General features: G+C 72.4%; 58 protein-coding genes, 3 pseudogenes and 1 riboswitch (1 of these 62 cut by a window edge). Of the genes and pseudogenes, 28 read left to right on the forward strand and 33 right to left on the reverse strand.

All coding sequences use genetic code 11. The annotated features are described in order from the left end of the window. The 3 genes and pseudogenes from DMB66_RS61320 to DMB66_RS23190 all read left to right on the forward strand — a co-directional run. Positions 1-798, forward strand: a pseudogene (locus DMB66_RS61320) (hypothetical protein); the annotation flags it as partial. A 20-nt stretch (positions 799-818) separates the two neighbouring features. Next, a complete protein-coding gene (locus DMB66_RS23185) occupies positions 819-1,337 on the forward strand; it encodes a flavoprotein (RefSeq protein ID WP_158647336.1) in 519 nt (172 codons plus the stop codon). A gap of 241 nt (positions 1,338-1,578) precedes the next feature. Beyond that, entirely contained in the window at positions 1,579-1,800 is a 222-nt protein-coding gene (locus DMB66_RS23190; protein WP_125806227.1) for a hypothetical protein, read from the forward strand. Between the two features lie 131 nt (positions 1,801-1,931). Here DMB66_RS23190 and argH read toward each other — a convergent pair whose 3' ends face one another. Further along, a complete protein-coding gene (gene argH / locus DMB66_RS23195) occupies positions 1,932-3,377 on the reverse strand; it encodes an argininosuccinate lyase (protein WP_125806228.1) in 1,446 nt (481 codons plus the stop codon). Positions 3,378-3,413: 36 nt separating this feature from the next. Here argH and dapE point away from each other — a divergent pair, with 36 nt between their 5' ends. Then, positions 3,414-4,481 (forward strand): succinyl-diaminopimelate desuccinylase, encoded by a 1,068-nt coding sequence (gene dapE / locus DMB66_RS23200; RefSeq protein WP_125806229.1) that lies wholly within the window; start codon positions 3,414-3,416, stop codon positions 4,479-4,481. 98 nt (positions 4,482-4,579) lie between these two features. On the opposite strand, the gene DMB66_RS23205 is transcribed toward dapE, so the two are convergent. The 9 genes from DMB66_RS23205 to DMB66_RS23245 form a co-directional block, all read right to left on the reverse strand. Further along, positions 4,580-5,842 carry an argininosuccinate synthase gene (locus DMB66_RS23205; RefSeq protein WP_125806230.1) on the reverse strand — a complete coding sequence of 421 codons (1,263 nt, stop codon included), beginning with the start codon at positions 5,840-5,842 and terminating at the stop codon, positions 4,580-4,582. A gap of 13 nt (positions 5,843-5,855) precedes the next feature. Continuing rightward, complete coding sequence (locus tag DMB66_RS23210; RefSeq protein ID WP_233624788.1) at positions 5,856-6,734, reverse strand: hypothetical protein; 879 nt, start codon at positions 6,732-6,734, stop codon at positions 5,856-5,858. Further along, on the reverse strand, positions 6,731-7,228 hold the full coding sequence (gene argR / locus DMB66_RS23215) for an arginine repressor (RefSeq protein WP_125806231.1): 498 nt from the start codon (positions 7,226-7,228) through the stop codon (positions 6,731-6,733). The genes DMB66_RS23210 and argR overlap by 4 nt, the downstream gene beginning before the upstream one ends. Continuing rightward, a complete protein-coding gene (gene argF / locus DMB66_RS23220) occupies positions 7,225-8,148 on the reverse strand; it encodes an ornithine carbamoyltransferase (protein WP_125806232.1) in 924 nt (307 codons plus the stop codon). Before argF ends, argR begins: the two co-directional genes overlap by 4 nt. Further along, a complete protein-coding gene (locus tag DMB66_RS23225) occupies positions 8,145-9,302 on the reverse strand; it encodes an acetylornithine transaminase (protein WP_125806233.1) in 1,158 nt (385 codons plus the stop codon). The genes argF and DMB66_RS23225 overlap by 4 nt, the downstream gene beginning before the upstream one ends. Then, positions 9,299-10,165, reverse strand: a complete 867-nt coding sequence (gene argB, locus DMB66_RS23230; RefSeq protein ID WP_125806234.1) for an acetylglutamate kinase — start codon at positions 10,163-10,165, stop codon at positions 9,299-9,301. The genes DMB66_RS23225 and argB overlap by 4 nt, the downstream gene beginning before the upstream one ends. After that, positions 10,162-11,334: a bifunctional glutamate N-acetyltransferase/amino-acid acetyltransferase ArgJ gene (gene argJ, locus DMB66_RS23235; protein ID WP_125806235.1), complete on the reverse strand. Its 1,173-nt coding sequence runs from the start codon at positions 11,332-11,334 to the stop codon at positions 10,162-10,164. The genes argB and argJ overlap by 4 nt, the downstream gene beginning before the upstream one ends. Then, positions 11,331-12,332, reverse strand: coding sequence for an N-acetyl-gamma-glutamyl-phosphate reductase (gene argC / locus DMB66_RS23240; protein ID WP_125806236.1), 1,002 nt, complete (start codon positions 12,330-12,332; stop codon positions 11,331-11,333). The genes argJ and argC overlap by 4 nt, the downstream gene beginning before the upstream one ends. A 162-nt stretch (positions 12,333-12,494) precedes the next feature. Next, positions 12,495-13,340 (reverse strand): helix-turn-helix transcriptional regulator, encoded by an 846-nt coding sequence (locus DMB66_RS23245; protein WP_125806237.1) that lies wholly within the window; start codon positions 13,338-13,340, stop codon positions 12,495-12,497. 101 nt (positions 13,341-13,441) lie between these two features. On the opposite strand from DMB66_RS23245, the gene DMB66_RS23250 reads away from it, so the two are divergent. From DMB66_RS23250 to DMB66_RS23315, 14 genes are all read left to right on the forward strand, one after another. Beyond that, complete coding sequence (locus DMB66_RS23250) at positions 13,442-14,134, forward strand: SDR family NAD(P)-dependent oxidoreductase (protein ID WP_125806238.1); 693 nt, start codon at positions 13,442-13,444, stop codon at positions 14,132-14,134. Positions 14,135-14,263: 129 nt separating this feature from the next. After that, on the forward strand, positions 14,264-16,546 hold the full coding sequence (locus tag DMB66_RS23255; RefSeq protein WP_125806239.1) for a glycoside hydrolase family 3 N-terminal domain-containing protein: 2,283 nt from the start codon (positions 14,264-14,266) through the stop codon (positions 16,544-16,546). A gap of 224 nt (positions 16,547-16,770) precedes the next feature. Then, positions 16,771-18,051 (forward strand): reverse transcriptase family protein, encoded by a 1,281-nt coding sequence (locus tag DMB66_RS23260; RefSeq protein WP_125806240.1) that lies wholly within the window; start codon positions 16,771-16,773, stop codon positions 18,049-18,051. A 91-nt stretch (positions 18,052-18,142) separates the two neighbouring features. Beyond that, positions 18,143-19,156, forward strand: a complete 1,014-nt coding sequence (locus DMB66_RS23265) for a LacI family DNA-binding transcriptional regulator (protein ID WP_125806241.1) — start codon at positions 18,143-18,145, stop codon at positions 19,154-19,156. 46 nt (positions 19,157-19,202) lie between these two features. Further along, complete coding sequence (locus DMB66_RS23270) at positions 19,203-20,048, forward strand: NAD(P)-dependent oxidoreductase (RefSeq protein ID WP_125806242.1); 846 nt, start codon at positions 19,203-19,205, stop codon at positions 20,046-20,048. Positions 20,049-20,089: 41 nt separating this feature from the next. Then, on the forward strand, positions 20,090-20,755 hold the full coding sequence (locus DMB66_RS23275; RefSeq protein WP_125806243.1) for a vancomycin high temperature exclusion protein: 666 nt from the start codon (positions 20,090-20,092) through the stop codon (positions 20,753-20,755). 63 nt (positions 20,756-20,818) lie between these two features. Continuing rightward, positions 20,819-21,394 (forward strand): hypothetical protein, encoded by a 576-nt coding sequence (locus tag DMB66_RS23280; protein ID WP_125806244.1) that lies wholly within the window; start codon positions 20,819-20,821, stop codon positions 21,392-21,394. Positions 21,395-21,477: 83 nt separating this feature from the next. Next, positions 21,478-22,329 (forward strand): ABC transporter ATP-binding protein, encoded by an 852-nt coding sequence (locus DMB66_RS23285; protein WP_125806245.1) that lies wholly within the window; start codon positions 21,478-21,480, stop codon positions 22,327-22,329. After that, on the forward strand, positions 22,326-23,645 hold the full coding sequence (locus tag DMB66_RS23290; protein ID WP_125806246.1) for an ABC transporter permease: 1,320 nt from the start codon (positions 22,326-22,328) through the stop codon (positions 23,643-23,645). The genes DMB66_RS23285 and DMB66_RS23290 overlap by 4 nt, the downstream gene beginning before the upstream one ends. Continuing rightward, positions 23,642-24,946, forward strand: a complete 1,305-nt coding sequence (locus tag DMB66_RS23295; protein ID WP_125806247.1) for a sensor histidine kinase — start codon at positions 23,642-23,644, stop codon at positions 24,944-24,946. The genes DMB66_RS23290 and DMB66_RS23295 overlap by 4 nt, the downstream gene beginning before the upstream one ends. A gap of 55 nt (positions 24,947-25,001) precedes the next feature. Beyond that, complete coding sequence (locus DMB66_RS23300; RefSeq protein ID WP_125806248.1) at positions 25,002-25,646, forward strand: response regulator transcription factor; 645 nt, start codon at positions 25,002-25,004, stop codon at positions 25,644-25,646. Between the two features lie 55 nt (positions 25,647-25,701). Further along, positions 25,702-26,706 (forward strand): serine hydrolase, encoded by a 1,005-nt coding sequence (locus DMB66_RS23305; protein WP_125806249.1) that lies wholly within the window; start codon positions 25,702-25,704, stop codon positions 26,704-26,706. Between the two features lie 90 nt (positions 26,707-26,796). Beyond that, positions 26,797-27,582: a GNAT family N-acetyltransferase gene (locus DMB66_RS23310; RefSeq protein ID WP_125806250.1), complete on the forward strand. Its 786-nt coding sequence runs from the start codon at positions 26,797-26,799 to the stop codon at positions 27,580-27,582. A 64-nt stretch (positions 27,583-27,646) separates the two neighbouring features. Next, entirely contained in the window at positions 27,647-29,053 is a 1,407-nt protein-coding gene (locus DMB66_RS23315; RefSeq protein WP_125806251.1) for a M20/M25/M40 family metallo-hydrolase, read from the forward strand. Between the two features lies 1 nt (position 29,054). Here DMB66_RS23315 and DMB66_RS23320 read toward each other — a convergent pair whose 3' ends face one another. Continuing rightward, complete coding sequence (locus DMB66_RS23320) at positions 29,055-29,741, reverse strand: trans-aconitate 2-methyltransferase (protein ID WP_125806252.1); 687 nt, start codon at positions 29,739-29,741, stop codon at positions 29,055-29,057. A 22-nt stretch (positions 29,742-29,763) separates the two neighbouring features. Between DMB66_RS23320 and DMB66_RS23325 the strand changes: the two genes are divergently transcribed. The 5 genes from DMB66_RS23325 to DMB66_RS23345 all read left to right on the forward strand — a co-directional run bounded on the left by DMB66_RS23325 (position 29,764) and on the right by DMB66_RS23345 (position 32,660). Further along, positions 29,764-30,060, forward strand: coding sequence for a putative quinol monooxygenase (locus tag DMB66_RS23325; RefSeq protein ID WP_125806253.1), 297 nt, complete (start codon positions 29,764-29,766; stop codon positions 30,058-30,060). Beyond that, a complete protein-coding gene (locus DMB66_RS23330) occupies positions 30,057-30,524 on the forward strand; it encodes a DUF664 domain-containing protein (RefSeq protein ID WP_125806254.1) in 468 nt (155 codons plus the stop codon). Before DMB66_RS23325 ends, DMB66_RS23330 begins: the two co-directional genes overlap by 4 nt. Position 30,525: 1 nt before the next feature. Then, positions 30,526-31,272, forward strand: coding sequence for an SDR family oxidoreductase (locus DMB66_RS23335; RefSeq protein ID WP_125806255.1), 747 nt, complete (start codon positions 30,526-30,528; stop codon positions 31,270-31,272). Positions 31,273-31,377: 105 nt separating this feature from the next. Then, positions 31,378-31,782, forward strand: coding sequence for a hypothetical protein (locus tag DMB66_RS62680; RefSeq protein WP_125806256.1), 405 nt, complete (start codon positions 31,378-31,380; stop codon positions 31,780-31,782). A 146-nt stretch (positions 31,783-31,928) separates the two neighbouring features. Beyond that, on the forward strand, positions 31,929-32,660 hold the full coding sequence (locus tag DMB66_RS23345; RefSeq protein ID WP_125806257.1) for a dienelactone hydrolase family protein: 732 nt from the start codon (positions 31,929-31,931) through the stop codon (positions 32,658-32,660). A 196-nt stretch (positions 32,661-32,856) separates the two neighbouring features. Here DMB66_RS23345 and pheT read toward each other — a convergent pair whose 3' ends face one another. The 9 genes from pheT to DMB66_RS23390 all read right to left on the reverse strand — a co-directional run bounded on the left by pheT (position 32,857) and on the right by DMB66_RS23390 (position 40,923). Further along, positions 32,857-35,334 (reverse strand): phenylalanine--tRNA ligase subunit beta, encoded by a 2,478-nt coding sequence (pheT, locus tag DMB66_RS23350; RefSeq protein ID WP_125806258.1) that lies wholly within the window; start codon positions 35,332-35,334, stop codon positions 32,857-32,859. Positions 35,335-35,336: 2 nt separating this feature from the next. After that, the gene (locus DMB66_RS23355) at positions 35,337-36,398 is read right to left on the reverse strand and encodes a phenylalanine--tRNA ligase subunit alpha (protein WP_125806259.1); all 1,062 of its coding nucleotides are present in this window, start codon (positions 36,396-36,398) and stop codon (positions 35,337-35,339) included. Positions 36,399-36,790: 392 nt separating this feature from the next. Further along, positions 36,791-37,567 carry an RNA methyltransferase gene (locus tag DMB66_RS23360; RefSeq protein ID WP_125806260.1) on the reverse strand — a complete coding sequence of 259 codons (777 nt, stop codon included), beginning with the start codon at positions 37,565-37,567 and terminating at the stop codon, positions 36,791-36,793. Between the two features lie 73 nt (positions 37,568-37,640). After that, entirely contained in the window at positions 37,641-38,033 is a 393-nt protein-coding gene (gene rplT, locus DMB66_RS23365; RefSeq protein WP_125806261.1) for a 50S ribosomal protein L20, read from the reverse strand. A gap of 39 nt (positions 38,034-38,072) precedes the next feature. Then, complete coding sequence (rpmI, locus tag DMB66_RS23370; RefSeq protein WP_125806262.1) at positions 38,073-38,267, reverse strand: 50S ribosomal protein L35; 195 nt, start codon at positions 38,265-38,267, stop codon at positions 38,073-38,075. A gap of 22 nt (positions 38,268-38,289) precedes the next feature. Beyond that, positions 38,290-38,910: a translation initiation factor IF-3 gene (gene infC, locus DMB66_RS23375; RefSeq protein ID WP_125806263.1), complete on the reverse strand. Its 621-nt coding sequence runs from the start codon at positions 38,908-38,910 to the stop codon at positions 38,290-38,292. 336 nt (positions 38,911-39,246) lie between these two features. Then, positions 39,247-39,705, reverse strand: a complete 459-nt coding sequence (locus DMB66_RS23380) for a PH domain-containing protein (RefSeq protein WP_370319024.1) — start codon at positions 39,703-39,705, stop codon at positions 39,247-39,249. A gap of 65 nt (positions 39,706-39,770) precedes the next feature. Further along, a complete protein-coding gene (hisG, locus tag DMB66_RS23385; RefSeq protein ID WP_125806265.1) occupies positions 39,771-40,616 on the reverse strand; it encodes an ATP phosphoribosyltransferase in 846 nt (281 codons plus the stop codon). Between the two features lie 43 nt (positions 40,617-40,659). Next, positions 40,660-40,923 carry a phosphoribosyl-ATP diphosphatase gene (locus DMB66_RS23390; protein ID WP_125806266.1) on the reverse strand — a complete coding sequence of 88 codons (264 nt, stop codon included), beginning with the start codon at positions 40,921-40,923 and terminating at the stop codon, positions 40,660-40,662. 78 nt (positions 40,924-41,001) lie between these two features. Here DMB66_RS23390 and DMB66_RS23395 point away from each other — a divergent pair, with 78 nt between their 5' ends. Genes DMB66_RS23395 through DMB66_RS23405 form a run of 3 tightly spaced genes read left to right on the forward strand, consistent with a single transcriptional unit; the run spans position 41,002 to position 43,465 of the window. Then, complete coding sequence (locus DMB66_RS23395; RefSeq protein WP_125806267.1) at positions 41,002-41,877, forward strand: ABC transporter substrate-binding protein; 876 nt, start codon at positions 41,002-41,004, stop codon at positions 41,875-41,877. Continuing rightward, positions 41,874-42,722 (forward strand): amino acid ABC transporter permease, encoded by an 849-nt coding sequence (locus DMB66_RS23400; RefSeq protein WP_125806268.1) that lies wholly within the window; start codon positions 41,874-41,876, stop codon positions 42,720-42,722. Before DMB66_RS23395 ends, DMB66_RS23400 begins: the two co-directional genes overlap by 4 nt. A gap of 2 nt (positions 42,723-42,724) precedes the next feature. Then, entirely contained in the window at positions 42,725-43,465 is a 741-nt protein-coding gene (locus tag DMB66_RS23405) for an amino acid ABC transporter ATP-binding protein (protein WP_125806269.1), read from the forward strand. Between the two features lie 37 nt (positions 43,466-43,502). Here DMB66_RS23405 and DMB66_RS23410 read toward each other — a convergent pair whose 3' ends face one another. After that, complete coding sequence (locus DMB66_RS23410) at positions 43,503-45,137, reverse strand: hypothetical protein (RefSeq protein ID WP_125806270.1); 1,635 nt, start codon at positions 45,135-45,137, stop codon at positions 43,503-43,505. Positions 45,138-45,234: 97 nt separating this feature from the next. Here DMB66_RS23410 and DMB66_RS23415 point away from each other — a divergent pair, with 97 nt between their 5' ends. Then, positions 45,235-45,564, forward strand: a complete 330-nt coding sequence (locus DMB66_RS23415; RefSeq protein ID WP_125806271.1) for a DHCW motif cupin fold protein — start codon at positions 45,235-45,237, stop codon at positions 45,562-45,564. Here the strand turns inward: DMB66_RS23415 and DMB66_RS62685 are convergent. The 8 genes and pseudogenes from DMB66_RS62685 to rpe form a co-directional block, all read right to left on the reverse strand. Further along, positions 45,561-46,145, reverse strand: a complete 585-nt coding sequence (locus DMB66_RS62685) for an MFS transporter (protein ID WP_199752585.1) — start codon at positions 46,143-46,145, stop codon at positions 45,561-45,563. The two genes, DMB66_RS23415 and DMB66_RS62685, sit on opposite strands and share 4 nt — an antisense overlap. Positions 46,146-46,257: 112 nt before the next feature. Further along, positions 46,258-46,638 (reverse strand): annotated as a pseudogene (locus DMB66_RS65995) (MFS transporter); the annotation flags it as partial. 170 nt (positions 46,639-46,808) lie between these two features. Then, positions 46,809-47,285: a 6,7-dimethyl-8-ribityllumazine synthase gene (gene ribH / locus DMB66_RS23425; protein WP_125806272.1), complete on the reverse strand. Its 477-nt coding sequence runs from the start codon at positions 47,283-47,285 to the stop codon at positions 46,809-46,811. Positions 47,286-47,338: 53 nt separating this feature from the next. Then, on the reverse strand, positions 47,339-48,544 hold the full coding sequence (locus DMB66_RS23430; RefSeq protein ID WP_125806273.1) for a bifunctional 3,4-dihydroxy-2-butanone-4-phosphate synthase/GTP cyclohydrolase II: 1,206 nt from the start codon (positions 48,542-48,544) through the stop codon (positions 47,339-47,341). Then, a complete protein-coding gene (locus DMB66_RS23435; protein ID WP_125806274.1) occupies positions 48,541-49,137 on the reverse strand; it encodes a riboflavin synthase in 597 nt (198 codons plus the stop codon). Before DMB66_RS23435 ends, DMB66_RS23430 begins: the two co-directional genes overlap by 4 nt. After that, positions 49,137-50,192: a bifunctional diaminohydroxyphosphoribosylaminopyrimidine deaminase/5-amino-6-(5-phosphoribosylamino)uracil reductase RibD gene (ribD, locus tag DMB66_RS23440; RefSeq protein WP_125806275.1), complete on the reverse strand. Its 1,056-nt coding sequence runs from the start codon at positions 50,190-50,192 to the stop codon at positions 49,137-49,139. Before ribD ends, DMB66_RS23435 begins: the two co-directional genes overlap by 1 nt. 133 nt (positions 50,193-50,325) lie before the next feature. Next, positions 50,326-50,508, reverse strand: a riboswitch (FMN riboswitch). A 61-nt stretch (positions 50,509-50,569) separates the two neighbouring features. Beyond that, positions 50,570-51,607, reverse strand: a complete 1,038-nt coding sequence (locus DMB66_RS23445) for a response regulator (RefSeq protein ID WP_125806276.1) — start codon at positions 51,605-51,607, stop codon at positions 50,570-50,572. Then, positions 51,604-52,281: a ribulose-phosphate 3-epimerase gene (gene rpe, locus DMB66_RS23450; protein WP_125806277.1), complete on the reverse strand. Its 678-nt coding sequence runs from the start codon at positions 52,279-52,281 to the stop codon at positions 51,604-51,606. Before rpe ends, DMB66_RS23445 begins: the two co-directional genes overlap by 4 nt. 148 nt (positions 52,282-52,429) lie before the next feature. Between rpe and DMB66_RS23455 the strand changes: the two genes are divergently transcribed. After that, positions 52,430-53,296 (forward strand): septum formation family protein, encoded by an 867-nt coding sequence (locus DMB66_RS23455; RefSeq protein ID WP_158647337.1) that lies wholly within the window; start codon positions 52,430-52,432, stop codon positions 53,294-53,296. Between the two features lie 3 nt (positions 53,297-53,299). Here DMB66_RS23455 and DMB66_RS23460 read toward each other — a convergent pair whose 3' ends face one another. The 4 genes and pseudogenes from DMB66_RS23460 to fmt all read right to left on the reverse strand — a co-directional run. After that, positions 53,300-53,938, reverse strand: a complete 639-nt coding sequence (locus tag DMB66_RS23460) for a sulfotransferase family protein (protein WP_125806279.1) — start codon at positions 53,936-53,938, stop codon at positions 53,300-53,302. 96 nt (positions 53,939-54,034) lie between these two features. Then, positions 54,035-55,555 carry an RsmB/NOP family class I SAM-dependent RNA methyltransferase gene (locus tag DMB66_RS23465; RefSeq protein WP_125806280.1) on the reverse strand — a complete coding sequence of 507 codons (1,521 nt, stop codon included), beginning with the start codon at positions 55,553-55,555 and terminating at the stop codon, positions 54,035-54,037. Then, positions 55,552-55,782: a hypothetical protein gene (locus DMB66_RS23470; RefSeq protein ID WP_125806281.1), complete on the reverse strand. Its 231-nt coding sequence runs from the start codon at positions 55,780-55,782 to the stop codon at positions 55,552-55,554. The genes DMB66_RS23465 and DMB66_RS23470 overlap by 4 nt, the downstream gene beginning before the upstream one ends. Next, positions 55,779-55,963 (reverse strand): annotated as a pseudogene (gene fmt / locus DMB66_RS23475) (methionyl-tRNA formyltransferase); it runs 743 nt beyond the window's last position. The gene DMB66_RS23470 and the pseudogene fmt overlap by 4 nt, the downstream one beginning before the upstream one ends.

Raw genomic sequence — 55,963 nt, forward strand, 5'->3', positions numbered from 1 at the left:
GCCGATGTGCTGCACCGGACGGCTGTGGGTGACGAACGGCGCGATGCTCTGCTCGGCTACTCGTCGGCGTATGCCGTGGCAGCGAAGCTGTTGACGAAGGTCGGTGCTGGCGACCTGAGCCTCTTGGCAGCGGACCGGTGCGCGTCGGCCGCCGTTGAGGCCGACTCGATGACGGCGCGAGGAATGGCGGCCTACCAGGTGGTCTGCGCTCTGCTGCGCAGCGAGCGACCCGAGGACGCGGAGCCGCTAGCGGTCCGAATGGCGGAAGAGACACAGCGGCAAGCCAGACCTGACCGTCCGACCTTGGCCTCGGTGGCCGGCTCCCTCTGGTTGATCGCGGCGATCATCGCATCGCGGCAGACGGACCGCGACGAGGCCTGGCGCCGGCTGGACCAGGCGCAGGCACTCGCGGACATGATCGGCGAGGACGGCAACTTCGCGTGGACAGGATTCGGGTTTACGAACGTCGGCATCCACCGGGTGTCCGTCGCCGCTGAGCTTGGTGATCCAGCTGCGGCATTGCGGGCGGCCGAATCGGTAGACCTGAAACGTCTGCCGGCGGGCTTGACGAGCCGGCGGGCGCAGCTGCACCTGCATCTCGCCTGGGCGGAGGCGCAGCGGAGGCGGGACGCGGATGCCGTGCTCCACCTGCTGGAGGCGGAGCGGATTGCTCCGGAGACGGTGCGATACAACGTCATTGTGCGGGAGCTGGTGCGTGGGTTGCTGGCTCGGCGGAAGCGCGGCGGCCGGACGAGCGCCCTGCACAGCCTCGCTGTGCGCTCAGGGGTACTGGATTAGTCGCCATGTCGAGGAATCTCATGCTGGTCGTCGGCGGTGCACCGTTGACCGCCCGGACGCCGGACCTGCTGCGCGCGCTGATTGACGACAACTGGATGGTCTCCGTCGTCGCTACGCCGTCCGCCCGGGCGTGGCTGGACGATGACGCGGTGCGCGAGCTGACAGGTGCGCCGCCACGAGTGGAATTCCGCGATCCGGATCAGCCGAAACAGAGCGGTTCGACGCAGGCCGTAGTGGTCTGCCCGGCGACGTTCAACACGGTCAACAAGGTCGCCGCAGGGGCTGCCGACACCTACGCCCTGGCGCAATTGTGCTCGGCGCTGGGAGAAGGCTTGCCACTTCTCGTGGTGCCGATGGTGAACAACAAGCTGTGGGGGCATCCGGCCTGGTCCCGTAGCCTTGCCATCCTGGAAGGCGCCGGGGCCACGATGCTCGACATTCACACGGGCAAGGCCGGCGCGGTCGCCGTCCCATCAGGCACCAGCGCTGAGGTGGTAGCCGCGTTCGATCCGGGCTGGGTGACCAACCAGCTTCGGTAACGCGAACCCGCACTTTTCTGCGGGTAGCCGCCCGCATCTTTGTACGGCCCGCACCACGTTGTGCGATCCTGCCGACAACTTGATGCACGATCTATGCCGAACACGCCACGCATGGCAGCCGATAACCCTTCCGGGCCTTCGGCGAATGCGGGGGTTTCCGCCGATCGTGAGGAGCCGGGATTGCGCCAGGTCTACGACGCACTACGGCGTTGGGTGCCCGGAGAGCGCCGGGGACCTCGCCATGCTGCGTGACGAGCTGATGGCCGCATTGCGGGTGATGCCCGACAATGTCGATGTCGCGCTCGCGGTCGGTCACTACCGTGTCGACATTACCGGTATCAGGTATGACAAGGATCGGAAAGAGATCGTGGTCGACTTCATGGCAGAAGATTTGCAGGAAGCGCTAGTTGATGTCGGCCCGGAATTCCGAGCGCACATAAAGGACCGACAATCCATCAACTGACCAGAGGGGACACGTGCCCAACCGCCCCAGCCCGGCGGACGATCGCCGGGCTGGGGCCGGTCGGGGCTGCGCGGTGAGGGCTTGTGGGGGTGTTGCGGTTGGGCTCACCGCCGCGCGTACCGGATCGGGGTTTAGCGGGGCACCACCTTTTCGATGGACCATTCGCGCCAGCCGTCCAGCTTGTCGGAGGCTGTCTGGAGCTGGTCGGCCACCGGGCCCGGGCCGGTCGAGCCCGGCGTCGTGCGGGCCGCCAGCGCCGAGCGCACGCTCAGCACCTCGCGCACCGACGGGTCGAGGTGCTCGCTGACCGTCTTCAGGTCGTCGTCCGAGACGTCTTCCAGCTCGCACTCGCGGGCCGCGCACAGCGCCACCAGGCGGCCGGTGATCTCGTGCGCGTCGCGGAACGGGACGTGCTTGCGGACCAGCCAGTCCGCCACCTCGGTGGCCAGCGAGAAGCCTACCGGCGCGGCCGCGGCGAGGCGGTCCACCCGGACCGTCATGGTCGAGATCATCCCGGCCAGTGCGGGCAGCAGCAGTTGCAGCGTGTCGATCGCGTCGAACGCCGGCTCCTTGTCCTCCTGCATGTCCCGGTCGTAGGTCAGCGGCAGGCCCTTGAGCATGGTCAGCACCGCGACCAGGCCGCCGATCAGCCGGCCCGCCTTGCCGCGGGCCAGCTCGGCGATGTCCGCGTTCTTCTTCTGCGGCATGATCGACGAGCCGGTGGCGAACGCGTCGTCGAGGATCACCCAGCCGAACTCCTGCGAGGTCCAGAGCACGACCTCCTCGCCGAGGCGGGACAGGTGCACGCCGATCAGGCTGGTGATGAAGAGGAACTCCGCGACGAAGTCCCGGTCGGACACCGCGTCCATCGAGTTTTGCGCCGGCGCCTTGAAGCCCAGCTCCTTGGCCACCGCGGCCGGGTCCAGCGGCAGCGACGAGCCGGCCAGCGCGCCCGAGCCCAGCGGCGAGATCGCCGCGCGGGCGTCCCAGTCGCGCAGCCTGTCCAGGTCGCGCAGCAGCGGCTGGACGTGGGCGAGCAGCCAGTGCGCGAAGCTCACCGGCTGGGCGTGCTGGAGGTGGGTCATGCCCGGCGCGGGCGTGTCCAGGTGCCGGCCCGCCTGCTCCAGCAGGGCGTCCGCCAGCTCGACCACCGCGGCGGCCACCCCGCGGGCGTGGTCACGCAGATACATCCGCAGGTCGGTGGCGACCTGGTCATTGCGGGACCGGCCGGCGCGCAGCTTGCCGCCGAGCGTGCCCAGCCGCTCCAGCAGGCCGCGCTCCAGCGCGGTGTGCACGTCCTCGTCCTCGACGGTCGGGCGGAACTCCCCCGCCGCGCACGCCGATTCGAGGTCGTCGAGCGCGGCGAGCATCTGGCCGAGCTCGTCGGCGTTGAGCAACCCCGCGCCGGCCAGCACGCGGGCGTGCGCGCGGGAGGCCGCGATGTCGTACGGCGCCAGGCGCCAGTCGAAATGCACGCTCACGCTCAGGCGGGCCAGGGCGTCCGCCGGTCCGCCGGCGAAACGGCCACCCCACAGCCTGGTCGGGCCTTCGTTCTCCGGCACGCGCTCACTCCTCATTCTCGGTCGGAACTTGCTCAACGATAGGGTCACGGTATGACGCTTGACCTGCAGGACGATGTTGTCTCATTGACCCGCGCGCTCTGCGACATCCCCTCGGTCAGCGGGGACGAGGGCACGCTCGCGGATGCCGTGGAGGCCTCCCTGCGCAAGCTGGGGCACCTCGAGGTGCTGCGCGACGGCGACGCCGTGGTGGCCCGCACCAACCTGGGCCGGGCCAAGCGGATCGTGCTCGCCGGGCACCTGGACACGGTGCCGATCAAGGACAACCTGCCGACCTGGTTCACCGGCGAGGGCGACGCCCAGCTGCTGCACGGGCGCGGCACCTGCGACATGAAGGCCGGCCTCGCCACCCAGCTGCGCATCGCCGCGACGGTCACCGAGCCGCGCCACGACCTCACCTTCGTCTGCTACGACAACGAGGAGGTCGCCTCGGTCAAGAACGGGCTGGGGCGGCTCGTGCGCAACCACCCCGACTGGCTGGCCGGGGACTTCGCCATCCTGGGCGAGCCGTCGAACAGCGGCGTCGAGGGCGGCTGCCAGGGCACCATGCGGGTGCGGATCACGTTGCGCGGCAAGGCGGCGCACACCGCCCGGGCCTGGCGCGGGGTCAACGCGATCCACGTCGCCGCTCCCGTGCTGGCCATCCTCAACGCCTACGAGCCGCGGCGCCCGATGGTCGACGGCCTGCGATACCACGAGGGCCTCAACGCCGTGAACATCCAGGGCGGCATCGCCGGCAACGTGCTGCCCGACGAGTGCGTCATCGACATCAACCACCGGTTCGCGCCGGACCGCGGCATCGCCGAGGCCTACGCCTACCTCCAGGAGGTCTTCGCCGGCTACGACCTGGAGATCCGGGACCAGGCGCCGGGCGCGCGCCCCGGCCTCGACCAGCCCGCCGCCGCGGAGTTCCTGGCCGTGGTCGGCAAGGAGCCGGCGCCGAAGTTCGGCTGGACGGACGTGGCCCGCTTCGCCGAGCTCGGCATCCCGGCCGTCAACTACGCGCCGGGTGACCCGCTGCTCGCCCACACCGACGAGGAATACGTGCCGGTCGCGGAGATCCGCGAGTGCGAGCGCGTGCTGGCCGCCTGGTTGAAGTAGGCGCAACCCGAGTCGCACTCCGCCCGTCGTTGTCGAGGGCGCCGATTTCCGGACGGGCGCCCTTTCCTGTCCGGAAATCGGTGACCTCGACAACGACTTCATGGGGCGGAGTGCCCGCCGAGCGGAGCGAGGCCAGCAGACTCAGCGATGGCGCCGGGGATCGCGTACATGTGCGCGAAGGCCCGGGCCTGCTCGCCGGTCCACAGCGACGAGCCGTAGCCGTAGACGACACCCTGGCGGGTCGCGGCGTCGAGCAGGCTGTACGGGCTGCGGCTGCCGAGCGGGATCACGTTGCCCTTCTGCAGCCGCACCCGCACCTCGCCGGTGACCCGGGCCTGGCTGGAGTCGAGGAACGCGCGGAAGTCGTCGAGGATCGGGTCGTAGTAGACCGCCTCGTGCAGCAGGTCACCGTACGTCGTGCCCAAGGTGGCTTTGGTGGCCTGCTGCCGGTTGCTCAGCGTCAGGCGCTCCAGCTCGCGGTGCGCGGCGATCAGGGTCAGCATGCCGGGGGCCTCGAAGCCGACCCGGGCCAGGTTGCCGACCATGGTCGAGCCCATGTGGATGCCCCGGCCGACGCCGTGCTCGGCGGCGAGGGCGTTCAGCGAGCGCAGGATCGCGTAGTTCGGCGCGCCCGGGCCGGTGCCCTCGATCGGCGCGCCGTCGAGTGTGGTCGCGGAGGTCACCTCGCCCTTGTCGAACGCGAGGATCAGCTCGATGCCGTCCTCCGGGGCGTCCTTGATCGACTTGGTGCTCTCCCACGCCTCCTCGGGCAGGTAGTCCCAGGAGCCGTAGGTCTCCTTGCCGCCGATGGAGGTGCCGATCAGGCCCTCGTTGATCGAGTACGTGGTGACCTTGTCGCTGGTGGCGAAGCCGTGCTGGGCCAGGAAGTCCCGCTCGAACTCGCGGGTCAGCCGCTCGTCCCGGATCGGCGTGATGATCTCCAGCTGCGGGGCCAGCGCGCGGATCACCGAGTCGTACCGCACGTGGTCGGCGCCGGCGCCGGTGGAGCCGTGCGCGATCGCGTCCGCGCCGTTGTCGAGCGCGCACTGCACGACCTTCTCGGCCTGTACCAGCCGCTCCGCGCCGACGCAGGACGGGTAGCCGCCGTTGCGCAGGTAGTTCGCCTTGATCGCGTAGGTGACCACGCGCTCGTACAGCTCCTCGCGGGCGTCGATGACGAAGTGCCGCGCCGAGCCCAGCTCCTCCGCGCGGGCCCGGACCACGTCGCCCTCGCCGCTGTGCAGGCCGCCGGTGTCGATGTTGGCGGTGAGCACCTCCCAACCCTGCTCGCGCAGCGAGACCAGGGCGTACGAGGTGTCGAGACCACCGGAGAAGGCGAGGACGATCTTGCGCTTGGACATCAGGATTTCCTTATCAGGACGCGGGGATCTCGAGGATGGGCACGTACGTCGTCCCGTCCTTGACGAGGTGGCCGGGGGCGAGCACGAAGAACGTGGACTCCCGGGCCTCGATGGCCTTCTGCATGGCCCGCTGCCGCTCGTAGTCGAACGGGTCGAGCAGGAACGACGGCTCCGGCTCGGGCCCGGTGACCGGCACGGTGAAGTCGTTCTCGTAGACGAACGAGCCGGGCGAGGTGTGGAACGGCACCGTGGCGACCAGCACGCGCAGCCGGCCGAAGCGGGTGTGCACGCGCAGCGCACTGTTGTCGTACTGGGTGACGCCGTCGAGCTTCTCCGCCTGGTAGGCCGAGAGCGCCAGCGCCTTGAGCGCCTTGCCCAGCCCGACGCTCGTCCACAGCGACCACAGCGACCAGCCGACCCAGGTGCCCGGCGCCGCACTCGGCGCCGCGCAGTAGCCGGCGATCGGGATCGGCCCGTTGTAGGCGCTCTGCTTGGCCTTGTCGAAGACGGCCCGCATGTGCCGCTTGGCGTCCTCGTCGAAGGCGCTGGTCTCGAGGATCTCGGTGAACGACGACTGCGGCAGCGCGGCGATCACCGCGGCCGACGGCATCAGGATCAGGTCGACCATCACCCACTGCGGCATCGGGATGCCCCGGTCGCCGAACGCGATGCCGTTCATCACGTTGAACAGGTTGAGGAACTCGCCGGTCTCCCAGCCCTTGTCCTCGGTCGTGTCGGTGAAGTCCAGCCAGGTGAGCTTGTGGCCGTACGGGACCTCGTTGAGGAACGGGCGCAGCGTCTCGTTGGACGCCAGGTAGAACTCGAGGCCGTGGCCGAGGAGCCGCTGCATGTTGTCGGCGAAGCCGGGGAAGTGAGCCTCAACGGCGGTCACGGCTGGCCCCCTTCAGGGTCGGCACGGCTCCACGCCGTGAGCTTCTCGGCGAGCGCGGCGCCCGGCCCGTCGCCGGAGTCGCGGGCCACCACGAGGATGGTGTCGTCGCCGGCGATGGTACCGACGACGTCGGGCAGGCCCGAGCGGTCCAGCGCGCTCGCCAGGAACTGGGCGGCTCCCGGCGGCACCCGCAGCACCACCAGGTTGCCGCTGACGTCGACGGAGTTGAGCAGCTCGCGCAGCAGCCTGATCAGCCGGGCCGGCGCCTGCTCGACCGGGCGCAGGGCGGGCAGCCCGTCCTCGGGGATGACGTAGACCCCGCCGGCCTTGACGGCCCGCAGCTCCTCCAGGTCGCGCGACAGCGTCGCCTGGGTGACCTGGACGCCGTCGAGGCCGAGCAGGTCGGCGAGCTCGGTCTGCGAGCGCACGTCCTTGCCCCGGACCAGGTCGACGATGCGCGCGTGCCGCGCGGCGCGGGTGCCCGGCCCGGTCACTGGTTTTCCAGCAGCCAGGCCAGCAGCGCCTTCTGCGCGTGCAGGCGGTTCTCGGCCTGGTCGAGGACCGCGCTCTGCGCACCGTCCAGGACCTCGTCGGTGATCTCCTCGCCGCGGTGCGCCGGCAGGCAGTGCAGCACGACCGCGTCGGGCGCGGCCAATGCCAGCAGGTCCTTGTTGATCTGGTACGGCCGGAACGGCGTGTGCCGATCGATCCCGTCGCTTTCCTGGCCCATGGACGTCCACGCGTCGGTGGCCAGTACGTGCGTTCCGGTGGCCGCCTCCCGCGGGTCCCGCAGCACGGTGACCGAACCGCCGGTGCCCGCCGCGATCTCGGCCGCCCGCGCCACCACGGCCGGGTCCGGGTCGAAACCCTCCGGACCGGCCACCCGTACGTGCAGGCCCGCGGTCGCCCCGGCCAGCAGGTAGGAGTGGGCCATGTTGTTGGCGGCGTCGCCGACGTAGGTCAGCGTGCGCCCGGCCGTGCCGCCCAGCCGCTCGCGGATCGTCTGCAGGTCGGCCAGCAGCTGGCAGGGGTGGAAGCCGTCGGTCAGCGCGTTGACCACCGGCACGTGCACGTCCGAGGCCAGCTCGGCCAGCCGCTCGTCACCGGAGGTGCGGAACACGATCGCGGCCACGTACCGGGAGACGACCCGGCCCGCGTCGAGCAGCGACTCGCCGCGGCCGAAGTGGGTGGCCTGGGTGTCCACCACGATGGCGTTGCCGCCCAGCTCGGGGATGCCGGTCTCGAACGACAGCCGGGTCCGCAGGCTGACCTTGTCGAAGAAGACGGCGACCGACCTCGGGCCCGCCAGCGGCCGGTAGCCGAACCGGTCGGCCTTCATCGCCGCGGCCAGGTCCAGCACCGCGCTCTGCTCGGCCGGCGACAGGTCGTCGTCGCGCAGCAGGTGCCGGGTCACGGGAGCGCCTCGCCGAGCGCGGTCACGAACGCCTCGGCCTGCTCGGTGGTGAGGATCAGCGGCGGGGCGAGCCGGATCACGTCCGGCTGGATCGGGTTGACCAGGAAGCCCGCGTCGCGCAGCCGCGCGGCCAGGTCCGCCGAGATCGGGTCGGTCAGCACGATGCCGAGCAGCAGGCCCGCGCCGCGGACCCCGGCGATCGCCGGATGGCCGAGGCCCTCGACGCCGCGGCGGATCAGCTCGCCGACCCGCTTGACGTGGTCCAGCAGGCCCTCGCCGGCGATGGTGCGGATGACGGCCAGGCCGGCCGCGCAGCTGACCGGGTTACCGCCGAAGGTGGTGCCGTGCGAGCCGGGCTGGAACAGGTCGGCGGCCGCGCCGAAGGCCATGCACGCGCCCAGCGGCAGCCCGCCGCCGAGCCCCTTGGCCAGCGTCACCACGTCGGGCTCGACGCCCTCGCTCTGGTGGTGGAACCAGTGCCCGGTGCGCCCGATGCCGGTCTGCACCTCGTCCAGCACCAGCAGCGCGCCGGTGGCCGTGCAGATCTCCCGGGCCGCGGCCAGATAGCCGGGCGGCGGCACGACCACACCCATCTCGCCCTGGATGGGCTCGATGATGAGCATGGCGGTCTCGCTCGTGACGGCCGCCCGCAGCGCGTCGACGTCGCCGAACGGGACGTGGGTGACCTCGCCCGGCAGCGGCAGGAACGGCTCCCGCTTGCCCGGCTGGCCGGTCAGCGCGAGCGCGCCCATCGTGCGGCCGTGGAAGCCGCCCTCGGTGGCGACCACGTGCGTGCGGCCGGTGAGCCGGGACAGCTTGAACGCCGCCTCGTTGGCCTCGGCGCCGGAGTTGCTGAAGATGACCTTGCCGGGGCGGCCGGCCAGGGCGAGCAGCAGCTCGGCCAGGGCCAGCGGCGGCTCGGCGATGAACAGGTTGGAGACGTGCCCCAGCGTGGCGACCTGCTGGGAGACGGCCGCGACGATGGCCGGGTGGGCGTGGCCCAGGGCGTTGACCGCGATGCCGCCGAGCAGGTCGACGTACTCCGTGCCGTCCTCGGCGACCACGACGGCGCCGGAGCCGCTGATCAGCCCGAGCGACGGCGTGCCGTAGTTGTTCATCATGCTCTGCGACCAGCGGTCAGTGAAAGACGTCATGAGGGGACCACCATCGTGCCGAATCCTTCCGAGGTGAAAACTTCGAGCAGCGTCGAGTGCGGCACGCGGCCGTCCACCACGTGCGCGGCGGGGACGCCACCCCGCACCGCCCGCAGGCACGCCTCCATCTTCGGCGCCATGCCGGACTGGAGGCTGGGCAGCAGCTTCTCCAGGGCATCGGTGTCGATCTGGGAGGTGAGCGAGGAGGTGTCGGGCCAGTTCGTGTAGAGGCCGGGCACGTCGGTGAGCACGACCAGCTTGCGGGCGCCGAGCGCGACGGCCAGGGCGGCCGCGGCGGTGTCGGCGTTGACGTTGTGCACCACGCCGTCGGGGTCGGGCGCCACGGTGGCGACGACCGGGATGCGCCCGGCGGCGATCAGGTCGTCCACGGCCGAGGTGTCCACCTCCGCGACGTCGCCGACCTGGCCGATGTCGACCGGCTCGCCGTCGACGACGGCGTGCCGGCGCACGGCGGTGAACAGCCGGGCGTCCTCACCGGACAGTCCGACGGCGAACGGGCCGTGCTCGTTGATCAGGCCGACCAGCTCGCGGCCGACCTGGCCCACCAGCACCATCCGGACGACGTCCATCGCCTCCGGCGTGGTGACCCGCAGGCCGCCCCGGAACTCGCTGGCGATGCCCAGCCTGCCGAGCATGGACGAGATCTGCGGGCCGCCGCCGTGCACGACGACCGGCCTGATCCCGGCATACCGCAGGAAGACCATGTCGGCGGCGAAGGCCCGCTGCAGCTCCGGGTCGATCATCGCGTTGCCGCCGTACTTGATGACGACGGTGGTGCCGTGGAAGCGTTCGAGCCACGGCAGGGCCTCGATGAGGATCGCGGCCTTGTCGGCGGCGTTCACGACGAGTAGGCCGAGTTCTCGTGCACGTACGCGTGGGACAGGTCGGTGGTCCGGATCGTCGCCGACATCTCGCCCTCGTGCAGGTGCACGGTGATGGTCACGTCCCGGCCGCCGAGGTCCACCTTGGACCTGTCGTCGGCGGCGGCGCCGCCGCGGCAGACCCACACGCCGTTGACGGCGACGTCGATGCGGTCCGGCGCGAACGCGGCCGCCGTGGTGCCGACCGCGGCCAGGATCCGGCCCCAGTTCGGGTCGTTGCCGAACAGCGCGGTCTTGACCAGGTTGTTGCGGGCGACCGACCGGCCGACCTCGACCGCGTCGGCCTCGCTCGCCGCGCCGAGCACCTCGATGGCGATGTGCTTGGTGGCGCCCTCGGCGTCGCCGATGAGCTGGCGGGCCAGGTCGTCGCAGACGGCGGTGACCGCGGCGGTCAGCTCCTCCTGGGTCGGCTGGACGTCGGAGGCGCCGCTGGCCAGCAGCAGCACGGTGTCGTTGGTGGACATGCAGCCGTCGGCGTCGATGCGGTCGAACGTGAGCCGGGTGGCCTCGCGCAGCGCGATGTCCAGGGTCTCGGAGCCGGCGACGGCGTCGGTGGTGAGCACGACGAGCATGGTGGCCAGGGCGGGGGCGAGCATCCCGGCACCCTTGGCGATCCCGCCCACCGACCAGCCCTCGCCCCGCGCGACCGCGTTCTTGGCATGGGTGTCGGTGGTCATGATGGCGCTCGCCGCGTCCTCACCGCCGTCGGCCTTCAGCGCCTTCGCCGCGGCGGTCACCCCGGGCAGCAGCTTGTCCATCGGCAGCATCTCGCCGATCAGGCCGGTGGAGCAGACGGCGATGTCACCGGCGCCGACCAGCAGCGGCTTCGGCCCGCCGCGCAGCACGGCGGCGAGGTGCTCGGCGGTGGCGTGGGTGTCGCGGAAACCCTGGGTGCCGGTGCAGGCGTTGGCGCCACCCGAGTTGAGCACGACGGCCCGCACGATGCCGCCCTTGAGCACCTGCTGGCTCCACATGACGGGCGCGGCCTTCACCCGGTTGGCGGTGAAGACGCCGGCCACGGTGGCGTCGGGCCCGTCGTTGACGATGACCGCCACGTCGGGGCCGCCGCCGGTCTTGAGCCCCGCGGCGACGCCGCTGGCCCGGAAACCCTTGGGAGTGGTAACAGTCACGGTGCGACTCCGAATACCGAAAGGCCCGCGGTTTCCGGCAGGCCGAGCATGAGGTTGGCGCATTGCACGGCCTGACCCGCGGCGCCCTTACCCAGGTTGTCCAGGGCGCTGACCACGACGATCCGGCCGGAGTCGACGTCGAGGGTCGCCTGCAGGTGACACGAGTTGGAGCCGGCGGTGGCGGCGGTGTGCGGCCAGCTGCCGGCGGGCAGGACGTGCACGAAGGGCTCGTCGGCGTAGGCGGCCTGCAGCACCGCGCGCGGGTCGGCGTCGCCCAGCGGGCGGGCGGTCACCGTGGCGAGGATGCCACGCGGCATCGGCGCGAGCACCGGGGTCATCGACAGCGAGGTCGCGCCGGTCGCCTGCTTGATCTCGGGGACGTGCTGGTGCGCGCCGACCTTGTAGGGCGACAGGTCGCCCATGACCTCGCTGGCCAGCAGGTTGACCTTGGCGGACCGGCCGGCCCCCGAGGTGCCGGAGGAGGCGACCACCACGACGTCGGCGGGGTGCGCGACCCCGGCGGCGATCAGCGGGGCCAGGGCCAGGGTGACGGTGGCCGCGTAGCAGCCGGTGTTGGCCACCCGGTCGCTCGCGGCGATGGCGGCCCGCCGCCCGGGCAGCTCCGGCAGGCCGTAGGTCCAGGTGCCGGCGTGCGTGCCGCCGTAGTAACGCTCCCAGGCGTCGCCGTCGTGCAACCGGAAGTCGGCACCCAGATCGACGATCTTGACCCCGGCGGGCAGCTGGGCGGCGAGCGCCGCCGACTGCCCGTGCGGCAGGGCGAGAAAGACCAGGTCGGCGTCGGCCAGGCCGGCCGCCTCGGTCCGACCCAGGACCAGATCCAGGCCCGCGAGCTGCGGGTGTACGGCGGCCACGGGCAGACCCGCCTGGGTGTGCGCCGTGGCGGCGACGAGATCGAGCTCGGGGTGCCCGGCGATCAGGCGCAGCAACTCGCCCCCGGCGTACCCACTCGCCCCGGCGACAGCGACCCTGATTCCCATACTTACCTCCGCATGACTATGCAGAAGACCGTATCAACGCGCATAGCCATGCGGCAAGCTCATATTGTTGTTCGGTCACCCGATCAGGTGCCCAGGTGAGCAGCGCCACTCCGACCGGCGCGCCCGCCTCGGCCAGCGGGCCGACCGCACCCCAGTGCCTTCCTAGGCGTGACCCACGAAGATCTGCTGCCCCACGACCGCGAGCAGCGCCAGCCGGTCCGCCGCTTCCGTGCCCGGCTCGGCCGTGTATGCCACGATGCGCAGGTCGCTGCCCGGCACCGTCAGCACGTCGCAGTCCAGCTCCATCGTGCCGACCTGCGGGTGGTGGATCAGCTTGCGGGCCGAGGTGTGCGGGCCGATCGCCCCGGCGGCCCAGAACCCGGCGAACGCCTCACTGCCGGTCCGCAGCTCCGCGATGAGCTCGCGCAACCCCACGTCCGCCGGATATCGCGCGGCGGCCGCCCGCAGGTCCGCCACCACCGCGACCCCGAACTCGGCCCGCTGCTCCCGCGTCAGCTCGATATGGCCGGGCGGATCGAAGAAGTGCCGCCAGACCACGTTGCGCCGGAAGCCGCGCAGCCCGGTCAGATCGCCCTGCAGCGCCGCCCAGAGCGGGTTGGCGACGATCATGTTCCAGGCCGCGTCGAACACCGACACCGGCGTGCCGGCGAGCCGGTCCAGCAGGCGCTGCACCCCCGGCGTGATGTGGCCCGGCACGGTGCCCCGGCCGGGCGCTGCCAGCCCGGCGAGGGTGAACAGGTGCGCACGCTCGGCGGTGTCCAGCCGCAGCGCCCGGGCCAGTGCCTCGACCACCTGACCGGACGGGGTCGTGGCCCGGCCCTGCTCGAGCCGGGTCACGTAGTCCACCGAGATGCCGGTGAGCAGGGCCAACTCCTCGCGGCGCAGCCCGGCCGCGCGGCGGTGGCCACCCGCGGGCAGCCCGGCGGCCTCGGGCGTGGCCCGGTCCCGCCAGCGCCGCATCGCCTGCCCGAACTCCGCCGTCGTCATGACCCCAGTCTGCCGCGCCGCGGGCACGCCAGCCTGGTACCAGCAGTCCCAGGAAGATCCGGCTACTGCCTGCCGCGCCCCGGCCGGCCGAGGGTGGTGCCATGACAACGACACTGATCACCGGAGCGAACAAAGGCCTCGGCTTCGAGACCGCCCGCCGGCTCGTCGCCGCCGGGCACACCGTCTACCTCGGCAGCCGCGACGCCGAGCGCGGCCGGGTCGCCGCCCGGACGCTCGGCGCGACGCCGCTGCTCCTGGACATCACCGACGAGGCCTCCGTCGCCGCGGCCGCCGAGACCGTCGCAGCCGCCGGCGGGCTGGACGTGCTGGTCAACAACGCGGCGATCGCCGGGCCGTACACCGCCGTCGGCGAGGTCACCGCCGAGATCATGCGGCCGCTGTACGACACCAACGTCTTCGGCGTGGTCCGGATGATGCACGCCTTCCTGCCGCTGCTGGAGAAGTCACCGGCGCCGGTGGTGGTGAACGTCAGCAGCGGCCTCGGCTCGATGGTGCTGGCCACCGACCCGGACGCGATCGAGTCCTCGGTGCCGGCGCTCGCCTACGGGTCGTCGAAGTCGGCGGTCAACATGCTCACGGTCCGCTACGCGCAGGCCTACCCGGCCATGCGGATCAACTGCGTCGACCCCGGCTACACCGCGACCGACCTGAACGCCCACCAGGGCACCCAGACGGTCGAGCAGGGCGCGGAGATCATCGTCCGGATGGCGCTGCTGGATCCGGCCGGCCCCACCGGCACGTACGCGGCAGCGGCGGGCCCCCTGCCCTGGTAGGTCCGCACGGCTCCCGGTTCCGGTACCGGCTGACCGAAGATCCGATCCCCGGGGTCGCCGGTACCGGTTCCGGGCTGTGCGACACTTCCCGACGCTCACCGATGTGTTGCGTTTTCGGAGGAAGACCTCGTGGCCGCTGCGGACCCGTACCGTGATCCTTCGCTCGCCGTGGAGCAGCGCGTCTCCGACCTGCTCGGCCGGATGACCCTGGCCGAGAAGGTCGGCCAGATGCTGCAGCTCGACGCGCGCGGCGACCTCAAGGACGCGGTCGGCACCCGGCTCGCCGGCTCGATCCTGCACGCCTCCCCGCAGCGCATGCTCGAGGCCATCGACCTGGCCGCCGGCACCCGGCTGGGCATCCCGCTGCTCACCGCCGAGGACTGCATCCACGGGCACGGCTTCTGGCCCGGCGCGACGGTCTTCCCCACCCAGCTGGCGATGGCCGCGAGCTGGGACGCGGGCCTGGTCGAGCGGGTCGCCCGGGTCACCGCGATCGAGGTCTCCGCGACCGGCATCCACTGGACCTTCTCCCCCGTGCTGTGCATCGCCCGCGACCTGCGCTGGGGCCGGCTGGCCGAGACCTTCGGCGAGGACCCGTTCCTGATCGGCGAGCTGGGCGCCGCGATGGTCCGCGGCTACCAGGGTGCCGGCCTGACCGACCCGACCGCCGTGCTGGCCTCGGCGAAACACTTCGCCGGCTACTCCGAGACCCAGGGCGGCCGCGACGCCAGCGAAGCCGACCTGAGCCCGCGCAAGCTGCGCTCCTGGTTCCTGCCGCCGTTCGAGCGGGTGGCCCGCGAGGGCTGCCGCACCTTCATGCTCGGCTACCAGTCGATGGACGGCGTGCCGATCACGGGAAACCGCTGGCTGCTCAACGACGTGCTCAAGCAGGAGTGGGGCTTCACCGGCATGCTCGTGACCGACTGGGACAACGTCGGCCGGATGGTCTGGGAGCAGCGGGTCTGCGCCGACCTGACCGACGCCGCGGCGCGGGCGGTCCGGGCCGGCAACGACCTGGTCATGACCACCCCGGGCTTCTTCGAGGGCGCGCAGGCCGCGGTCGAGCAGGGCCTGATCGGCGAGGCGGAGATCGACGCCGCGGTCCGGCGGATCCTGCGGCTCAAGGTCGAGCTCGGCCTCTTCGAGAACCCGCGCGCCCCCGACGCCGAGCGGCAGGCGGCCGTGATCGGGCACCGCGACCACGCCCGGCTCAACCTGGAGATCGCCCGCCGCTCGCTGGTGCTGCTGCGCAACGACGGCACCCTGCCGCTGGCCGGCGGCCTGGTCGCGGGCCCGGACGGCCGGGCAACACCCACGGCCGCCGCGAGGACGATCGCCGTCATCGGCCCGAACGCCGACGCCCCGCAATCCCAGCTCGGCGACTGGGCCGGCGCCTCCGGCCAGGTCGACTGGATGCCCGAGGGGCAGCCCCGCGAGCTGATCGAGACCGTGCTCGACGGCTTCCGCGCGGTCGCACCCGCCGGCTGGACGATCACCACCGCGGCCGGCGCCGAGATCGAACGGCTGGTGCCGGACCCGGCGGGTCCGACGTACCCGGACGGGCAGCCGCGCCCGCCGATCTCCGAGCCGGCCACCGCCGATCCCGCGCTGATCGCCGAGGCCGTGGCCGCGGCGCGCGCCGCCGACTACGCGGTCGTCGTGGTCGGCGACACCGTCGCGCTGACCGGCGAGAGCAGGTCCACCGCGACGCTGGAGCTGCAGGGCGGCCAGATCGCCCTGCTGGACGCGCTCGCCGGGCTCGGCACCCCGGTGGTGCTGGTGCTGCTGAACTCCAAGCCGGCCGCGCTGCCGCCGTCCGCGCTGGCCTCGGCCGCGATCGTGCAGGCCTTCAACCCGGGCATGCGCGGCGGCCGGGCCCTGGCCGAGCTGCTGCTCGGGCTGGTCGAGCCGACCGGGCGGATGCCGGTCTCGGCCGCCCGGCACGTCGGCCAGCAGCCCGTCTACTACAACCAGATCCGCGGGCAGCACGGCACCCGGTACGCGGACCTGACCCAGGATCCGCTCTTCGCCTTCGGCGAGGGCCTGAGCTACACCACCATCGAGTACGCCGACCTGACCATCGCCCGGCCCGAGGTGACCGCCGACGGCACGGTCCGGGCGAGCGTACGGCTGACCAACACCGGCACCCGCCCGGCGCTGGAGACCGTCCAGGTCTACGTCAGCGACCTGGTCACCAGCGTCACCTGGGCGGCCCGCGAGCTGAAGGCGTACCGGCAAGTGACGGTGCCCGCGGGCGCGAGCGTGACGGTCGAGGTGGCGGTGGCCGCGGCCGACTGCTCGCTGGTCACCGCCGACGCCCGCCGGGTCGTCGAGCCCGGCGATTTCGACCTGCTGGTGGGCCCGGACTCGCGGCCGGGCAGCCTGCTGAGCGCGCGGTTCCGGATCGGCTGACGGCTGGCGGTGCCCCGCTAAGCTGCGATCATGGCAGCGTGTCCCGAGCTGACCGTCGCGCGCCGTCCGCGGCGCGCCGAGGGTCTCTTCGGGGTAACCCCGAGGGCGCAGGATTGATCACCGCAGCGCATCGCCGGCGCGCCCCTGCGCTCCGCGCAGGACGGCGCAGGCACGACCGGGCATCGTCGGGGCACGCTGCCGCCGCCACCGTCCAGGGCCGCTTCGTGGCCACCGCCCTCGCCGACGCCCTGCTCACCACGTCGTGGCGGCGGAAGGCGATGATCGGCGCGGGCCGGGCGCTGCTCGGCCGGCCCACCCGCTGGGTCCCGCGGGTGGTGGATGCGGTGGCCGCCGCATACCGGGATGCCCCGGCGGACCGGCCGCGGGAGCTGGCCCGGTTCGTCGCCGAGATCATCCGGACGACGCCGGGCGCGCGACGGCAGTCCCGCCGGACGGTCATCCGGCACCGCCTGGTCGCGCCGACCCGCACCGTACGGATGCGGTGGAAGACCCCGCGCATCGACGACCTGGCCGCCCTCGCCGATTTTCTGGCCGTCGACGGCGACCTGCTGGACTGGTTCGCCGACCGGCGGGAGATCAACCGGCACGCGCGCGACGAGCCGCTGCGCCACTATCGCTACCAGTGGCTGCCGCACCGGCTGATCGAGGCGCCGAAGCCACGGCTGCGCGCGATCCAGCGGCGGCTGCTCGACCACGTGCTCGCCGCGATACCGGTGCACGAGCGCGCCCACGGATTCGTGGCCGGGCGCGGGGTGCACACCTTCGCCGGCTCGCACGCCGGGCGGGCCGTGCTGGTGAGCATGGACCTGCGCGCCTTCTTCTCCAGCATCACGGCGCCGCGGGTGTACGCGATGTTCCGCCAGGCCGGCTATCCCGAGCCGGTCGCGCACGCGCTGACCGCGCTGACCACCACGCGCACGCCGGCCCGCGTCCTGCGGGGCGCGCCCGACACGACCCGGGCGGCGATGCTGCGGCAGCCGCACCTGCCGCAGGGCGCACCGACCTCTCCCGCGCTGGCGAACCTCTGCGCGTTCCGGCTGGACCGGCGGCTGACCGGCCTCGCCGACCGGTTCGGCCTGCACTACTCCCGCTACGCCGACGACCTGGCGTTCTCCGGCACCCTCGGCGAACGGCGGACCCTCGACCTGATCTCGTACGTGCGCGGCATCGCGGCCGAGGAGGGCTTCCGGGCTCACCCGGACAAGACCCGGGTCCGCCGGCGAGCCGACCGGCAGCTGCTGGCCGGGCTCGTGGTCAACAGCCGCCCGGCCGTGCCGCGCGAGGAGTACGACGGCCTGCGGGCGATCCTGCACAACGCCGGCCGGCACGGGCTGGCCGCCGCGAACCGGGACGGCCACCCGGACTTCGCGGCGCACCTGGCCGGCCGGGTCGCCTGGATGGCACACCAGCACCCCGCCCGCGCCGCGAAGCTGCACAACCTGCTCCGGGCAGCCCTCACCGCGCCGACCACGGCCGGCAGCTGACGGCGCCCGGCAGGCTGACGGCGACCGCTCCGGGCAGCCGTCGCCGTGTCGGCCGGCGCCGGTAAGCTTGCGGCGACCCGAGGAGAGTTGAGTGAAGCGGCCTACCATCGCCGATGTCGCGCGGCGTGCGGGCGTGTCGAAGGGCGCGGTCTCCTACGCGCTCAACGGCCAGCCGGGAGTCTCGGACACCACCCGGCAACGCATTCTCGACGTCGCCCGGGAGATCGGCTTCAGCCCCAGCAACGCGGCCCGGGCGCTGTCCCGGGCGAGCGCGAACGCCGTCGGCCTGGCCCCGTGCCGGCCCGCCAAGATCCTCGGCGTCGAGCCCTGGTTCATGGGCCTGATCAGCGGGTTCGAGCTGGAACTGGCCGCCCGGTCGTACGCGCTCACCCTGCAGGTCGTCGCGACGCCCGAGGAGGAGATCGAGGTCTACCGGCGCTGGTGGGGTGAGCGGCGGATCGACGGCGTGATCCTCACCGACCTGCGCGAGAACGACATCCGCATCCCGGTGCTGCAGCAGCTCGAGTTGCCGGCCGTGGTGCTCGGCGGCCCCGCCGACACCGGCACGATCCCGCAGCTCTGGTCCGACGACACCGGCTCGATGACGGAGGCGGTCCGCTACCTCGCCGCCCTGGGCCATCGCCGGATCGCCCAGGTCAGCGGGCTGACCAGCCTGCTGCACACCCAGGCGCGGACCCGCGCGTTCGCCGCCGCGAGCGCCGCGCTCGGCCTGGACGGGACGGTCACCGCGCAGGCGGACTACACCGGCGAGGAGGGCGGCCGGGCCACCCGGCGGCTGCTGAGCAGCGGCAACCGGCCCACGGCGATCATCTACGACAACGACGTGATGGCGGTCGCCGGGCTCGCCGTGGCGCAGGAGATGGGCCTTGCGGTGCCCGCCGACCTGTCCATCGTGGCGTGGGACGACTCGTTGCTGTGCAGCCTGGTCCATCCGCCGCTGACCACGCTGAGCCGGGACATCCCGGGATACGGCGCCCAGGCCGCCCGCCAGCTGCTCAAGGCGATCGACGGCGAGCGGGTCGACAACGCCGAGGGCAGCGCCGCCCACATCACCGCGCGGGGCAGCACCGCGCCGCCGCGCTGACCCCGGCCCGGCACAAGTCATCGGCATCGGTATCGGAAGGACAGACATGACCCGGATCGCGGTGACCGGCGGAAGCGGCAAGCTGGGGCGGGCGGTGATCGCCGACCTGACCGCGCACGGCAACGAGGTGGTCAACCTCGACGTCGCGGCACCGCGCCCAGCCCTCAAGATCGACCTGACCGACTACGGGCAGACCGTCGAGGCGCTCACCGCCATCGACGACCGCTACGACAAGATCGACGCGGTGGTGCACCTGGCGGCGATCCCGGCGCCCGGGCTCATCCCGAACGCGGCGACGTTCCAGAACAACATCACCGCCAGCTACAACGTCTTCTCCGCCGCGCGGCTGGCCGGGATCACCAACGTCGTGTGGGCGTCCAGCGAGACCGTGCTCGGGCTGCCGTTCCGCACGCCGCCGCCGTACATCCCGGTCGACGAGGGCTATCCGGCCCGCCCGGAGTCGACGTATTCGCTGGTCAAGCACCTCGAGGAGCAGATGGCGGCGCAGTTCTGCCGGTGGAACCCCGAGCTGAAGATGATCGGGCTGCGCCTGTCCAACGTGATGGACCCCGAGGACTACGCCGCGTTCCCGTCGTTCGACGCCGACCCGCGCGCCCGCAGCTGGAACCTGTGGGGCTACATCGACGCCCGCGACGGCGCGCAGGCGGTCCGCCGGGCGCTGGCATACGAGGCGCCCGGCATGGAGGTCTTCGTCATCGCGAACGCCGACACGGTGATGAGCCGCTCCAGTGCGTCGCTGGCGGCCGAGGTGTTCCCCGGCGTACCGGTGACCAAGGAGCTCGGGGAGCACGAGACGCTGCTCTCGATCGCCAAGGCCCGCCGGGTCCTGGGCTACGAGCCGGAGCACAGCTGGCGCAAGCACTCGGGGTGACAGCGGCGCCGGGCTTGACGGTGGCTGGCATCGTGACCCGCATGGTCAGGATCTGGTTCCGGCGCGGCGTCGTGGCGGGTGCGCTCTGCGTGGCGGCGGCGGTGTTGGCGATGGCGACCGGCGACCTTTGGGTACGGGCGGAGGCCCGTGGGCACGTCTACACCGCCGCGACGGTCCCGGCCGCACCGATCGCCCTGGTGCTCGGCGCCGAGGTGTATCCGGACGGCAACCCGTCGCCGTTCCTGGCCGCGCGCCTGGAGATCGCCCGGCAGCTGCTCGCCGACGGCAAGATCCGGGCGATCCTGGTCTCCGGCGACCACATGGACTGGGGTTACAACGAGCCCGGCGCGATGTTCCAGTGGCTCGTCGACCGCGGCGTGCCGAGCCAGCAGATCGTGCTGGACCACGCGGGCTTCGACACCTACGACTCGTGCGCCCGGGCCCGCGAGGTGTTCGGGGTCAGCGCGGCCATCGTGGTGACTCAGAGTTATCACATCGATCGCGCGGTGGCCCTGTGCCGCCGGCTGGGCGTCGAGGCGACCGGAGTAGGCGACGACACCGCCCGGATCTATCGCGAGCCGTGGCGCAACGGCGTGGTGCGCGAGCGCGGCGCGGTGGTCAAGGCCCTCGCCGACGTGGTCTCCGGTCGCGATCCGGTCTTCCTCGGCCCGCTGGAGCCCGGCGTCGCGGTGGCCCTGCGCGACTAGGAGCGTCTCGGCGCCGGGGCCGTTTCCGGCCGGCGGGTGGCGCCGGTGTGCGATGTTCTGCTCATGCCGTCACGCCTGCCCAGACTGCTCGCCGCCACCGGCCTCGCAGTCACCGTTCTCACCCTCGCCGCCGCCTGCTCGCAGCAGTCGGCCAAGGACAAGACCGCCGCCTCGCCGGCCGCCACGCCCGGATCCACCGCCCGGTTCGGTGACGGCCCGGCACCGGCCGTCACCCCGATCGCGACCGGGGCCGCGAAGACGCCGGCGGTTCTGCTGGCCGACGGTCGCTGGCCCGGCTTCATCGCCGACCTCGGCGGCGAGACCGTGTCCATGGATCTCGTGGAGTTCCTCACCGGGGACGCCGCCGCGAAGGCGTGGAAGAAGAAGAACCCCACCTCCGAGCAGGACAGTCCGGACAACGACTATTTCATCGTCAACGACAACACCAAGCTGCGCGACCTGCCGCTGGCCTCGACCGCCGAGGCGGTGGTCCTCGCCGCCGCCAACCCCGGGACCGAGAAGACCATCGCCGTCTCCGGCCTGAAGAAGCACCTCGGCGATCAGCTGCCGGACACCATGTTCTGGTTCACCGTGCAGCAGGGCAAGGTGACGAAGATCGAGCAGCAGTTCCTGCCCTGACCCCATGAGGTGCGGCTGTCCGCACCCGGAGACACCGGGCAGCACGGCAGATCCCGGCGCCCGCGGCGGCCAGGCTGAACGGCATGGAATCGGTTCTGGATCTCAAGGATGTCGCCCGCGAGTTCCCGCGCGGGATCGTCGCCCTGCGGCAGGTGTCACTGACCGTAGGCGCGGGAGAGTTCGTCGCCGTCATGGGCGCGACGGGTTCGGGCAAGAGCACCCTGCTGCACTGCGCCGCCGGGCTGGACAGGCCCAGCTCGGGCTCGGTCCGGCTGGCCGGCCGCGAGATCAGCCGGATGCGGGAGCGACCCCTCACCCGGTGGCGGCGGGACCGGGTCGGCTTCGTGTTCCAGTCCTACAACCTGCTCTCCGAGCTGACCGTGCGGCAGAACCTCGCGCTGCCCGCCCGGCTCGGCGGCCCCCGCCGGCGCGACATCGACGAGGTGCTGGCGGCGGTCGGGCTCGGCGGCACCGGCCGGCGGCCGGTCGGTGAGCTCTCCGGCGGGCAGCGCCAGCGGGTGGCGATCGCCCGGGCGCTGGTCACCGGCCCGTCGGTGATCTTCGCGGACGAGCCCACGGGGGCGCTCGACCCGACGACCGGCAGCCAGATCCTCGGCCTGCTGCGCCGGGCCGTCGACCGGGACGGGGTGACCGTGCTGATGGTCACCCACGACCCGGTCGCGGCGGCCTGGAGCGACCGGCTGGTCCTGCTGCGCGCGGGCACGGTGGCCACGGACATGGCCACCCCCGACGCCCCGGCCATCGCCGACCGCCTGCACGCGGTCTCCACGGCGGTGGCACCAATGAGCGCCGCCGCCCGGTCGGCGACTATCGCCGACCGCCTGCACGCAGTCTCCACAGCGGTGGCACCAATGAGCGCCGCCGCCCGGTCGGCGACCGTCGCCGGGCCGCTGTCGAGGGCGGTGGCCCGGTGATCCGGCAGGCGCTGCGGCGCAATCCGTGGTCGTTCCTCGGTCCGTTCTCCACCCAGTTGCTGGCCGCGGCGCTCGTGGTGGCCGGGCTCGGCATCACCAGCTCGATCGGCCGGTCCCCGATGGACGCCGCCGCCCGGCGGGCGCTCACCGAGAGCGGCCTCGCCGACATCGCGGTCCTCTTCGTCATGATCGCGAGCTATCTGTCGATCATCATCGTCGGCGTGACGATGGCCGCCACCATCGCCCAGCAGGCCCGCGACATCGCCCTGGTGCGGGCGATCGGCGCCACCCCGGGCCGGGTCCGCCGCGCGGTGGCCGCGCAGGCGGTGATCGTGGCCGTGCCCGCGACGCTGCTCGGCGTCCCGCTGGGCAGCGTCGGCGGCCGGGCCTGGATCAACGGCGTCGTCGCGCACGACCTCGCCCCGGCGACGGTGACCTTCCACCCGCATCCGGCCGCCCTGCCGATCGCCCTGGCCGTCACGGTGGGGACGTCGCTGGCCGGCGCGCTGATCGCGGCGATCCGCCCGTCGCGGATGCGTCCCGCCGCGGCCCTGGCCGAGTCGGCGGCGCCGCGGCGGCGGATCGGCGTCGTGCGCACGGCCGCCGGGCTGGTCCTGGTCACCGGCGGGAGCGTGCTGTCCGTCGCGATCGCCGGCCTGGACGCGGAGACCACCGACTCGCTGGGCCTGATCGTCATGCTCGCCCTCTGCGTGGGAGCGGGCCTACTCGGCCCGGCCCTGCTCAGGGTGGCGGCGCTGGCCGGCCGGCTGTTCGGCGACGTCGGCCGGATGGCCGGCGACACGATCGCCGTCCGGGCGAAGGCGCTGTCCGGGGCGCTGGTGCCGCTCACCCTCGCGATCGCGTTCACCGCCGTCAAGGTGATCATGCTGAAGACCACCGAACGCGCGACCGGCACGGCGCCGCCGGCCGCGGACCGCTGGCTGGAGTATTCCGGCACCTCGGTCTACGTCGCCTTCGCGGCGGTGGCCGCGGTCAACACGCTGGTCACCGTGATCCTGGCCCGGCGCCGGGACCTGGCGATCATTCAACTCGCGGGAGCGACCCGGCGGCGGGCGCTGGCGGTCGTCATCTGCGAGGCTCTGCTGGTGACCGGGACCGCACTGGTGGTCGGCGCGGCGGTGGCCGCGACGACGGCCCTGCCGCTGCTGCACACCGCCCTGGGCACGTGGACGCCGTGGGTGCCCGGAAGCTGGCTGCTCACCGGGGTGCTCGGCACGGCGGCCCTGGTCCTGGCGGGCACCGCGCTGCCGGCCGCGCTGGCGATGCGCCGCCCACCCATCGAGGTCGTCGCTTGACCACACCGCCCACCCGTCGCGGGCCGCTCGCGACCGTGCCGTCGACGCCGGCCGCCGGCCGGTGGCGTCTCGCGATCGTGCTGCGGGCCTGGCTGACCGCCCGCACCTGGCGTGAGCTGGCCTACCTCGTCTCCGGCGTGTTCATCGGCATGCCGACCTTCGTGCTGGCGCTGGTCGGCGTCGTCGCCGGCGTGGCATCGATCCTGACCGTCGGCCTGCCGCTGCTGATCGGCGTGCTGGCCCTGGCCCGGCGCACCCCCCGCTATTTCCGTGGCCCGGCCCGCCGGTTGCTCGGCTGGGAGTGGGCCGATCCGCCGCCGCTGCCGGCCCGGACCTTCTGGGGGCGGGTCCGGGCGTTGCTGAGCGACCCGGCCGCGTGGCGCGCGCTGGCCTACTGCCTGGCCCGCTGGCCACTGATGATCGCCGGGGGATACGCGGGCCTGATCGTCGTCGTGCTCGCGCCGGCCGGAATCACCTATCCGCTGTGGTGGCTCCTGCTCCCCGCCGACCTCGCCGCGTACGACAACGACACCTGGGCCGGGACCTGGCGGATCGCGCTGCAGGGGGCGGCGATCCTCATCGCGTGTCCCTGGTGGCTGCGCCTGGTGGTGCTGCTCGACAGCTTCCTGATCCGGTCCCTGCTGCATCCGAGCCGGTCCCAGCAGCGCATCGCCGAACTGGAGGCGGGGCGGGCCGCCCTGCGATCGGACGCCGCGGCGATGCTGCGCCGCGTCGAACGCGACCTGCACGACGGCACCCAGGCCCGGCTGGTCGCGCTCGGCCTGACCCTGTCGCGCATCGAGAACCGCAGCACCCAGCAACAGGTACGCGCGCTGGCCGCGGACGCCCGGGGCACGGTCACGGAGGCGCTGGCCGAGCTCCGCGACATCGTCCGCGGCATGCACCCGCCGGCGCTGGACGACGGACTCGAGGTCGCCCTGACCACCCTGGCGGCCCGCAGCGCCGTGCCCGCCGAGGTGACCGTGTCCCTGGCCGGCCGCCCACCCGACTCGACGGCCTCGGCGCTCTATTTCGCGGTGGCCGAACTGCTCACCAACATCGCCCGGCACGCGGGCGCGACGCGGGTCCGCATCGACCTGCGCCCGGACGACCGCGGCCTGCGACTGACGGTGACCGACGACGGCCACGGCGGCGCGGCGATCATCACCCCCAGCGGCGGGACCGGGACGGGACTGGCCGGGTTGGCGCGGCGGGCGGCGGCGCTCGACGGCACGCTGAGCGTGGACTCCCCCGCCGGCGGGCCGACGACCGTGACGATGATTCTGCCCGAGCGGGGGTGACCGGGCGGATGAGACGGCGCCCGTGCCCGACTACCCTGGCCACCGGAGGCTGACTGTGCGCGTCGTCATCGCCGAGGACAATCCGCTGCTGCGGGACGGCATCGCGTTGCTGCTCGGCGAGCATGAGATCGAGGTGTCGGCCGCGGTCCCCGACGCCGAGGGGCTGCTCGCCGCCGTCGCCGCCGATCCGCCCGACGCCGCGATCGTCGATGTGCGGATGCCGCCCACGCACACCGACGAGGGGCTGCGGGCGGCATTGGCCATCCGGTCCGCGTACCCGGAGGTCGGGGTTCTGGTCTTCTCCCAGTGGGTCGAGACCAGTTACGCGCGGCAGTTGCTCTCCGAGAACGCCGGGCGCGTCGGCTATCTGCTCAAGGACCGGATCGTCAGCACGGACGAGTTCGTCGGGGCGCTGCGGCGCGTCGCGGACGGCGGCACGGCGCTGGATCCCGAGGTGGTCCGGCAGTTGCTGGCCGCGCCGGCCGTGGACGCCGGGCTCGCCCGGCTCAGCGACCGGGAACGGCAGATCCTCGGGCTGCTCGCCGAGGGACGCTCCAACGTGGCCATCGCCGAAGCCCTGCACCTGGTCGAACGCAGCGTCGAGAAGCACGTCACCGCCATCTTCACCAAGCTCGACCTGCCGCAGGCGCGCACCGACCACCGCCGGGTGCTCGCCGTGCTGCGGTTTCTCCGATCATGAGCGGGCATGGTGTACGTTGCCGCGTGGCCACCCGTCCGTCCATTCAAGGAGAACGATGTCAACCAGCATGTCCCGCCGCTCGGCACTCGGTCTCGGCGCCGCGGCAGCGGTCGCGGGGGTCGGCGTGAGCGCCCCCGCCCAGGCCGCGGCGGCCGGCCCGGCGAGCATCAAGAGGGTGTACGAGAAGGAGAAGGCCAAGGTCGGCGGCCTCTGGCACACCCACATCGCCGCCGTGGACGCGACCGGCGCGCTCAAGCCGATCGTCGAGGACGACGCCGACCACGTCACCTTCGGCTACAGCGTGCAGAAGCTGGCCGTGGCGACGGCTGTCATGGACAAGATCGACCGTGGCCAGCTGACCCTCGGCACCAAACTCGACCTGCAGGGCGACATCATCCTGGGCGGCTCGGGCATCTACTTCCTGCACGGGGTGTACGGCGACGAGATCACGGTCGCGAACTTCCTGACCGCGATGCTGCTGGTCTCGGACAACACGGCCGTACGCATGTGCGGCCGGCTGGTCCCCGCGCTGGAGGTCAACGAGATCCTGGCGGCGAAGGGCTTCGTGCACACCCGGGTCATCCCGGTGGCGAACCCGAACCGCTTCTTCCTGGGCACGACGACGCCGCGCGAGATGCACGACCTGCTGTGGCGCCTGGCGACCAAGACGCTGCTGAAGCCGGAGTCGTGTGAATTCCTGCTGAGACTCACCCGCGGGCTCAGCGGTTACCACGACGGGGTCCGCCGGGTGATGTCGTCCCTGGAGCGCGAGCGCGTCGCGTCGAAGTACGGCGCCGACTTCAACGACCTGGGCGAGTCCCGGCACGAGGTCGGCATCATGTTCAGCCCGGAGGGTGTGCCGCTGCTGACGTACGCGATGTTCGCCGAGGGCCTGGGCGACCCGGAGAACTACGGCGCGACCCACCCGGCGGTGCAGGCCCACGCCAAGATCGGCCGCGTCATGCTGGACAACCTGCCGGCGGCCCCGACGTCGGTGAAGGCCCGCACGGCGTTGCCCCGCACCCCGCAGAAGCCGTTCCGCCCGGTCAGCGGCGGCTGAGTAGTTCCGGCCACGGCCGCGGTGGGCACCGGTCCACCGCGGCTGTAAACCTGTTGTCAGACCAAGCGGTCACCGCCACAATCGGCCGCGATGACGACAGACGATCTGCTGAAGCTGCACGACGATCAGATCCGCGGCACCGTCGCCGACCGGATGCCGCACAGCTGGCGGGCCACCCGGGACGGCCCGGCCATCCGGGTGACCACCCCCACGCAGGGCCTGGTGTTCGCCCGCGACCTCGACCACCTCACCGGCGCCGAACTCGACGCGCTGATCGCCCGGACCCGGGACTTCTTCACCGCGCGCGGTCAATCCGTCGAGTGGAAGACGTACGGCCACGACCGCGCCGATCTGACCGACCGCCTCGCACAGGCCGGCTTCGCCCCCGATCCGCGCGAGACCGTCGTCATCGGACCGGCCGCCGCCCTGGTCGAGGCCGGCGCCACACCCGACGGCGTGACCATCGCGGCGACGACCGACCCGGCCGATCTGCGCGCCATCGCGGCCATGGAGTCGACCGTCTGGAACGCCGACTGGTCCTGGCTGGCGGGCGACCTGGCCGACCGGATCCGCTCGACCCCGGACGACCTCGTGATCCTCACCGCGAAGGCCGGCGACCAGGTCGTCTCGGCGGCCTGGCTGATGGTCATGGCGGGCACGAGGTTCGCGGCACTGTGGGGCGGCTCCACGCTGGCCGGCTGGCGGCGCCGGGGGATCTACCGCGCCCTGGTGGCTCAGCGCGCCCGGATCGCCGTCGAGCGGGGCATCGACTATCTGATGGTGGACGCCTCCGACGACAGCCGGCCGATCCTCGAACGGCTCGGCCTGCACCCGGTCACCACCACGACGCCCTGGATCTGGCGGCCGCCGGCGTAGCCGGGGGCGGATTGACATCGATGAGCATGGACATCTCGTCCGGGGTGGACCACGATGCTGAGATATGACGGATCAGCGCGAAAAGCCCACCTCGTCGCGGCGCGCGTTCCTGTCGGCCTCCGCAGCCGTCGCGGCGACACCGGTCCTCGGCCCGCGGGCGGCCCACGCCGCCGGCAGCGGTCTGCGCGGACAGGCGCCCGACAAGGCGCTGCGAGCGATGCTGCGGGAGATCGATCCCAACCGGATCGGCGCCATCGTCACCCGGCTCGCCGCGTTCGGCACCCGGCACACGCTCTCCGCCCAGGATGACCCGGCGCGCGGCATCGGTGCGGCCCGGGATTGGATCTTCGAGCAGCTCAGCACGTACGCGGCGGCCTCCGGCGGCCGGATGACCGTCGAGCTGCAGTCGTTCATCCAGCCGGTCTCCCCGCGCGTGCCCACGCCGACCCGGATCACCAACGTGGTGGCCACGCTGCGCGGCGACACCGACCCCGGCCGGGTGTACGTGGTGACCGGCCACTACGACTCACGGGCCTCCGACGTGATGGACGCGACCAGCGACGCACCCGGCGCCGACGACGACGCGTCCGGCGTGGCGGCGATCATGGAACTGGCCCGGGTGATGGCCACCCGGCGCACCGGGGCCACCGTCGTCTTCGCCGCCGTCGCGGGCGAGGAGCAGGGCCTCTACGGCTCCGACCACCTGGCCCAGCAGTACAAGAACGCGGGCGCCGACGTGCAGGCCATGTTCAGCAACGACATCGTCGGCACCGGCGACGCCCACGACGGGACGGCCGCGGATCCGCGCACGGTGCGGCTGTTCGTCGAGGGCGTGCCGACCGCGGAGACCGCCGCCGAGGCGAACGTCCGCAAGTCGGTCGGCGGCGAGAACGACGGCCCGTCGCGCCAGCTCGGCCGCTTCGTCCACGACGTCGCGGACAACCCGCAGACCGGCATGAAGGTGCGGGTCGTCTGGCGCCGCGACCGCTACCTGCGCGGCAGCGACCACATCTCGTTCCTGCTGCGCGGCTATCCGGCGGCGCGCCTCACCGAGCCCCGGGAGAACTTCGCGCACGAGCACCAGGACGTCCGCGTCGAGAACGGGATCCAGTACGGCGACCTGGTCGAGTTCTGCGACTTCAAGTACATCGCGCGGGTGGCCCGGGTGAACGCGGCGGCGCTGTGGTCACTGGCGCGGGCACCGGGCACGCCGAAGGGCGTGGTGATCGACACGACCCGGCTGACCAACGACACGACCCTGCGCTGGCAGCGCGGCACGGGCCCCGGCCTGGCCGGCTACGAGGTGGTCTGGCGTGAGACGACGGCGCCGGACTGGACGAACGTGCTGTCGGTCGGCGACGTGACCACGGTGACCATCGACCTGTCGAAGGACAACGTCTTCTTCGGGGTGCGGGCCGTGGGCCGCGACGGTTACCGCAGCCCGGTAGCGGCCCCGCTGCCGTCGAGCTGAATCAGGCCGCCCGGGCCAGGACCCACGCGCCGTCCGGGGTCAGGTAGCGCTCCACCGCCAGCCCGGCCTCGGTCAGCGCGGCGGTGAACTGCGCCGGGCTCAGCGGCCGGGACAGGTAGGTCTGGGTCCAGCGGGCGTCCGGGAAGACGTACTCGAACCGCATGGACCGGACGCCATCGCCGATGTCGGTCGAGGCCGCGACGCGGGCCACGCCGTCGAGCAGCTGCCTTTCCCGGGGTACGGCGTCATGCCAGCCGGCGCCCTCCCGTTGGATCAGCACGGCCCCGCCCGGCGCCACGTGTTGCCGGCAGGTCCGCAGCAGCCCCTGCCGGACGGCGGCGTCACCGGCGTGCACCAGGAACGAGCCGAGCAGCACGACGTCGAAGGTCTCGCCCAGCTCCAGGGTCTCGATCGGGCTGTGCACCGTACGGGCGTCCGTCACGTGCGCCAGCATCGCCGGCGACTCGTCGACGGCGGTCACCGCATACCCCCGCGCGGCCAGTGCCCTGGTCACCCGGCCGACGCCGCAGCCCAGCTCCAGCAGGGTCGCGGGCGGTGGCGCGGCGGCCGCGATCACGTCGGGTTCGTTGTCCACAGGCAGGCGCAGATAGAAGTCCACGGCGCAGCCGTCCGGCGTAATGTCGCCAGGGCCGGAGCCGTCATAGCCGGGCCGGCGAGTGGTTTTCATGCCCCAAGACTAGGAGGAGCACGTGACGTACGGCTATTTGGCCACCATGCGCACGAAGGCGGGCCATCGCGACGACGTGGTGCGGATCCTGCTCAGCGGCCTGGACGGCCTGCGGCAGGCGGGCTGCCGGCTGTACGTGGTGGGCGTCTCCGAGACCGACCCGGAGCTGATCTGGGTCAACGAGGTCTGGGAGAGCAAGGCAGACCACGACGCCTCGCTGCAGCTCCCCGAGACCAGGGCGGCGATCGCGCGCGCGATGCCGATGCTGACCGGCGAGTTCACCGGCCAGGAGCTCACGGTCGCCGGCGGGCTGATGTGAGCGGCTTTCCCACCGGCACCCCCGACGAGCTCGAGCTCTTTCTGCGCTGGCTGGCGTTCCTGCGCGGGGCGGTGCTGCGCAAGGCGAGCGGCGTCACCGACGAGCAGTCCCGCTGGCGGCCCGACGGCAAGCTGCTGCCGCTGCTCGGGCTGGTCAACCACCTCACCCACGTCGAGTGGCGCTGGATCGACGGCGCGATGCTGGGCCGGCCGACGGGCAAGGAGGAGGCCGAATACTTCCCCGGCCCGGAGCTGACCATCGAGGCCGCCCTCGCGGCCTACCGCGAGCGCGCCGCGGCCACCGACGCCGCGGTCCGAGACCTGCGAGACCTGGAAACGCGGTCACGCGCGGACGACGGCACGGATCTGCGCTTCGTGCTGATCCACCTGATCAACGAGACCGCCCGGCACGCGGGTCACGCCGACGCGGTCCGTGAGCTGCTCGACGGCACGACGGGAGAGTGACGTGCCGATCTCCGGCAGCGCCCTGGTCACCGGCGCCTCACGAGGGCTGGGCGCCCAGATCGCCCGGCGTCTCGCGGCCGACGGCTGGCCGGTCGCGGTGAACTACCGCTCGGACCGCCCGGGTGCGGAGCGGGTGGTGGCCGACATCGTCGCGGCGGGTGGCCGGGCCGCCTCGTTCGGGGCGGACGTCACCGACGAGGCCGAGGTCACGACGCTGGCGGCCGCGGTCGCCGCCGAGCTGGGCCCGGTGCAGGTGGTGGTGGCCAACGCGACCGGGCCACAGCCGCTCGCCCCGGCCGCCGAGGTCTCCTGGCAGGCCCACCTCGACCAGCTGATCTTCTTCGTGAAGAGCCCGGCCCTGCTGCTGCGGGCGACCCTGCCGGGCATGCGCGAGCTGGGCACGGGCCGCTTCATCCACATCGGCTCGGATTCCTTCGAGCGGGCCCTGCCCGGCGCCTCGGCCTACAACGCGGCCAAGGGCGCCCAGCTCGGCCTGGCCCGCACCTGGGCGAGGGAGCTGGGCCCGCACGGCATCACGGTCAACGTGGTGGCCCCGGGCTGGATCCCGGTGGAACGCCACGGCGTGGTGACGGCGGAAGACAGCGCGGGCTACGTGCGCGACGTGCCGCTGGGCCGGCTCGGCAAGCCGGAGGACGTCGCGGACGTGGTGGCCTTCGTGGCGAGCGACGCGGCCCGCTTCATGACCGGCGAACGCCTGACGGTCAACGGCGGCCACACCATCGACTGACACCGGCCGCCGGATTGCCACTCCCCGGGGGCGCCCCGGTTGCCGGACAGCGTAATCGTCAGACGGTCCACCTCGGCGTGCAGCGCCAGGAGGACCACGGAGCGAGTGAGAAACCACCAGATGCGCGCCGGCTGCGGCTGGAGACGGAGCCGGCGCTGCTCCGCCACCGACGCCACCGACGCCACCGACGCCACCGACGCCACCGACGCCACCGACGCCACCGACGCCACCGACGCCACCGACGCCACCGACGCCACCGACGCCACCGACGCCACCGACGCCACCGACGATGATCGTCACTGCCGCCGCCAGAGCGGCCAGCGATGCCTCAATAGGCCGCGCGGAACGTCGCGCGCCAGTAGGGTCACTCGGCTTGGCTTCCTCCATCCGCCTAAGGCGGGGGATTCCGGCGGTCGCCCGCCGGGTTTCCTGCTTCACTGGCGACTGCCCCGTCCGGGAGGACTCCCGTTGAGGTCTTACACCGGCCGTCGCGGTAGCGGAACCCGCTGACCCGTTCCTGCCGCAACGCTTCACCGCCCCGGACACGATCCACCGACTAGTCACCCCGCTAGTGTCAACCGAGGCGACGCGCCGCACGGCGATAGCCTCTGTTTCCTCTCCGGCCTGACGGCCGGAGCATCCACGGAAGGAATCCGATGAAGCTGCGTGAGGACGAGGTACGGGTGCCGGCGTCCGGCTACGAGATCCGTTCGGTGGTCATCAGCCCGGCCGGCGACGGCCCGTGGCCCGGCGTGCTGCTGTATACCGACATCTTCCAGTTGACCGAGTCGACGCTGCGCACCGCCCGGCGCCTGGCCTCGGCCGGATTCGTCGTCTGCGCACCGGAGATCTACCCCCGCACCGAGCTGGCCGGGGTCGCCCTGGAGTTCGACGACGCGGGCAAGCAGGCCGGCCTGTCGGGTGCGGCCGCCACCACGACCGCCCAGTTCGACGAGGACCGGGTCGCGGTGCTGGACTACCTGGGGCAGCGCGCCGACGTCACCACGCTGTTCGCGACGGGCTTCTGCATCGGCGGCCACCTCGCGTTCCGGGCCGCCCTCGACCCCCGGGTCGCGGCGACGGTGTGCTTCTATCCGACCGGCCTGCACAACGGCGCGCTCGGCGCCGACAAGGCGGACTCACTGGCCCGCGCCGCCGACATCCCCGGCCGGCTGATGATCGTCTTCGGCTCCCAGGACCCGCACGTGCCCGCCGACGCGCGGCTGGAGATCCTGTCCGCCCTCTACGCCGCCGGCCTGACAGACCTCGAGCTGCACGTCTACGCGGGCGGCGAGCACGCGTTCATGCGCGACGTCGGTGCCCGGCACGACCCGATGCTCACCGACCTGGCGCTCACCGAGGCGGTCTCCTTCCTGACCAACCGGTGACGAAGGCACGGCGATGCGGGATGACCTGGGCGGAGGGTGGATGTCCTGCGGCGCGGTCCACCCACCCATCCTGGACCCGCGCGACGCGAACCGGAACGGACCCGACCAGATCAGACAGGAACGGACCCGAGTAACGCGAACAGAAGCGGCCGGCACCTCCTCCGCAGGAGATCCCGGCCGCTTCCGACCTGCTTGCTCAGGCGCCGCGCAGCGTGGCTCCCACTCGCGACGACGCCAGCGACACCGCCGCGTCCCGGGCCGCCACGGCCTCCTCGACCGTCAGCGTCCGGTCCGGCGCCCGGAACGCCAGCTTGTACGCCAGGCTCTTCAGCCCCGCGCCGACCTGCTCCGAGGCGTACACGTCGAAGAGCCGGAGCGATTCCAGCAGCGGGCCCGCGCCCTCGGCCAGCGCCGCCTCGACCTCGGCGGCCGGCACCGACTCGGCCACCACCAGCGCCACGTCGATCAGCGCCGGCGGGAACGTGGAGATCCGCACCGCCTGGGTCACCGGCGTCGCCGGGATCGCGTCCAGGTCCAGCTCCATCGCGCACGTGCGCTTCGGCAGTTCCAGAGCCGAGAGCACGCCCGGGTGCAGCTCGCCCGCGTGGCCGATGACCGTGCCGTCCACCGCGATCGCCGCGCACCGGCCCGGGTGCCACGGGGCGTATTCTGCCGCCCGTACCGTGATCCGGTCTGGGGTCATGCCCGCCGCCGACAGCGCGACGCGCGCCGCCTCGATCGCGTCCGACCAGGTCGCGGGGCGGCCCGCGCCCCACCAGCCGGCCGGTGCCGCCTCCCCGGTCAGCACCGCGGCCAGGCGCCACGGCTGCTCGGGGACGATGGCGTTCGCCGCCGTCCAGTCCTCGTCGGACGGACCGTGGTCGACGCCGAGCGCCGGCGGCGCGGTGGCCGTCAGGTGCGGCAGGAAGACCGTGCCCGCCTCGTAGAGCGCCAGGTCGCGCTCGCCCCGGCCCAGGTTGCGCTTGAGCGTGCCGACCAGCGACGCCAGCAGGGAGGTGCGCAGCAGCGGCTCCTGCTCCGACAGCGGGTTGGTCAGCCGCACCGCGCTGCGCCGCGCGTCGTCCACCGCCAGGCCGAAGGCCTCCGCCACGCCGGGCGCCACGAACGGGTACGACAGCACCTCGACGTAGCCGTTCTCGGCCAGCGCGCGGCCGACCGTGCGCCGGCGCAGCTGCGCGGGGGTGAACCCGCCGCCGCCGCGCGCCGGCGGCAGGATGCTCGGGATGGCGTCGTAGCCGCCGAGCCGGGCCACCTCCTCGACGAGGTCGACCGGCGCCACCAGGTCGGGCCGCCAGGACGGCGGGGTGACCTCGAGCGGCTCGACGCCCCGCACGGTGCAGCCGACCTGGCCGAGCAGGGTGGTCACCTGCTCGGCGTCGTACGCCACGCCGATGCGCCGGGTCGCCAGCGAGGTGTCGAGCAGCACCGGGGCCGCGGGGACGACGTGGTCGAGGTCGAGCACCCGCTCGTCCACCGTGCCACCCGCGTGCTCGGTCAGCAGCGCGACCGCCCGGTCGATGGCGACCAGCGGCAGTCGCGGGTCGACGCCGCGCTCCCAGCGCTTCGCGGCCTCGCTGAACAGCTTGTGCCGCCGGGCCGTGCGGCCGACCATCACCGGATCCCAGTGCGCGGCCTCCAGCAGCACGTCCACCGTGTCCGGCTGCACCTCGCTGGTCTCGCCGCCCATGACCGCGGCCAGCGAGATCGGCCCCGAGTCGTCGCAGATCACCATGTCCTCGGCGTCGAGCACGCGCGCGACACCGTCCAGGGTGGTCAGCTTCTCCCCCGGGTGGGCGCGGCGCACGATCAGGCCGCCGCGCAGCCTGTTCAGGTCGAACACATGCATCGGCTGGCCCAGCTCGAGCATCACGTAGTTGGTGATGTCGACGGCCAGCGAGATCGTGCGGACCCCGGCGGTGATGAGCCGGCGCTGCATCCACGCCGGCGACGGCGCGGACGGGTCGATGCCCCGGACCACGCGCGCCGCGAAGCGGTCACAGCCGATCGTGTCCTCGAGCCGGACCTCGTGGGGCACCTCGGCGGTCCCGCCTGGAGCCGGCACGGTGCCAGGGTCCGTGTACGCCGACGCGTACGCGTAGGACAGCTCGCGCGCCACGCCCCGCACGCTCATCTCGTAGCCGCGGTCCGGGGTGATCTCCAGGTCCAGGACCACGTCGTCGAGCCCGACGATCGGCCGCGCGTCCACGCCGGGCACGGCCGAGCTCGCCGGCAGCACGATGATGCCGGAGTGGTCGCCGCTGAGCCCGAGCTCGGCGGCGGAGCAGATCATGCCGTTGGAGTTGTGCCCGTACGTCTTGCGGGCGCCGATCTTGAACCCGCCGGGCAGCTCGCCGCCGGGCAGGATGACCACGACGAGGTCGCCGACCGCGAAGTTGCGCGCGCCGCAGACGATCTCCTGCGGCGCGGGGTTGCCCACGTCGACGCGGGTGAAGCGGATCGGCTTCTTGAAACCGGTCAGCTCCTCGATCTCGAGCACCCGCCCGACGACCAGCTCACCCTTGATCGTGGCTGCCTGGTCGACGATCGACTCGACCTCGATGCCCAGGTCGACCAGCTTGCGCTCCAGCTCGTCGGCGGACAGCGCCGCCGGCAGCTCCACGTACTCGCGGAGCCAGGACAGGGACAGCTTCATGATCAGACCGCCATACCGAAGTTGCGGGTGAACCGGACGTCACCCTCCACCATGTCGTGCATGTCGCTGACCCCGTTCCGGAACATCAGCGTGCGCTCGACACCCATGCCGAATGCGAAACCCGAATACCGCTCGGGGTCGATGCCGCTGGCGGTCAGCACCCGCGGGTTGACCATGCCGCAGCCACCCCACTCGACCCAGCGCGGGCCGTCGCGGTGCTGCGCGAACCAGACGTCGAACTCCGCGGACGGCTCGGTGAACGGGAAGTAGTGCGGGCGCCAGCGGGTCCGCGCGTCGGGCCCGAACATCGCCCTGGCGAAGTGGTCAAGGGTGCCCTTGAGGTGGGCCATCGTGATGCCCTCGTCGACGACGAGGCCCTCGATCTGGTGGAACACCGGGCTGTGCGTCGCGTCCAGGTCGTCGGTGCGGTAGACCCGGCCCGGGCAGACGACGTAGATCGGCGGCTGCTGGGTCAGCATGGTGCGCACCTGACCGGGCGAGGTGTGCGTGCGCATGACCAGGCCGGGCAGGTCCACGTAGAACGTGTCCATGAGCCCGCGCGCCGGGTGGTCCGGCCCGATGTTGAGCGCGTCGAAATTCGCCCACTCGAGCTCCAGCTCGGGGCCGTCGACGACCGAATAGCCCATGCCGACGAACAGGTCGCCCATGTGCTCCATCAGCGTGGTCAGCGGATGCCGGGCGCCACGCGGGGCACGGTCCCACGGCAGGGAGACGTCGACGCGCTCCTCGACCAGGACCCGGGCGGCCCGCTCCAGCTCCAGCTCGGCCAGCCGCGCGTCGAAGGCGCCCTGCACGGACTGCCGGGCGATGTTGACCCGCTTGCCGGCCTCCGACTTGGCGTGCGGCGGCAGCGAACCGATCTCGCGCCGGGCCAGCGAAATGGGCGAGCGGTCGCCGAGATGGACGGACTTGAGCGCACCGAGCGCGTCGAGGTCGCTCGCGCCGGCGAACGCCTTCTCGGCGTCGGCGACGGCGGCCTCAAGAGCCTCGGGGGCGAGCAGGACAGCCTGCTTCGGATCGTACGGATCGTTGCGGTAAGACATGGTCGGGCGAACTCCCTCACACCGGATGAGCCATCGGGCAGTGTACGGAGGCGCGGCTGAGCCGCAGCCCGCCGGTCAGCGGGAGTCGCGCAGGAGTGTCAGACCCGGCGCCCGCGACCAGCGGGCTGGGTAAACATCATCGGGTGCACTCGGCGCATGGTGGCAGCATACCGCGAAGGACAACCTCGAATTCCCGGTCCCGGTCCGTCGTGGCCGCGCCCGGATCAAATTCCGGTCGTACGTGGTTGCATGGCGCCGACCGTCGCTCCCGCCGAGGTCGGGCGAGGGCGGCCTCGATCATCTCGTCTGGACTCACCGGCCGAACCTACGGCTGACCGCGCGCCGGCTCAACTCCGAGTTCCGCCCCGGCGGAGGACTACAGCGCTGACCGCTCAGCGCTGAGCGCGGGCGGATGCGTAGAGGCACACCGCCGCCGCGGCGGCGAGGTTGAGGCTTTCCGCGGCGCCGTAGATCGGCACTCGGACACGCTTGTCCGCCGCCTTGAGCAGGTCTTCCGGCAGGCCGTGCGCCTCCGAGCCGAACAGCCAGGCCGTCGGCCCGGTCAGCGAGCCGTCGTCGAGCAGTTCGTCGAGGTCGACGTCGCCGTAGCCGGTCGTGGCGAGGACCCGCAGTCCGAAGTCGCGCAGTTCGTCGACCACCCGCAGCGGGGAGCGGACCACGTCGACGTTGAAGAGGCTGCCGGCGGACGCCCGGACGCACTTGCCGTTGTAGGGGTCGACCGCGTCGCCCGCGAAGATCACCGCACCGGCGCCGGCCGCGTCGGCGGTGCGCAGCACCGTTCCCGCGTTGCCCGGGTCGCGGATCTCGGCGGCCACCGCCACCAGGCGCGGCCCCTTGGCGAGGGCCTCGGCCAGCGGCACGTGCACCTGCTCGCACACCGCCACCAGGCCCTGCGGCTGGACCGTCTCGGCCAGCGCCGCGATGCCGTCCTCGGTCACCGGGGACACCACGGGAGCCTGGGCGGCCAGGTCGGCGTGCCGCGACAGGGCCGCGTCCGTACCGAACAGCTCCAGGACGACCCCCGCGACCAGGGCGGATCGCACCGCCTGCGGGCCTTCCGCCAGGAAGCGGCCGGTCTGATCGCGGTCGCGGCGGCGCTGCAGGCGCCGGGCCGCGACAATCCGGGGGGTACGGGGTGAGAAGGTCACGTGTCCTCCGGGGTCGGAACAGCATCGGGGCGTCCCCCGGTGACCGGAAGACGCCCCGAAAAAGTGCTACGGATCAGGCAGCCTGGGCGGCGGCGCCGCCGGTGCCCTCGGCCGCCACGGCGGCCCGCGCGATCTCGACGATCGCCGCGAACGAGGCGGCGTCGTTGACGGCCATGTCGGCCAGGATCTTGCGGTCCACCTCGACGCCGGCCAGGCGCAGGCCCTGGATCAGGCGGTTGTAGGTCATGCCGTTGGCCCGCGCGCCCGCGTTGATGCGCGTGATCCACAGCTGGCGGAAGTCGCCCTTGCGGTCACGGCGGTCGCGGTACGCGTACTGCATCGAGTGCAGCACCTGCTCCTTGGCCTTGCGGTACAGCCGCGAGCGCTGTCCGCGGTAGCCGCTGGCGGTCTCCAGCAGCGTACGGCGCTTCTTCTGGGCGTTCACTGCCCGCTTGACGCGTGCCATTTCAGTACTCCTAACAGAGGAACGTGTGTGGCGCGCGCGTCAGCGGCCCAGCATCTTCTTGACTCGCTTGGTGTCGGCCTTGGCCACCGTGACCGTACCGGTCATCCGGCGGGTGACGTGCGAGGACTTGCCCTCGAGCAGGTGGCGCTTGCCGGCCAGCTCACGCACGATCTTGCCCTTACCGGTGACCTTCACCCGCTTGCCCATGCCGGTGTGGCTCTTCATCTTCGGCACTCGGAACGCCTCTTTCTGATAACTACTCTGCGGTTACGGCGCTGGTGTCGGCAGCAGCCTCGGCCGGTGGTGCCTCGGCCTCATCGCCTTCGCGCGGCTCCCGTGGCGGGCGCGCGTTGGCCGCGATGACGGCTGCCGCGGCGGCCTTGGTGGCCCGGTGCGGAGCCAGCACCATGATCATGTTTCGGCCGTCCTGCTTCGGACTGGCCTCGACGAAACCCAGCTCCGAGATCTCCTCGCTGAGCCTGCGCAGGAGCCGGAAACCCAGCTCGGGGCGGCTCTGCTCACGACCACGGAACATGATCGTGACCTTGACCTTGTCACCCGCCTTGAGGAACCGGACGACGTGACCCTTCTTGGTCTCGTAGTCGTGCGGGTCGATCTTCGGGCGGAGCTTCATTTCCTTGATGACGGTCTGCTGCTGGTTGCGCCGGGCTTCGCGCGCCTTGAGTGCACTCTCGTACTTGAACTTGCCGAAGTCCATGAGCTTGCACACCGGCGGGCGCGCCATCGGTGCCACCTCGACCAGATCCAGATCAACGTCCGCGGCCAGCTGCAGGGCGCGCTCCAGCGGGACGATGCCCACCTGCTCACCCTCGGGGCCGACGAGTCGGACTTCCCTCGACCGGATCTGCTCGTTAATGCGTGGTTCGACGCTGATGGGGCCTCCTCAGAACGATCTAGTGGATGTCCTTCCCCCTCGGTCTTGCGCCGCGGGGAAAGCGCACTGCCAATGTCGGTCGGCCCTCGCGCCCACTGGTGCAGGGCGCCGAGGAAAGCAGAAGGCCCCGGCACGAATGCCAGGGCCCGCTCGACCGGTCATCGGCGTCCATGAGGACGCACACCGACCCCGGGATATTCCCGGGGCGGTTGACCGGACCCAGCCACTTCTCCAGTGACTGGGTGGGAACCGGCGGGCTCCTCTTTCGCGCCCCTCAAGGCACAGGGGCGTGGTCGACTACCGGACGAGTCTACCAGCTCAGGAACCGGCTGCCGTATGGAGGGCGCGAAGTGCACGAACACCCTCCACGGCGTACTCCTTGTCGGCCGCTTGCAGCGCGTGCACCGACACGGTCTCGTCGTCGTGCAGCTCCAGGGTCGCCCACGGCGAGTTGCGGTCGAAGCGCACCGCCCGCACCGCCGTCCAGGGCAGGTCGTAGCCGCCGATCACGTTGCGGACCCGGACGCCGTCGGCGTCGGCCGTCGCGCGCGGGCGGGTGAACGCCAGGATGCCCAGCCCGATCAGGATGCCGAGGCCGATCATCGCGGTCTGGTCGCCGCGCTGATATTCGCCCATGTTCTCGCCGGTCGAGCCGTGCAGGCCGAAGCTGAGCGCGGTGAACAGGATGACCACGGCGGCGGCCGAGAAGCCGGCCACCCAGCGGATGCGCCGGGGCCGGAACACGACGGGCGCTTCTGTGGAACTCACGTCCACCACTGTGCCCCCGATCCGACCACCCCGCCACCGCCCTTGACCGGACTGAAGACCTCCCATCTGGCCCGTCACAGTCGGCAGTTGGAGATGTCGGTGACCAGGATGGCTCGCGCGCCGAGCTCGTAGAGCTCGTCCATGATCCGGTGCACGTCGGTGCGCCGGACCATCGCCTGCACGGCGACCCAGCCCTCACGGTGCAGCGGCGACACGGTCGGCGACTCGATGCCCGGAGTCAGCGCGGTGGCGTTCTCCAGCAGGTCGGCGCGGACGTCGTAGGCCAGCATCACGAAGCTGCGGGCCACCAGCACGCCCTGCAGCCGCCGGACGAGCTGGGCCGCCGGGCCGGATTCCCCGGCTGGACGGCGGCCGATCAAGATCGCGGAGCTGCGCAGGATCGGCTCGCCGAGGGTGACCAGGCCGGCCTGGCGCAGCGTCGTGCCGGTCTCGACCACGTCGGCGATCAGGTCGGCGACGCCGAGCCGGACCGCGTTCTCGACCGCGCCGTCCAGGCGGACCACCTCGGCCTTGAGCTCGTGCTCGTCCAGATACCGCTGGACGACACCCGGGTACGCCGTGGCGATGCGCCGGCCGCCGATCTCGTCGGCGGAGGCCAGCGCGCCGGCCGGGGCGGCCCAGCGGAACGTGGCCCCGCCGAAGCTCAGGTCCAGCACCTCGGTGGCGGGCACGCCGGAGTCGACGAGCAGGTCCCGGCCGGTGATACCGAGATCCAGGTCACCCGAGCCCACGTACGTGGCGATGTCGCGGGGACGCAGGTAGAAGAACTCGACATTGTTGGCCTCGTCACGGCAGACGAGGTCCTTGAGGTCGGTGCGCTGGCGGTAGCCGGCGTCGCGCAGCATCTGGGCGGCCGGAGCGGACAGGGTCCCTTTGTTCGGAATGGCGATGCGCAGCATCGACGTGCTCCTTCGATCGGTTTCGATTGAGGCGGAGGGCACGTCAGAGATGTCGGTACACGTCCTTGAGCTCGAGCCCGGTGGCGATCATCAGGACTTGTGCCTGGTAGAGCAGCTGAGAGATCTCCTCGGCGGCCCGCTCCGGCCCCTCGTGCTCGGCGGCCATCCAGGACTCGGCCGCCTCTTCGACGACCTTCTTCCCGATGAAGTGCACGCCCCGGTCCAGCGCCGCGACAGTGGAGGAACCCGGGGTCCGCTCCACCGCCTTCGCCTGCAACTCGGCGAACAACTCTTCGAACGTCTTCACGGGAGACGATTGTGGCAGCTCATCACGGGATGGCGACGGACGACCCCACCGGTTGGGACGTGGCTTAGGCTCGCGGGCATGGTCAGCAGAAACACCCTCGCCGCGCTGAGCAGCGCGGCCGTACTCCTCACCGCCATCGCCGGCTGCGCCCCGGCCGATGAGAACAGCCCCTCGGCCGGCGGGTCGGCCTCCGCCACCGGTCTCGCCTGCGCGCCCGGCGGGCTCGACACCCAGGCCCCCGGCAAGCTCACGATCGGCACCGACAACCCGGCGTACGAGCCGTGGTTCAGCGACAACAAGCCCGCCAACGGCAAGGGCTTCGAGTCGGCGGTCGCATACCAGGTCGCCGAGCGCCTCGGGTATCCGGCGGCGAACGTGGTCTGGACGAACGTGACGTTCAACAACGCCATCGCGCCCGGCCCGAAGACGTTCGACTTCGACATCAACCAGTTCTCGATCACGCCCGAGCGGCGCAAGGCCGTCGACTTCTCCTCGCCGTACTACCTGGTCCGGCAGACGGTCATCAGCACCAAGGGCTCGAAGATCGCCGGCGCCAAGACGATCGCCGAGTTCAAGGGCGCCAAGCTCGGTGCGCAGGTCGGCACCACCAGCTACCAGGCGATCACCGAGCTCATCAAGCCGGACGCCAAGGCCCTGGTCTTCAACAACAACGACGACGCCAAGGCCGCCCTGGAGAACGGGCAGGTCGACGGCATCGTGGTGGACCTGCCGACCGCCTTCTACATGACCGCGGCCGAGCTGGAGAACGGCGTGATCGTCGGCCAGCTGCCGCAGGTCGGCGTGCCGGAACAGTTCGGCCTGGTGCTCGACCTCGACTCCCCGCTGACCGGCTGCGTCTCCCAGGCCGTCGACCAGCTGCGCCAGGACGGCACCCTCGCGGTGCTGGCGAAGCAGTGGCTGGCCAGCACGGGCGGGGCCCCCGAGCTCTCGTGAGCATCGAGCTACATCCGACCTCCGAGATCCAGCGCGGGCGGATCGCCTACCGGCGACGGCAGACGATCCGGTCCGTGCTGCTCGCGGCGCTGTCCACCGCCGTCGTCGGCGCGCTGCTCGCGTTCGCGGTCACCGGCGCGCCCGGCTGGGACAGGGTCAAGCAGTCGTTCTTCAGCCCCGAGGTGGCCTGGCGCTACCTGCCGGAGATCCTCGACGGCCTCTGGCTCAACGTCCGGCTGCTGGTCGTCTGCGCGACGCTGGCGCTCGCGCTCGGGCTGCTGATCGCCACCCTGCGCACGCTGCGCGGGCCGGTCTTCTTCCCGGTACGGGCGCTGGCGACCGGATACACCTACACGTTCCGTGGCCTGCCGCTGATCATCGTCATCTACCTGATGGCCTTCGGCATCCCGGGCCTGCGGTTGCAGGGCACCCCGGGGGTGCTGGTGCTGGGCGGGGCCGCGCTGGTCGTGACGTACGGCGCGTACCTGGCCGAGGTGTTCCGGGCCGGCATCGAATCCGTGCATCCCAGCCAGCTCGCCGCGGCCCGGTCGCTCGGGCTGACCTACCGGCAGACGATGCGGCACGTGGTGCTGCCGCAGGCGATCCGCCGGGTGGCGCCGCCGCTGCTCAACGACACGGTGGCGCTGCAGAAGGACGTGGGGCTGGTCTCGCTGGCCGGCCCGATCGACGCCGTACGCGCCGCCCAGATCGGCGTCGCGCAGGATGCCAACTACACGCCGTACATCGTGGCGGGCGTGCTGTTCGTGCTGCTCGCGCTGCCGCTGATCGGCGTCACCGACTGGGTCACGCTGCGCGCGGCCCGCCGTCAGTCTGCGGGGTCCTGACCGTGCTGTTGTCCTGCGAGAACGTCCGCAAGACGTTCGGCGCCAACGTGGTGCTCGACGACCTGTCGCTGGAGGTGGACGAGCATCAGGTGGTGGCGCTGATCGGCGCCTCCGGCTCGGGCAAGTCCACGCTGCTGCGCTGCGTCAACCTGCTCACCGGCATCGACGACGGCACCATCCGGCTCGACGGCGAGGACATCACCGACCCGCGGGTGGACCCGGACGTGGTGCGGCAGCGGATCGGCATGGTGTTCCAGTCGTACAACCTGTTTCCGCACATGACGGTGCTGCGCAACATCACGCTGGCCCCCGAACGGGTGCACAAGCGGGCGGCCGCCGAGATCAAGGACCAGGCGCTGGAGTGGCTGGGCCGGGTCGGGCTGGCCGACAAGGCGGACAGCTACCCGGACCGGCTCTCCGGCGGCCAGCAGCAGCGCGTCGCCATCGTCCGGGCCCTGGTCAACAGCCCCCGGCTGCTGCTGCTCGACGAGGTCACCTCGGCGCTGGACCCGGAACTGGTCGGCGAGGTGCTGACCATGATCCGCGGCCTGAAGGACGAGGGCATGACCATGGTGCTGGCCACCCACGAGATGGGCTTCGCCCGGCAGGTGGCCGACCGGGTGGTCTTCCTGGACGGCGGCCGGGTGCTGGAGGCCGGGCCGCCCGAGCAGGTGCTCGGCGCCCCCACCGAGCCACGCACCAGGCAGTTCCTGGCCCGCATCATCGAGGCGGGCCGGCTCTGACCGTGCCGCCCGGCGCCCCGTAGGCGCACGCCCCAGGTCACCAATCGCGCCAGTTGTCGCACATGTCGTTGGCCGCGGTCGGCGGGATGCCGGCGCGCCCGGCGAGGTCCACGAAGGCCTCGCAGGCCTCCTCGCGCCGCAAGGTGTCGATCATCTCGTGCTTCGCGTCGATCGCGTTCAGCCGGGTGATCATGGTGTGCAGGACGCCGATCGCCTGCTCCCGTCGCTCCGGGCCGCCGACCGGCAGCTCGGCGATCGCCCGCAGCGCGTCCGCATAGGCCTCGCAGGCGGCCGCTCCCCCGCGGGCGTCGTCGTCGACCCAGTCGCGCAGCGGATTGTCGAGGTTGGCGGCCAGCCAGATGTCGGTCTTGGCACCGCGCACCACCAGCCTCGTGCCGGTCCTCCGATACCGGCTACGGAGCCCGGTGGCCACCGACCGCCGGACCCCGTCGATCTCCAGCCGGGTGAGTGCCGGGAGGTCCGGTAGCGTGCCGACCCCCAGCGCGTAGGCGTCGTTGATCGTGAGAACGGTCAGCCGGCCGTGCCCGGCGAGCGTGTCGGCGCCGACCAGCCGGCCCGGTGGCTTCCGGAAGTGGACTGTCAGCTGCTCCAGCTCCGCCAAGGGCGCCAGGGACGCGACCGAGGCGGTGCCCGCGGCGAGCACCCGGACCTCCCGGACGGCCTCCAGCCCGTCGGGGATCAGCGGCACGGGCTCGGCATCGGTCACGGCCAACCGCAACGACAGCCACCGTCCGGCCGCGTCCGCGGCCACCGTGCACGAGCCCGGTCCAGGCGTCCCCGGCTCCAGGCCGAGGCCGTCGTATCCGGCAGGCCTCCCCGACTCCAAGCCGACACCCTCACATCCGGCAGGCCTCCCCGACTCCAAGCCGACACCCTCACATCCGGCGGGTGTCCCTGGCTCCAGGCCGAGGCCGTCGCATCCGGGCGGCAGGCGCAGCTGGACCGGCAGGCGGCCGCGGATCGTCAGGTCGGTCAGGCCGGTGCCGCTCAGGTCGACGCTGCCCGGCGGATCGGTCCAGGTCAGCCGGGTGATGATGGGACGAGCGGCCAGCGCCGCGGTGAGCCCGCGATCAGCACCGCGCCACGTCACCGCAGTGCACCGGGCCAGTCGGTCGAGGGCGGACCAGCCCGGGTCGCCGGTCGCCGGCAGCGGGATCGTGCCGTCGCTGAGATCGAGCGCCGTGGTGCGGCGGGGGTCCAGGGTGACCGTCCCGGCGCCGAAGTCGAGATCGACATGGCTCGGACCGCTGAGCACCGCCCGGTATGCGGCACGCACCGCGGGGTCCAGCCGGTCCCACCGGCGCTGCCCGATCACGTCACGGGCGAGCACCGCCCAGGACGAGTATGAATTCGGCCTCTCCCGGACCGGGCCCGGCACCGGCACGCGGCCGATCCAGTCGAACGACGGCGGCACCTCCTCGGTGGCCCGGACGGTGTGGTGCGCCCTGCGGCCGGTGAAGAGGTGGTGATCCAGCCGGAGCGGCTGTGCCTGCGCCAACTCGGCGACCGTTGGCGGGTGGGCCGATTGCCAGTCGAGCGCACACACGCTCACCCGACCGTCGTCGGCCGACGTCACGAGGCAGGCGGCGGAAGAGCCGTCCGGCAGGGGCAGCACGGCGACGTCGCCGGCGGAAAGGGCGCGCGCGTCCATGAAGCGAAGGTATCGACAGGGTATGACGGCGCCCGCCGGACCGAAGCGGGAAGCGGTTACGGTGGGCCGCCGATGATCATCCGAGGACGGGACACCGATGCAGCTCACCGATCCGCCGTTCGGCGTCACCGATTGGGCGGACGTCGCCGCCACCGAGCATCCCGGGGTGACCGGCACCGCGACCTGGCGCACCCGGGGCTTCGGGGAGCTGCGGGTGCGGATGGTCGACTACAGCCCCGGCTACCTGGCCGACCACTGGTGCACCAAGGGGCACGTGCTGCTCTGCCTGGACGGCGAGCTGGACACCGAGCTGGCCGACGGCCGCCGCTTCCGGCTCACCCCCGGCCAGAGTTACCAGGTGGCCGACGACGCCGAGCCGCACCGGTCGTCCACCCGGACCGGCGCGCGGCTGTTCATCGTCGACTAACTGACCGCGACGGCCCGGACCGGTCGCAGTGCGCCGGCGGCCACGGCGACCAGCAGCGCCAGCAGCACCGGGATGACCAGCGCCGCCGGCAGACCGACCGCCTCGGCCGCGCCGCCGATCAGCACCGGTCCGGCGAAGAAGCCGAGCCAGCCGATGCTCGCGACCCGCGCGATGGCCTGGGCGGGCCGTCCCGGGTTGCGGTGACCGGCGGCCGAGAACACCTGCGGGGCGACGCAGGACAGCCCGGCGCCGAGGCAGCCGAAGCCGATCACGCCCGCCACGGGATGCGACACCAGCAGCGCCGTGCCGAGCCCACCGGCGGCGAGCAGGCCGCAGCCGCGGACCAGCCGCACGGCGCCGAAGCGGGCGGCCAGCCGGTCGCCGGTCAGCCGGCCGGCCGTCATCGCGATGAAGAACGCCGCGAACGCCGCAGCCGCGAAGCCCTCCGTGCTGAGCAGGTTGTCCCGCAGATAGACGGTGCTCCAGTCGGCCGCCGCCCCCTCGCCGACGAGGGCGCACAGGGCGAGGGTGCCGAGCAGGAGCACCCCGGACACGCCCGGCCCGACCCGTATCGGTCGCACCGCCGCTCGTGGCCGCCGGCCCGTCCGGCGCCGGCACCGCTCCGGACCAGCGGCGCGACCACCAGGCGAGCGCGGCTCCCAGCGCGGCCACCATGGCGAAGGTGCCCAGCGGGCCGGCACCCGCCGCCGCGGCCAGGCCGCCGAGAACCGCGCCGAGAAACCCGCCGATGCTGTAGACCGCATGGAACGACGACATGATCGGCCGCTCGGCCGCGTGCTCGATCTCCACCCCGCGGGCGTTCATCGCGATGTTCAGGATCCCGTGGACCACGCCGAAGACGAACAGGGCCGCCGTCAGCGCCGCCAGCGATCCGGCCAAGGCGACCGGCAGCAGGAAAAAACCGTCGACCAGCGCCGCCGGGATCATGATCCGCCGGCTGCCGTACCGGTCGACCAGCCGGCCGGAGAGCTGCATGCCAGTCACCGCGCCGAGGGCGAGCCCGACCAGGGCGATGCTGAGCCGCCCGTCGCTGAGGCCCAGCTGCTCCTTCACCGCCGGGATGCGCGCCGTCCAGGTGCCGATGAGCGCGCCGTAGAGGAGGAAGAGCAACCCGGCCGCGATCCGGGCACGGCGCAACGAGTCGGGCAACGCTTCCCCCTGACGGCCGAGCCTGAGGGATCCAAGCTAACCGATCATCGACGGAGCGTCAGCCCGGTCGTCCCTCAGCTCTTGCCGAGGTCGCGGATGGCGATGACCGCGTCCAGCACCGCGACCGTGGCCTGCCAGCCCTTGTCCTCGATCGAGTCCTCCAGGCCGGCCCGGTCCTTGGCCTGGCCGAGGCTCTCCACGGTCAGCACGCCGTGCGCGACCGGGGTCTGCTCGTCGAGCGACACCCGGGTCAGCCCGGCCGTCACCGCGTCGTTGACGTAGTTGAAGTGCGCGGTCTCGCCGCGGATCACCACCCCCAGCGCCACCACCGCGTCGCAGCGCTTGGCCAGCGCCTGCGCGACGATGGGCAGCTCGACCGAGCCGGCCACCCGGGCCACGATCACGTCGTCCACGCCGCACGCCTTGGCCGCCGCCTGCGCCCGCTCGACCATGTGGTCGACCAGGTCGGCGTGCCAGCGTGAGCCGACGATGCCGAGCTTGAGCCCGGCGGCGTCGACGGTGCCCAGGTGCGGATCCCCGAAACCGGCCATGTTGCCCCCTCTTTGCCTCAGTTAACTACCGGTCGCCATGGCGGCGCCGGGGTTTAGCCCAGCGCCTCGAAGAGGTGGCCCATCCTGTCCCGCTTGGTCCGCAGATACCGCACGTTCTCCGGGTGCGGCCGCACGGGCAACTCCTCGCGCCCGCTGATGGTCAGGCCGTAGCCCTCCAGCCCGGCGCGCTTGGCGGGATTGTTGGTCAGCAGCCGCATCGAACGCACGCCCAGGTCGTAGAGGATCTGCGCGCCGGTGCCGTAGTCGCGGGCGTCGGCGGGCAGGCCCAGCTCCAGATTCGCGTCCACGGTGTCGAGACCTCGGTCCTGCAACTGGTATGCCTGCAGCTTGTGCAGCAGGCCGATGCCGCGCCCCTCGTGCCCACGCATGTAGAGCACGACCCCGCGCCCGGCCTCGGCGACCCGGTCGAGGGCGGCGTCCAGCTGCGGCCCGCAGTCGCAGCGCACCGAGCCGAAGACATCCCCGGTCAGGCACTCGGAGTGCACCCGGACCAGCACGTCCTCGCCGTCGCCGAGCTCGCCGAAGACCAGCGCGACGTGCTCGGCCCCGGCCACGTCGGTGCGGTAGCCCACGGCGGTGAAGTCGCCGTGCTCGGTCGGCAGCCGGGTCTCGACGACCCGCTCGATCTGGCTCTCGTGCCGGCGCCGGTAGGCGATGAGGTCGGCGATGCTGATCAGCGCCAGGTCGTGCTCGGCCGCGAACTTCTCCAGGTCGGGCATCCGCATCATGGTGCCGTCGTCGTTGATCATCTCGCAGAGCACGCCGGCGGGGCGCAGGCCGGCGAGCACGGCCAGGTCGATCGCGGCCTCGGTGTGGCCCGGCCGGCGCAGCACGCCGCCGGCCTTGGCCCGCAGCGGCACGACGTGGCCGGGCCGGGACAGGTCGGTGGGCTGGGTCTCGGCGGAGCCCAGCAGCCGGATGGTGTGCGCGCGGTCGGCGGCCGAGATGCCGGTGCCGATGCCCTCCCGGGCGTCGACGGTCACCGCGTACGCGGTCCCGCGCCGGTCCTGGTTGGTGTGGAACATCGGTGGCAGGTCGAGCCGGTCGGCCTCGGCCTCGGTCAGCGGGACGCAGATGTAGCCGGAGGTGTAGCGGACCATGAACGCGAGCAACTCCGGCGTGGCGAGCTCGGCCGCGAAGATCAGGTCGCCCTCGTTCTCGCGGTCCTCGTCGTCCACCACGATCACCGGACGCCCGGCCGCGATGTCCTTGATCGCCCGCTCGATGTCGGTAGTCATGACCTCTCCCCCAGCATCTTCTCGACGTACTTGGCGATGACGTCGACCTCGAGGTTGACCGGGTCGCCGACGGACTTGGCGCCCAGGACCGTGAGCTTGAGCGTCGTCGGGATCAGGCCGACGTCGAAGGTGTCGGCGGTGACGGCCATGACGGTGAGCGAGACCCCGTCCACGGTGATCGAGCCCTTCTCGACCACGTAGCGGGACAGCTCCGGCGGGAGCGAGAAGCGCAGCACCTCCCACTCGTCGGCCGGCTCGCGGGCGACGACCCGGCCGACGCCGTCGACGTGGCCCTGCACGAGGTGCCCGCCGAGCCGGGAGCCGACCGTCGCGGCCCGTTCCAGGTTGACCTGGCTGCCCGGCGCCAGCACGCCGAGCGACGAGCGCCGCAGGCTCTCGCCCATCACGTCGGCGGTGAAGACGCCGTCGACGTTGTCGATGACGGTCAGGCAGACGCCGTTGACCGAGATCGAGTCGCCGTGCCGCGCGTCGGTGGTGACGACGGGCCCGCGCACGGCGATGACCGCCGAGTCGCCCCCGGCGTCGGTGAGATACACGACCTCACCCAGTTCCTCGACGATTCCCGTGAACATCAGGCCTCCTTGGCTCGGAGCGACGCGGTGAAACGCAGGTCGGGTCCGACCCGCGCGATGTCGGTGAGATCCAGCTCGATGGCCTCGGCGATGGTGGTGACGCCCGCGCCGACCAGGGAAGGCTGGCCGGCGCCGAGCATCTTCGGCGCGATGTAGCCGACGACCTTGTCGATCAGGCCCGCCGCGAGGAAGCCGCCGGCCAGGGTGGGACCGCCCTCCAGGAGCACGGCCCGCACGCCGCGGGCGTACAACTCGCCGAGCAGAGCGGTCAGGTCGACGTGGCCGTCGGGGCCGGCCCCGACCTCGGCCGCCGTCGCGATCCAGGTGGGTGCGGCCTGGTCGCGGATGCGGGCGGTGGCGGGGGTACGCCCGGAGGAGTCCACCACGACCCGCCAGGGCTGCTTGATCGCGAGGCTGCCGTCACGCAGGTCACGGACGGTGAGCTGGGGGTCGTCGGCGATGATCGTGCCGACCCCGGCGACGATCGCGTCGACCGTGCTGCGCAGCTTGTGCACGTCGCTGCGGGAGGGCGCGGAGGTGATCCACTGGCTGGTGCCGTCCGCGGCGGCGGAACGCCCGTCCAGGGTGGCCGCGTACTTCCAGGTCACGTACGGCCGGCTGCGGCGCACGGCGGTCAGCCAGGCGACGTTGCCGTCCTCGGCCTCGGCCCGGCCTGTGCCGGTCTCGATCCGCACCCCGGCGTCGCGCAGCGTCGCCGCTCCCCCGGCCGCGACCGGCGTCGGGTCGTCGACGGCGATGACCACCCGGACGATGCCGGCGTTGATCAGCGCCTGGGCGCAGGGGCCGGTGCGGCCGGTGTGGTTGCAGGGCTCCAGGGTGACCACGGCGGTGCCGCCGCGGGCGCGCTCGCCGGCCTGGGCCAGGGCGACGATCTCGGCGTGCGGCCCGCCCGCGTACGCGTGGAAGCCCTCGCCGACGACCTCGCCCGCCGCGCTGAGCAGCACGCAGCCGACCACCGGGTTGGGGCTGGTGGTGCCGAGCCCCCGGGCGGCGAGCGCGATCGCGCGGCCCATCGCCTCGTCGTCGGTGACCATCTGCGTTCCCTCTTTCGGCGCGGTGCGGTCACGCGCTGAAAGAAGAGGGAGAAAAGGGTGCGCAACAGGACATGAGGGGACGCTTCGCGCCGCCCTGGAAAGAGCACGCCGCAACGAGCCCTCATCCTGCTCCGCGCGCTGTCTCCCATCCGGACTGTCTGAACGATCGGCACGAATGCCGTCCGCTCAACCGTCGGCTCTGGAGTCTCACCAGATCCACCGTCCGCCTTGGTGAGGCGTCCGGGTCGCGGGCTCAGCCCTGCCGGAGCAGGGCATTACCGCCGGTTCGGAATTTCACCGAATCCCGCCAGCGCGTGGTGGGTCACCCATGAGTCTTGCACGCGAATCGCGGGTTGCCACCTACCTGGCGATCCACATCACAGACCCACGCCGGACGACGGGTCCTCCGGGTCCTCCGAATCCGCGCGGCGGCGGTCGATCGCCACGAACGAGCCCGGCTGGCTCTTGGCGACCTTCTTCATCTCCGAGGCCACGGCGACCACCACCCGGGCGTCCTCGAAGCGGCGGCCCTCGGCGGTGGCCTGCGCGACCCCGATCGAGAGCGTCACCAGGGCGGCGCGCTGCTTGTTTCCGCGCCGGTCGGGCACCTCGATGTAGCCGCGCTGCGCGTCCTCGGGGTCGTAGAGCTGGTCGGCAACGGACTCGAAGTCGGTCACCGTGCGCTTGGTCAGCGGCAGGACCTGCTCGGGCATGCAGATGAAGACGAAGTCGTCGCCGCCGATGTGGCCCAGGAAGACCGGCGGGCGCCCGGTGGAGGCGACCGCGCGGTGCAGGCTGCCGGCCAGGGCGGTGATGAACTCGTCGCCGCGGTCGAAGCCGTACACGTCGTTGACGCTCTTGAACCGGTCGATGTCGATGTAGCCGACCGCGAAGTCCTTGCCGGTCTTCATCCGGTCCACGATCTCGCGGCGCACCCGGGCGTTGCCGGGCAGCCCGGTCAGCGGGGAGACCTCGCGGAACTCCTTGTTGCGCCGCAGCGTCGAGGAGACCCGGGCGATCAGCTCCGCGGTGTCGAACGGCTTGACCAGGTAGTCGTCGACGCCGGCGGTGAGGCCGACCACCTTGTCGACGGTCATCCCCTTGGCGGTCAGCATGATCACCGGCAGCGCCGAGGTGAGCGGCTCGGCGCGCAGCCGGCGGGTCAGCTCGACGCCGTTCATGTTCGGCATCATCCAGTCGACCACCGCCAGGTCGGGGCGGCGGCTCTCCATCACCTCGAGGGCGTGCTGGCCGTCGCGGGCCCGCATCACCTCGAAGCCGTGCACCTTGAGGTTGAACGCCACGAAGCTGGCGATGTCCTCGTCGTCGTCGACCACCAGGATGAGGTCGGGCCGGTCCTCCGGCTCGGCGGCGGTGGATTCCACCTTGCCGCGCACCACTCCGGCGCTGCTCATGCGTGCACCGTCGAGCGTTGCGCCAGGGCGCGCAGCCTGCGGCAGGCCTCGGCGGGGTCCTCGGCGCCGTACACCGCGGTGCCCGCGACGAACGCGTCGGCACCCGCCGCGGCGGCCTGCTCGATGGTGTCGTCCGCGATGCCGCCGTCGACCTCCAGGCGTACCTCAAGGTTTTTGGCCTTGATCCGGCGGCGCACGTCGCGCACCTTCTCCAGCATCTCGGGCATGAACTTCTGCCCGCCGAAACCCGCCTTGATGGTCATGATCAGCACCGTGTCCACATAGGGCAGGAGCTCCAGGTACGGCTCGACCGGCGTGTCCCGGTCGATGGCCAGGCCGGCCTTGGCGCCCGCCGCCCGCAGCGTCTTGGCCAGGGCCACCGGGTTTTCGCAGGCCTCCGCGTGGAAGGTCACGTTGTAGGCACCCGCCTCGGCATATCCGGGCGCCCAGCGCTCCGGATCCGTGATCATCAGATGCACGTCGAACGGGATGGCGGTCGCCTTGCGCAGGCTCTGCACGACCGGCAGTCCGATGGTCAGATTCGGGACGAAATGGTTGTCCATGACGTCCACGTGCACCCAGTCCGCGGCTCCCTCGATGTCGTGCACGGCGGCGGCGAGGTGCGCGAAGTCCGCGGCCAGGATGCTGGGGGCGATGATCGGCGATGACTCCACCGCTGAAGTGTATGGCCTGTTTGCCCCCGCCCGGGATACTCATGAAGCGCGGCGTTCAGTCCTGTCAAGGGCGGCGGCGGGGTGGTCGGACGGGCCTCGTCCGGTCGAGGGCGGCGGCAGGGTGGTCTTACGGGTCCGGGGGGCTGAGATGCGGGGCACGGCGGTTCTGCTGGCGGTGCTGCTCGCCGCCGGCTGCTCCGGTGCGCCGCCGTCCGGCACCGACGGCGACCTGATCGACGATTGGGCGCTGCCCTCGTCACCCGCGCCGTTCCGGCCCGTCGCCGGCCAGTGCCACGAGGCGCTGACGGCGATCGCGCCGCTGGCCGACTACCGGCCCGTGGAGTGCGCTGAGCTGCACGTCTCCGAGACATACCACGTCGGCACCGCGGCCGACGCCGACGTGGTGCCGGCCGCCGGCAGCGCCGGGGCCAAGGCCGCCTTCCGGGAATGCTCGGAGCGGGCGGCCGACTACCTCGGCGGGTCGTGGCGCACCGCCCGGGTCGCGGTGCAGGTGGTGTGGCCGACCAAGGCCGGCTGGTCCGGCGGCGCGCGCTGGTTCCGCTGCGACGTCACGACCGCCGACCTCGACGGGCAGAGCCGGACCAGCCGGACCGGCAGCCTGGCCGGGGAGCTGGCCGGTGCGTCGCCGCTGAAGCTGGGCTGCTTCAGCCCCACGGTCGACGGCGAGACGGTGACGACGATGCGGCCGGTGGCCTGCGACCAGCCGCACCGGGCCGAGTTCGCCGGCCTGTGGCGGGCCCCGGAGATCACCTACGCGGCGCTGGAGTCCGGCACCGAGCGCAGCGCGGCCGGCTGCCGCACCGTGATCGCGGAGTTCGCGAAGCTGCCGGACGACTCGGACATGCAGTACCGCACAGGCTGGATCTCCTACAACCCGACGCGCACCGAGTGGCTCTCCGGCGAGCGCCGGGTGCGCTGCTTCGTGTATTTCGCCAAGCGGACCTTCGCCCGCTCCCTGAAGGACGCGGGCACCTCCGTGCTGCCGGTGGACTGAGCGCTACAGCTTGCCGGCCTCGTGCCGCTCCTGGACGCGCGCCAGGAAGGAGGCGCTGTCGTTGGTCCGCGGGAACGGCGCCTCCGGCACCGGGACACCCAGGAAGTCACAGAGCGGCTGCCAGCCCTGCGCCACCTCGAACACGAGCAGCCGGTCCGCCGGGAGCTCCCGGCGGACGGCCTCGTTGTGCTCGGTGAAGACCCGCACGGCGTGCTCGCGGTCGGCGAACCGGCCGCCGAAGGTGCCGTCCCAGACGATCGACCGGAGCGCGCCGAGCCCGGCCACCACGGAGTCGTCCGTGCTGTCGGGCGCGTTCGACGCGGCCTGGAAGATCGTGCTGTGGGCGCTGTCGTACCACCGCTGCGGGTCCCGGACGGTCAGCACGACCTTGGCCGCCGGGTGGCGCGCGGTCAGCTCGCGCCAGAAGTACGTGCCCGGCCAGTCCGTCGTGGAGCGATACCCCTCGAACGCCTTTTCCAGGCTCGCGAGGTCGCCCTCGGCGGCCCGGTGGAACAGGGTCGCCCGGTCCGGGTCGTCCAGCAGCGGCACCATGTGCAGGCACGGCCCCAGGCCGAGCATGTCGAGTGCGATCTTCAGGCTGAGTGTGCCCGTCCGTCCGAATCCTGCCCCGATGACATCCATGTCCTTCTTTATACCGGACCATGTCGGCCGAGAAAGTGAACAAGGACTTCACGCCCGCTCGCGCCCGCGTCATGCCGTCCGGGAGATCGACCGCCGCTAGCTGGTCCGGCGCAGCACCGCCAGGAACATCGCGTCGGTGCCGTGCCGGTGCGGCCACAGCTGCACCGTCGGTCCGGGGCCCAGCTTCGGCATGCCCGCGGGCAGCAGCGGCCGCGCGTCCACGAAGTCGACCTCCACACCGCTGCGGCGGGCGCCCTCGCTGACGGTCACCTGGGTCTCCACCATGTGCGGCGAGCAGGTCACATAGGCCACGACCCCGCCGGGACGCACGGCCCGTAGCGCGGCCACGAGCAGCTCACGCTGCAGCCGGGTCAGCGGCGGCAGATCGGCCGGGGTGCGCCGCCAGCGCGACTCCGGGCGCCGGCGCAGCGAGCCCAGCCCGGTGCACGGTGCATCCACCAGCACCCGGTCGAAGCCCTCCTCCGGCAGGTCGGGGTCGCGTCCGACCGTACGGCCGTCGGTCGGCAGCACCGTGACCGGCAGCCCGCCCGTGGCCTGCTCGACCAGCCGGGCCCGGTGGTCGGCGACCTCGACGGCGGTGACCTCGGCGCCGCGCAGCGCGGCGATCGAGCCGAGCAGCCCGGCCTTGCCGCCCGGACCCGCGCACAGGTCGAGCCAGCGGTTGTCCTGGCCCTCGATCGGCGCGGCCAGCAGCGCGGCGGCCACCAGCTGCGAGCCCTCGTCCTGCACGTGGGCGCGGCCGTCCCGGATGGCGGCGAGGTCGCCGGGCGAACCGCCGTTGAGATAGACCGCGTACGGCGAGAACGCGCCGGGCACGCCCTCGACCTCGTCGGCCAGCTCGACCGCGTCGGCCCGGCCGGGTCGCGCGCACAGGTGCACGGCCGGCGGCTGGTTGTCCTCGATCAGCAGCCGGGCGGTGTCCTCCAGGTCGCCGCCGAGGGCCTCGGCGAACGACCGGATGATCCACTCGGGATGGTTGTGCACCACCGACAGGTTGCCGACGGGATTCTCGGCGTAGTCGGGCGCGAGCTTGGTCAGCCAGTCGTCCAGGCTGGTCTCCGAGATGCCGCGCATGACCGCGTTGGCGAAGCCGTGCGCGGCGGGCGCGACGGCGCGGACCAGGTCGACGGTCTGATTCACCGCGGCGTGCGCGGGCACCCGGGTGAACAGGAGCTGGTAGGCGCCGAGGCGCAGCGCGTCCCGGGCCGGCGGGTCGATGCGGGCAACCTCCCGGCCGGACGCGTCCGCGATGATCAGATCCAGGGTGCCCAGGGCGCGCAGGGTGCCGTAGGTCAGCTCGGTCGCGAACGCGGCGTCGCGGCCGGACAGGCGCATCTCCCGCAGGATCTGCCCCAGCACCAGGTTCGCGTAGGCGTCGTCGCGGTGCACGGCGGCGATGGCCTCGTACGCTGCCTGCCGGGCCGGGTCGGACGGCGGGCGACCCGCTCGCGGAGCCCGCCCGGAACGGCTGTCGCGGCTGGAATCCCGGCCCTGTCCGGGGCCGCCGGGGCGGCGCGGGCCGGCGTTGTGCGGCCGATCGGCGCTGTGCCGGCGCTGCTCGCCACGCGGCTGATCGGCTTTGCTCTCGTCCGTCATGCTGTGCCCGTCTTCCGCGTGCTTTCCTGGCCGTCGCGGTCACGGACCGCCACAGGTAGGCGTGGCTCGGTGCCGTCGCGGTCGCGGTCGCGGACCGCTACAGGTAGGCGTGGCTCGGTGCCGTCGCCGTCGCGGTCGCGGACCGCCACAGGTAGGCGTGCCTCGGTGCCGTCGCCGTCGCGGTCGCGGACCGCCACAGGTAGGCGTGGTTCGGTGCAGTTGATCATGCGAGGGTCTCCCCCGGGTTGAGGCGCAGGCCACGCGCCCAGTCGGAGGCCGCCATCGGCTTTTTTTCCGGCGGCGCGGACCTCGCCGAGGATCACCGGCGTGGTCGCCGTGCCCACCAGCACCTGGGTGCGCTCGACGAGCAGCTCCCCGGGGGCCAGGGCGGCGCCGTTGGCGATCGGG

The sequence above is a fragment of the Actinoplanes sp. ATCC 53533 genome, from assembly GCF_003947245.1.

Excerpts from the sequence above, each read along its gene's own strand:
- ribH (WP_125806272.1), bottom strand. The coding sequence starts at position 47,285 with ATGGCCGGTTTCGGGGATCCGCACCTGGGCACCGTCGACGCCGCCGGG.
- DMB66_RS23430 (WP_125806273.1), bottom strand. The coding sequence starts at position 48,544 with ATGACTACCGACATCGAGCGGGCGATCAAGGACATCGCGGCCGGGCGT.
- DMB66_RS23470 (WP_125806281.1), bottom strand. The coding sequence starts at position 55,782 with ATGATCAACTGCACCGAACCACGCCTACCTGTGGCGGTCCGCGACCGC.
- rplT (WP_125806261.1), bottom strand. The coding sequence starts at position 38,033 with ATGGCACGCGTCAAGCGGGCAGTGAACGCCCAGAAGAAGCGCCGTACG.
- DMB66_RS23275 (WP_125806243.1), top strand. The coding sequence starts at position 20,090 with ATGGTCAGGATCTGGTTCCGGCGCGGCGTCGTGGCGGGTGCGCTCTGC.
- DMB66_RS23445 (WP_125806276.1), bottom strand. The coding sequence starts at position 51,607 with ATGAGCAGCGCCGGAGTGGTGCGCGGCAAGGTGGAATCCACCGCCGCC.
- DMB66_RS23455 (WP_158647337.1), top strand. The coding sequence starts at position 52,430 with ATGCGGGGCACGGCGGTTCTGCTGGCGGTGCTGCTCGCCGCCGGCTGC.
- DMB66_RS23345 (WP_125806257.1), top strand. The coding sequence starts at position 31,929 with ATGAAGCTGCGTGAGGACGAGGTACGGGTGCCGGCGTCCGGCTACGAG.
- DMB66_RS23355 (WP_125806259.1), bottom strand. The coding sequence starts at position 36,398 with ATGTCTTACCGCAACGATCCGTACGATCCGAAGCAGGCTGTCCTGCTC.
- DMB66_RS23305 (WP_125806249.1), top strand. The coding sequence starts at position 25,702 with ATGTCAACCAGCATGTCCCGCCGCTCGGCACTCGGTCTCGGCGCCGCG.
- DMB66_RS23280 (WP_125806244.1), top strand. The coding sequence starts at position 20,819 with ATGCCGTCACGCCTGCCCAGACTGCTCGCCGCCACCGGCCTCGCAGTC.
- DMB66_RS23415 (WP_125806271.1), top strand. The coding sequence starts at position 45,235 with ATGCAGCTCACCGATCCGCCGTTCGGCGTCACCGATTGGGCGGACGTC.
- DMB66_RS23315 (WP_125806251.1), top strand. The coding sequence starts at position 27,647 with ATGACGGATCAGCGCGAAAAGCCCACCTCGTCGCGGCGCGCGTTCCTG.
- DMB66_RS23205 (WP_125806230.1), bottom strand. The coding sequence starts at position 5,842 with ATGTCCAAGCGCAAGATCGTCCTCGCCTTCTCCGGTGGTCTCGACACC.
- DMB66_RS23435 (WP_125806274.1), bottom strand. The coding sequence starts at position 49,137 with ATGTTCACGGGAATCGTCGAGGAACTGGGTGAGGTCGTGTATCTCACC.
- DMB66_RS23460 (WP_125806279.1), bottom strand. The coding sequence starts at position 53,938 with ATGGATGTCATCGGGGCAGGATTCGGACGGACGGGCACACTCAGCCTG.
- DMB66_RS23190 (WP_125806227.1), top strand. The coding sequence starts at position 1,579 with ATGCTGCGTGACGAGCTGATGGCCGCATTGCGGGTGATGCCCGACAAT.
- argH (WP_125806228.1), bottom strand. The coding sequence starts at position 3,377 with ATGAGGAGTGAGCGCGTGCCGGAGAACGAAGGCCCGACCAGGCTGTGG.
- argC (WP_125806236.1), bottom strand. The coding sequence starts at position 12,332 with ATGGGAATCAGGGTCGCTGTCGCCGGGGCGAGTGGGTACGCCGGGGGC.
- DMB66_RS23465 (WP_125806280.1), bottom strand. The coding sequence starts at position 55,555 with ATGACGGACGAGAGCAAAGCCGATCAGCCGCGTGGCGAGCAGCGCCGG.
- dapE (WP_125806229.1), top strand. The coding sequence starts at position 3,414 with ATGACGCTTGACCTGCAGGACGATGTTGTCTCATTGACCCGCGCGCTC.
- DMB66_RS23245 (WP_125806237.1), bottom strand. The coding sequence starts at position 13,340 with ATGACGACGGCGGAGTTCGGGCAGGCGATGCGGCGCTGGCGGGACCGG.
- DMB66_RS23310 (WP_125806250.1), top strand. The coding sequence starts at position 26,797 with ATGACGACAGACGATCTGCTGAAGCTGCACGACGATCAGATCCGCGGC.
- DMB66_RS23395 (WP_125806267.1), top strand. The coding sequence starts at position 41,002 with ATGGTCAGCAGAAACACCCTCGCCGCGCTGAGCAGCGCGGCCGTACTC.
- pheT (WP_125806258.1), bottom strand. The coding sequence starts at position 35,334 with ATGAAGCTGTCCCTGTCCTGGCTCCGCGAGTACGTGGAGCTGCCGGCG.
- DMB66_RS23320 (WP_125806252.1), bottom strand. The coding sequence starts at position 29,741 with ATGAAAACCACTCGCCGGCCCGGCTATGACGGCTCCGGCCCTGGCGAC.
- DMB66_RS23250 (WP_125806238.1), top strand. The coding sequence starts at position 13,442 with ATGACAACGACACTGATCACCGGAGCGAACAAAGGCCTCGGCTTCGAG.
- DMB66_RS23225 (WP_125806233.1), bottom strand. The coding sequence starts at position 9,302 with ATGACGTCTTTCACTGACCGCTGGTCGCAGAGCATGATGAACAACTAC.
- hisG (WP_125806265.1), bottom strand. The coding sequence starts at position 40,616 with ATGCTGCGCATCGCCATTCCGAACAAAGGGACCCTGTCCGCTCCGGCC.
- DMB66_RS23185 (WP_158647336.1), top strand. The coding sequence starts at position 819 with ATGCTGGTCGTCGGCGGTGCACCGTTGACCGCCCGGACGCCGGACCTG.
- DMB66_RS23270 (WP_125806242.1), top strand. The coding sequence starts at position 19,203 with ATGACCCGGATCGCGGTGACCGGCGGAAGCGGCAAGCTGGGGCGGGCG.
- ribD (WP_125806275.1), bottom strand. The coding sequence starts at position 50,192 with ATGGTCACCGACGACGAGGCGATGGGCCGCGCGATCGCGCTCGCCGCC.
- DMB66_RS23410 (WP_125806270.1), bottom strand. The coding sequence starts at position 45,137 with ATGGACGCGCGCGCCCTTTCCGCCGGCGACGTCGCCGTGCTGCCCCTG.
- DMB66_RS23285 (WP_125806245.1), top strand. The coding sequence starts at position 21,478 with ATGGAATCGGTTCTGGATCTCAAGGATGTCGCCCGCGAGTTCCCGCGC.